The organism is Desulfofundulus thermobenzoicus (assembly GCF_009428905.1).
GTDB lineage: Bacteria > Bacillota > Desulfotomaculia > Desulfotomaculales > Desulfovirgulaceae > Desulfofundulus_A > Desulfofundulus_A thermobenzoicus.
The window spans coordinates 57,672-104,294 of record NZ_WHYR01000006.1; the positions used below are offsets into that span (position 1 = coordinate 57,672).

Annotated in this window: 44 protein-coding genes and 1 pseudogene (1 of these 45 cut by a window edge); 8 read left to right on the forward strand and 37 right to left on the reverse strand. The window is 56.8% G+C overall.

Annotation, left to right across the window (positions count from 1 at the left end; translation table 11 throughout):
- Positions 1 to 1,520, forward strand: partial view of a two-component system sensor histidine kinase AtoS gene (gene atoS, locus GFC01_RS03505; protein WP_152945254.1) — the 3' portion only. The gene continues 322 nt to the left of window position 1, outside the view; the window shows 1,520 of its 1,842 coding nt (coding positions 323-1,842); the start codon falls outside the window, past its left edge; it ends in the stop codon at positions 1,518 to 1,520.
- Positions 1,492 to 2,859: a sigma-54-dependent transcriptional regulator gene (locus GFC01_RS03510; protein WP_152945255.1), complete on the forward strand. Its 1,368-nt coding sequence runs from the start codon at positions 1,492 to 1,494 to the stop codon at positions 2,857 to 2,859. The genes atoS (GFC01_RS03505) and GFC01_RS03510 overlap by 29 nt, the downstream gene beginning before the upstream one ends.
- 89 nt (positions 2,860 to 2,948) lie before the next feature.
- Here GFC01_RS03510 and GFC01_RS03515 read toward each other — a convergent pair whose 3' ends face one another.
- Both GFC01_RS03515 and GFC01_RS03520 read right to left on the reverse strand, forming a co-directional pair.
- Complete coding sequence (locus tag GFC01_RS03515) at positions 2,949 to 3,359, reverse strand: type II toxin-antitoxin system VapC family toxin (protein ID WP_152945256.1); 411 nt, start codon at positions 3,357 to 3,359, stop codon at positions 2,949 to 2,951.
- A complete protein-coding gene (locus GFC01_RS03520; protein ID WP_341473734.1) occupies positions 3,356 to 3,601 on the reverse strand; it encodes a ribbon-helix-helix domain-containing protein in 246 nt (81 codons plus the stop codon). Before GFC01_RS03520 ends, GFC01_RS03515 begins: the two co-directional genes overlap by 4 nt.
- Before the next feature lie 654 nt (positions 3,602 to 4,255).
- On the opposite strand from GFC01_RS03520, the gene GFC01_RS03525 reads away from it, so the two are divergent.
- From GFC01_RS03525 to GFC01_RS03550, 6 genes are all read left to right on the forward strand, one after another.
- Positions 4,256 to 4,501, forward strand: a complete 246-nt coding sequence (locus tag GFC01_RS03525; RefSeq protein ID WP_152945257.1) for a hypothetical protein — start codon at positions 4,256 to 4,258, stop codon at positions 4,499 to 4,501.
- A 189-nt stretch (positions 4,502 to 4,690) separates the two neighbouring features.
- A complete protein-coding gene (gene atoS / locus GFC01_RS03530) occupies positions 4,691 to 6,526 on the forward strand; it encodes a two-component system sensor histidine kinase AtoS (protein ID WP_152945258.1) in 1,836 nt (611 codons plus the stop codon).
- The gene (locus tag GFC01_RS03535) at positions 6,519 to 6,938 is read left to right on the forward strand and encodes a hypothetical protein (protein WP_152945259.1); all 420 of its coding nucleotides are present in this window, start codon (positions 6,519 to 6,521) and stop codon (positions 6,936 to 6,938) included. Before atoS (GFC01_RS03530) ends, GFC01_RS03535 begins: the two co-directional genes overlap by 8 nt.
- 97 nt (positions 6,939 to 7,035) lie before the next feature.
- Positions 7,036 to 7,290, forward strand: coding sequence for a type II toxin-antitoxin system Phd/YefM family antitoxin (locus GFC01_RS03540; RefSeq protein ID WP_152945260.1), 255 nt, complete (start codon positions 7,036 to 7,038; stop codon positions 7,288 to 7,290).
- Positions 7,287 to 7,748 (forward strand): hypothetical protein, encoded by a 462-nt coding sequence (locus GFC01_RS03545; RefSeq protein ID WP_194174788.1) that lies wholly within the window; start codon positions 7,287 to 7,289, stop codon positions 7,746 to 7,748. The genes GFC01_RS03540 and GFC01_RS03545 overlap by 4 nt, the downstream gene beginning before the upstream one ends.
- Positions 7,749 to 7,902: 154 nt before the next feature.
- Positions 7,903 to 9,186 carry a DUF445 domain-containing protein gene (locus tag GFC01_RS03550; protein ID WP_194174789.1) on the forward strand — a complete coding sequence of 428 codons (1,284 nt, stop codon included), beginning with the start codon at positions 7,903 to 7,905 and terminating at the stop codon, positions 9,184 to 9,186.
- A gap of 46 nt (positions 9,187 to 9,232) precedes the next feature.
- On the opposite strand, the gene GFC01_RS03555 is transcribed toward GFC01_RS03550, so the two are convergent.
- The 35 genes and pseudogenes from GFC01_RS03555 to GFC01_RS03725 form a co-directional block, all read right to left on the reverse strand.
- The gene (locus GFC01_RS03555; protein ID WP_152945263.1) at positions 9,233 to 9,493 is read right to left on the reverse strand and encodes a hypothetical protein; all 261 of its coding nucleotides are present in this window, start codon (positions 9,491 to 9,493) and stop codon (positions 9,233 to 9,235) included.
- Positions 9,481 to 10,719, reverse strand: a complete 1,239-nt coding sequence (locus GFC01_RS03560) for a tetratricopeptide repeat protein (RefSeq protein WP_194174790.1) — start codon at positions 10,717 to 10,719, stop codon at positions 9,481 to 9,483. The genes GFC01_RS03555 and GFC01_RS03560 overlap by 13 nt, the downstream gene beginning before the upstream one ends.
- Positions 10,720 to 10,793: 74 nt before the next feature.
- Positions 10,794 to 12,155, reverse strand: coding sequence for an ABC transporter substrate-binding protein (locus GFC01_RS03565; protein ID WP_243137198.1), 1,362 nt, complete (start codon positions 12,153 to 12,155; stop codon positions 10,794 to 10,796).
- 309 nt (positions 12,156 to 12,464) lie between these two features.
- Positions 12,465 to 13,595 carry a threonine synthase gene (locus GFC01_RS03570; RefSeq protein WP_152945265.1) on the reverse strand — a complete coding sequence of 377 codons (1,131 nt, stop codon included), beginning with the start codon at positions 13,593 to 13,595 and terminating at the stop codon, positions 12,465 to 12,467.
- A 6-nt stretch (positions 13,596 to 13,601) separates the two neighbouring features.
- Complete coding sequence (gene cuyB, locus GFC01_RS03575) at positions 13,602 to 14,306, reverse strand: cysteate racemase (protein ID WP_152945266.1); 705 nt, start codon at positions 14,304 to 14,306, stop codon at positions 13,602 to 13,604.
- Between the two features lie 158 nt (positions 14,307 to 14,464).
- On the reverse strand, positions 14,465 to 15,715 hold the full coding sequence (locus GFC01_RS03580; RefSeq protein ID WP_152945267.1) for a dicarboxylate/amino acid:cation symporter: 1,251 nt from the start codon (positions 15,713 to 15,715) through the stop codon (positions 14,465 to 14,467).
- Between the two features lie 75 nt (positions 15,716 to 15,790).
- Positions 15,791 to 16,174 carry a RidA family protein gene (locus tag GFC01_RS03585; RefSeq protein ID WP_152945268.1) on the reverse strand — a complete coding sequence of 128 codons (384 nt, stop codon included), beginning with the start codon at positions 16,172 to 16,174 and terminating at the stop codon, positions 15,791 to 15,793.
- A gap of 49 nt (positions 16,175 to 16,223) precedes the next feature.
- Positions 16,224 to 16,886 (reverse strand): helix-turn-helix transcriptional regulator, encoded by a 663-nt coding sequence (locus GFC01_RS03590; RefSeq protein WP_152945269.1) that lies wholly within the window; start codon positions 16,884 to 16,886, stop codon positions 16,224 to 16,226.
- A gap of 107 nt (positions 16,887 to 16,993) precedes the next feature.
- Positions 16,994 to 18,208: a threonine synthase gene (locus tag GFC01_RS03595; protein ID WP_152945270.1), complete on the reverse strand. Its 1,215-nt coding sequence runs from the start codon at positions 18,206 to 18,208 to the stop codon at positions 16,994 to 16,996.
- Positions 18,209 to 18,375: 167 nt separating this feature from the next.
- On the reverse strand, positions 18,376 to 19,845 hold the full coding sequence (locus tag GFC01_RS03600) for an aspartate ammonia-lyase (protein ID WP_152945271.1): 1,470 nt from the start codon (positions 19,843 to 19,845) through the stop codon (positions 18,376 to 18,378).
- Between the two features lie 182 nt (positions 19,846 to 20,027).
- Positions 20,028 to 20,711, reverse strand: a complete 684-nt coding sequence (locus GFC01_RS03605; RefSeq protein WP_152945272.1) for a response regulator — start codon at positions 20,709 to 20,711, stop codon at positions 20,028 to 20,030.
- A complete protein-coding gene (locus GFC01_RS03610) occupies positions 20,701 to 23,412 on the reverse strand; it encodes a sensor histidine kinase (protein ID WP_152945273.1) in 2,712 nt (903 codons plus the stop codon). The genes GFC01_RS03605 and GFC01_RS03610 overlap by 11 nt, the downstream gene beginning before the upstream one ends.
- A gap of 8 nt (positions 23,413 to 23,420) precedes the next feature.
- Positions 23,421 to 23,834 (reverse strand): CBS domain-containing protein, encoded by a 414-nt coding sequence (locus GFC01_RS03615; RefSeq protein ID WP_152945274.1) that lies wholly within the window; start codon positions 23,832 to 23,834, stop codon positions 23,421 to 23,423.
- Positions 23,835 to 23,911: 77 nt separating this feature from the next.
- Positions 23,912 to 24,187 carry a potassium-transporting ATPase subunit C gene (locus GFC01_RS03620; protein WP_152945275.1) on the reverse strand — a complete coding sequence of 92 codons (276 nt, stop codon included), beginning with the start codon at positions 24,185 to 24,187 and terminating at the stop codon, positions 23,912 to 23,914.
- Between the two features lie 108 nt (positions 24,188 to 24,295).
- Positions 24,296 to 26,137, reverse strand: coding sequence for an APC family permease (locus GFC01_RS03625; protein ID WP_152945276.1), 1,842 nt, complete (start codon positions 26,135 to 26,137; stop codon positions 24,296 to 24,298).
- Between the two features lie 405 nt (positions 26,138 to 26,542).
- A complete protein-coding gene (locus GFC01_RS03630; RefSeq protein WP_152945277.1) occupies positions 26,543 to 27,799 on the reverse strand; it encodes an NAD(P)-dependent malic enzyme in 1,257 nt (418 codons plus the stop codon).
- A 194-nt stretch (positions 27,800 to 27,993) separates the two neighbouring features.
- On the reverse strand, positions 27,994 to 29,673 hold the full coding sequence (locus GFC01_RS03635) for an Rne/Rng family ribonuclease (RefSeq protein ID WP_152945278.1): 1,680 nt from the start codon (positions 29,671 to 29,673) through the stop codon (positions 27,994 to 27,996).
- A gap of 140 nt (positions 29,674 to 29,813) precedes the next feature.
- Positions 29,814 to 30,509: a TIGR03936 family radical SAM-associated protein gene (locus GFC01_RS03640; protein WP_194174791.1), complete on the reverse strand. Its 696-nt coding sequence runs from the start codon at positions 30,507 to 30,509 to the stop codon at positions 29,814 to 29,816.
- Positions 30,490 to 32,415 (reverse strand): TIGR03960 family B12-binding radical SAM protein, encoded by a 1,926-nt coding sequence (locus tag GFC01_RS03645; RefSeq protein WP_152945300.1) that lies wholly within the window; start codon positions 32,413 to 32,415, stop codon positions 30,490 to 30,492. The genes GFC01_RS03640 and GFC01_RS03645 overlap by 20 nt, the downstream gene beginning before the upstream one ends.
- 160 nt (positions 32,416 to 32,575) lie before the next feature.
- Complete coding sequence (locus GFC01_RS03650) at positions 32,576 to 33,457, reverse strand: M50 family metallopeptidase (protein ID WP_152945280.1); 882 nt, start codon at positions 33,455 to 33,457, stop codon at positions 32,576 to 32,578.
- Positions 33,458 to 33,469: 12 nt separating this feature from the next.
- Positions 33,470 to 34,228, reverse strand: a complete 759-nt coding sequence (locus GFC01_RS03655) for a M23 family metallopeptidase (RefSeq protein WP_194174792.1) — start codon at positions 34,226 to 34,228, stop codon at positions 33,470 to 33,472.
- A 278-nt stretch (positions 34,229 to 34,506) separates the two neighbouring features.
- Complete coding sequence (gene rodA, locus GFC01_RS03660) at positions 34,507 to 35,835, reverse strand: rod shape-determining protein RodA (RefSeq protein WP_152945282.1); 1,329 nt, start codon at positions 35,833 to 35,835, stop codon at positions 34,507 to 34,509.
- Positions 35,836 to 36,143: 308 nt separating this feature from the next.
- Positions 36,144 to 36,431, reverse strand: coding sequence for a cell division topological specificity factor MinE (gene minE / locus GFC01_RS03665; RefSeq protein ID WP_152945301.1), 288 nt, complete (start codon positions 36,429 to 36,431; stop codon positions 36,144 to 36,146).
- Positions 36,432 to 36,453: 22 nt separating this feature from the next.
- Positions 36,454 to 37,245, reverse strand: coding sequence for a septum site-determining protein MinD (gene minD / locus GFC01_RS03670; RefSeq protein ID WP_152945283.1), 792 nt, complete (start codon positions 37,243 to 37,245; stop codon positions 36,454 to 36,456).
- 58 nt (positions 37,246 to 37,303) lie between these two features.
- Complete coding sequence (gene minC, locus GFC01_RS03675; RefSeq protein ID WP_423244362.1) at positions 37,304 to 37,714, reverse strand: septum site-determining protein MinC; 411 nt, start codon at positions 37,712 to 37,714, stop codon at positions 37,304 to 37,306.
- 185 nt (positions 37,715 to 37,899) lie between these two features.
- Entirely contained in the window at positions 37,900 to 40,251 is a 2,352-nt protein-coding gene (gene mrdA, locus GFC01_RS03680) for a penicillin-binding protein 2 (RefSeq protein ID WP_341473735.1), read from the reverse strand.
- A 20-nt stretch (positions 40,252 to 40,271) separates the two neighbouring features.
- Positions 40,272 to 40,772: a rod shape-determining protein MreD gene (mreD, locus tag GFC01_RS03685; RefSeq protein ID WP_152945284.1), complete on the reverse strand. Its 501-nt coding sequence runs from the start codon at positions 40,770 to 40,772 to the stop codon at positions 40,272 to 40,274.
- Between the two features lie 79 nt (positions 40,773 to 40,851).
- Positions 40,852 to 41,682: a rod shape-determining protein MreC gene (gene mreC, locus GFC01_RS03690; RefSeq protein ID WP_152945285.1), complete on the reverse strand. Its 831-nt coding sequence runs from the start codon at positions 41,680 to 41,682 to the stop codon at positions 40,852 to 40,854.
- A 197-nt stretch (positions 41,683 to 41,879) separates the two neighbouring features.
- Positions 41,880 to 42,911 carry a rod shape-determining protein gene (locus tag GFC01_RS03695; protein ID WP_152945286.1) on the reverse strand — a complete coding sequence of 344 codons (1,032 nt, stop codon included), beginning with the start codon at positions 42,909 to 42,911 and terminating at the stop codon, positions 41,880 to 41,882.
- A gap of 21 nt (positions 42,912 to 42,932) precedes the next feature.
- On the reverse strand, positions 42,933 to 43,592 hold the full coding sequence (gene radC / locus GFC01_RS03700) for a RadC family protein (protein ID WP_243137207.1): 660 nt from the start codon (positions 43,590 to 43,592) through the stop codon (positions 42,933 to 42,935).
- 66 nt (positions 43,593 to 43,658) lie between these two features.
- Entirely contained in the window at positions 43,659 to 44,267 is a 609-nt protein-coding gene (locus GFC01_RS03705) for a Maf family protein (RefSeq protein ID WP_152945288.1), read from the reverse strand.
- Positions 44,268 to 44,285: 18 nt separating this feature from the next.
- The gene (locus tag GFC01_RS03710) at positions 44,286 to 44,543 is read right to left on the reverse strand and encodes a DUF4321 domain-containing protein (RefSeq protein ID WP_152945303.1); all 258 of its coding nucleotides are present in this window, start codon (positions 44,541 to 44,543) and stop codon (positions 44,286 to 44,288) included.
- A gap of 109 nt (positions 44,544 to 44,652) precedes the next feature.
- Positions 44,653 to 45,624, reverse strand: a pseudogene (locus tag GFC01_RS03715) (GerAB/ArcD/ProY family transporter); the annotation flags it as partial.
- 152 nt (positions 45,625 to 45,776) lie between these two features.
- The gene (locus GFC01_RS03720; protein WP_341473737.1) at positions 45,777 to 46,007 is read right to left on the reverse strand and encodes a hypothetical protein; all 231 of its coding nucleotides are present in this window, start codon (positions 46,005 to 46,007) and stop codon (positions 45,777 to 45,779) included.
- Positions 46,008 to 46,134: 127 nt separating this feature from the next.
- Positions 46,135 to 46,623 (reverse strand): Ger(x)C family spore germination C-terminal domain-containing protein (locus tag GFC01_RS03725; RefSeq protein ID WP_194174794.1); only part of this gene is annotated, 489 nt, incomplete at its 5' end.

Genomic DNA, 46,623 nt, shown 5'->3' on the forward strand with positions numbered 1-46,623 from the left:
ACCCGGCGCTGGACCTGATCCTGGACGGCAGCAACGGCCCGCCCAAAGAGATCCCCCGGCGGCAGAAAAGTGCCATCAACGAGGCCCTCTCCACCCGGCGCCAGGTGATGCAAAGCCTGGGACAGGGGGCGGATGCGGTGCTGGAAGTTTACCGCCCGTACTACCGCCAGGGCCAGCTGGCCGGGGTGATCTGGGCCACGGAAAACCTGGGCCATACCGGATTTTACGACCGGATCCGCCAGATGGAGACCAACTCCTATGCCGCCATCGGCCTGGGCCTTTTTCTGGGACTGGGCGGGGCGCTGGCTTTAATGCATGGATTCGTACGCAGCGTGGAGAAAATTAAGGACGGCCTGAAAGTACTGGAACAGGATCTGAACCGTCCCCTGCCCCCGGCGCCGGGTGAGCTGGGGGAAATCACCCGGGCCATCAACCGGCTGGCCTCCCGGCTGGTGGATGTACACCAGTACTACCAGATAATGCTGGCCACCATTGACGACGCCATGCTGGTGGTGGATGTGCTGGGCAGGGTGATTATTGCCAATGCGGCCGCCGGGCGTCTTTTTGCCCTGCCGGAAGATTACGCCTACAAGCATTACCGGGAAACCTTTCCGCCGGGTTCCCCTTTCCCGGAGTTGATCAGCCGCGCCCTGGAAGAAAAAAGGCAGTACAAAGACTTAAAATTATCCCGCCCCCGGGAACAGGGGGACCTGGACCTGCTGGTAAGTACCGCCACCCTGCTGGACAGCAGCGGACGGACGGTGGGAGCGGCCCTGTACTGCCGGGACGTTACCGAACGGTTGCGCCTGGAGGAAAAAATGCACCGCCAGGAACGCCTGGCCGCCCTGGGCAAGCTGGTGGCCGGGGTGGCCCATGAAATCCGCAATCCCCTGACCTCCATCAGCTGCTATATCCAGCTGTGGCAGAAAACCAATAACCCGTCACCCCGGGCACTGGCCACCATGTACCGGGAAGTCACCCGGCTGGAAAATTTAATTGAACAGTTACTGTATTTCACCCGCCCGGCAGAGGCTAAATTTGCCCCCCGGGATTTAAACCAGGTGGTGGAAAAGGTTCTGCAGTTTTTCCGGGAAGTATACCGCACCCCCGTGGAAGTGGTGACCAACCTGGAGCCGGACCTGCCCCCGGCCTGGATTGACGGGGAACAAATAGAAAGGGTGTTGATGAACATTATTTACAACGCCCTGCAGGCCATGCCCGAGGGGGGGCGACTGACGCTGGAAACGGCCTTCGACCGGCCCAGTGATTCCCTGGTCACCACCATCAGCGATACGGGCTGTGGCATTGCCCCGGAGCATATGAAACACCTCTTCGACCCCTTTTTTTCCACCCGGGAAAAGGGTACCGGCCTGGGACTGGCCATTGCCCACGAAATCATCCAGGCCCACGGCGGCAATATTGAGGTGGAGAGTCATGTGGGACGCGGCACCACCTTTCGCATATACCTGCAGGTAAGGAAGGAGGAAACCCATGGCCAAACTGGTACTGGTAGTGGATGATGAGGCCAGCGTGCGGGAGGCGTTGACCGACGTGCTGGAAACGGCCGGCTACCGGGTGGAAACGGCGGCCGGCGGCCGGGAAGGACTGGAAAAGATCGAAAAGCTCTCACCGGATGCCGTGCTGATGGATATCCGCATGCCCGGCATGGACGGCATCCAGGTGCTGGAACAGGCCCGCCAAAAGAACCAGCAGGTGCCCATCATCCTGATCACCGCCTACGGCAGCACGGAAACCACCATCCGGGCCATGAAGCTGGGCGCCTTTGATTATATTACCAAACCCTTTAAGCTGGATGAACTGCTGGCCATAGTGGAAAAGGCCGTATCCACCCATGACCTGGCCAAAAAAGTAAACGCCGGAAAGCCGGAAAAGGACGGGCTGGAACTGGAAGAGGAAATCATGATCGGCCAGTCCCCGGCCATCCAGGCGGTATACAAGGCCATCGGCCGCATTGTGGACAGCAACGTCACCGTGCTCATCCGCGGGGAAAGCGGCACGGGCAAGGAACTGGTGGCCCGGGCCATCCACCTGAACAGCCCCCGCCGGGATAAACCCTTTATTAAGATCAACTGTGCTTCCATACCCGAAACCCTGCTGGAGTCGGAACTGCTGGGCTACGAAAAGGGCGCCTTCACCGGGGCAGGTAACCGCAAGCCGGGAAAATTCGAGCTGGCCCACCAGGGCACCATCTTTCTGGATGAAATCGGGGAAATGAGCCCGGCCACCCAGGCCAAACTTTTAAGGGTGCTGCAGGAGAAGGAGTTCGAGCGGGTGGGCGGTACGGAAACCATCAAGGTGGACGTGCGCATCCTGGCGGCCACCAACAAGAACCTGGAACAGTCCATCCAGGAGGGGAATTTCCGGGAGGACCTGTTTTTCCGCCTGAATGTAGTGGAAATATGGGTGCCACCCTTAAGGGAGAGAAAAGAGGATATTCCCGCGCTGGCTGAATTCTTCTTAAAGAAGTCGGCCCGGGAATTCAATAAAAACGTCACCGGTTTTTCGCCCCAGGCCATGCAATTATTGATGGGCTACCACTGGCCGGGAAACATCCGGGAGCTGAAAAACGTCTGCGAGCGGGCGGTGCTCATGGCCGTGGGACCGGTGATCACCACCGAGGAGATCCCTTTGAGCATCCGGGCCAGCCGGGAGGAGATCAGCCTGCGCCCGGAGCGGCAGGACATGTCCTTTAAAGAGATCATCGCCGATGTGGAAAGGCAGGTCATTTTAAACGTGCTTAAAGAACACAACTGGAACCGCTCGGCGGCGGCCCAGGCGCTGAAAATGAGCCGCAGCTCCCTGTACGCCAAAATGAGGGAACTGGGGATAATCAGCTAAATAACCACAGGTACAAAACGGTGAATCCCTCGAAAGGAGCCGGCAAGTCCGGGACGGGCTTATTAGTTTGCTGTGAAGTTTCAGGTTAATCAGGTTAAAACTGCCGGTATGCATGTAAATCCCTGCTCGGAAAAATGTTTATCGAAAGCAAAAGCCCTTTTGATTCCCAGACGCCGCATGGTGGTAAAACTGGCACAATCAACCAAACTCAAATTTCTCCGGTTGGCGGTGAGCAGGGCGCTGGCAGCCTGCCGGTGAAGATTATCATCGATCCATTCCAACTGCAGTACAGGAAAAACGTCTTCATGAAATGCCCTCACTGCCGCCATGCCTAACCGGTGCTGTACCAGGGCAAAGGTTTCCACCAGCACGTAACTGTTGCAGACCATGGCCTCGCGGGACTCCAGCAGATCGGTCCATACTTTTTTTGCTGCTTCGTGGTTTTCGTCGTCGGCGTCCAGAACGGCCAGAAAAGCCGAGGTATCCACATAAACACTCATTTGTCAAAAGCCTCCGCCAGGTATTTATCGTGGTTAATCGCCAGATCTCTCGTGCCGGAGCGGAAACGGCCGGCAATAGCGGCGGCGCGCCGGATTCGCTCTGCTGGTCCCGGGTCCAATGAAGTAGCAAGTGCTTGATCGATGCACCGGCGGATTAACTCGGCCAGAGAAACCCCTTCAGCGACCGCCCTGGCCTTCAAGGCGGCAACCTGCTGCTCGGTAAGCTGAATCTGAGTTCGCACCACTTTTATCACTTCCAATAGCATGATTACATTTATGATAACATTATGTCGGTCTGTCGTCAAATATATACTGCTCCGGCAGCCACCAAGAGGGACCCGGAACAGTTCAGCAAGCTGTATAAACAAAAAAATTCCGAAAAATTCCGGCTTACGTGGTATAATTAAGCCCGGGAATGCTGTTAAGACAGGCCTCACCAACCGGGGGATCTTCCCGAAGGGAGCATGTTTTGCAGTCAAGGTCCTCACTGACCCGATCCTGAACAGCCGGTGTACAGATTCAGGTCACCCGCGGTTTTCTTCCATGACCTTCTCACCGGGCAGGTCGCCCGGGTGAAGGTATCAGCGTCCTTCAACCCGGCAACTGACGGGGCCTGCCGGTTTTCCCCCATTTATATCCCCCCGCTTGTTCCAATTGGCACAATCCTTGCTGTAACATATGCTGCAGGAGCAAACAGATCAAACCGGTTTGCTGCGGCGCTCAAAAACATGATGGCAAGAGGTGTCGATGGAACCCGGAGATTAACCGGGTTAGTGATAGTTCGCACATTCCCTTATCTCTTTTTATACCATGACCGGCCCGTTTCTTAACCAGGCAGAGAATAAATATTCACCGGCCCCTGAAAACTGACGATTTTAGCCGAGGAGGTTTTGCATATGAGGAAAAACCCCAAATACAGGCAACCCCTGGCCATAGGCCCGCTGCTGGTGATGACCCTGGCCCTGGCCGCCTACTTTGTAACCTTTGCCGTCACCGGCACCATCAACCATCTGGTACTGGCCAGAGCCATCCTGCCGGCCTTTGTTGTCCTGGCCATGGCGGTGCCGGTGGTCTATTTCTGGAACCGGATTGCCGACCAGCTGTTCAAATCCTTACGCAAAGCGGTTCCTAAAAAACCCTGATACCGCACCAGATCTCCATATTATCAAAGAAAATTAATACCATACTTCGCGGTAAGCCTTTTCCTTTCATCCAGACCGGATCACCATTTTTAAAAATAAAAACCCGCGGCCAGAAAATAGCAGCGGCCATCCGGTAGACAAAAGCCGGCAGTTGATAGTATTATTCAACTAGAGAAAGTACCTGAAAGGATGTTCCGGATGCTGCGCTCCCACACCCTGGGCAATCAACTGCTTATCCTCATCGCCATACTGCTGCTTTTTCCGGTCCTGCTCACCCTGTACATGCTCCATGTCATCCAGAACAGCGAACTGGCCCTGGTGGAATATCAAAAGGCCAAGCTGGGTCGGGCGCTGGATGAGCTGGATCACAGCCTGCAGGGCAGCCTGAACGATATTCTGGCGGGCAAACAGGCATCCGGGGCAACCAGAGCAGAGAAAATCCGCATCCTGAATGAAGCTTTGAAAGACAAAATCGAACAGGTCAGCGCCAGTTACCCCCAGGTGGAAATGGGTTTTTATTCCCTGGAACTGGACGCCATCCTGGACGGCAGTGAAAATTATGAAGAAAACTTTTCCAAAAGAAGAAAAGCCCTTTTCCAGGAAGCCCTCTCCCGCCAGCAGACGGTTGTACAGACCATCGGCCATACCTCCGCGGGAGTGCTGGAAACCTACAAGCCCTTTTACCGCAACGGCCGCCTGGAAGGCATTGTCTGGGCCTATGAAAATATGGCCCAGACCAACTTTTACAAACGGGTGAAAACTTTTGAACGCAATGCCTACCTGATTATTGCGGCGGGGGTGATCATCGGTCTGGGCGGCACGTTACTGCTCATCCGCAATTTCGTCCGCAACGTCAATCAGATTAAACAGGGGGTCAAAAAGTTAGAGTATGACCTTCTCCAGAGATTGCCCGAAACCCCGGGCGAACTGGGGGAAATCAGCCGGGCGGTGAACAAGCTGGCCTGCCGGCTGGTGGAGGTACACAAGTATAATGAAATCATGATGGCCACCATTGACGACGGGCTGGTGGTGATCAACGCTGCCGGGCGGGTAATCATTGTCAACACAGCGGCGGCGCAAATGCTGGGCATGGCCCCGGACTGGCCGGACCGGCATTATCAGGAAGTCTTTCCGGAAGGCTCACCCTTTGCCGATCTCCTGACCCGCACCCTGGAAAACAACGAGCAGCTGAAAGACCTGCTCATCCCCTGGCACCAGAAGGGAAACGGCACCCAGCAGATACTGGTCAGCACGGCACCCATGGTGGATCACCGGGGGGAAACTATCGGCGCGGTGCTCTGCTGCCGGGACGTAACGGAACGGATGCGCCTGGAGGAAAGGGCTCACCGGCAGGAAAGGCTGGCCGCCCTGGGCAAGCTGGTGGCCGGGGTGGCCCATGAGATCCGCAACCCCCTGACTTCCATCAGCTGCTACATCCAGCTGTGGCAGAAGACCAACAACCCGTCGCCCAAATCCATCCGCACCATTTATGAGGAAGTGACCAGGCTGGAAACCCTGGTGGCCCAGCTGCTTTATTTTACCAAACCGGCGGAAGCCCGGTTCGGCCACCATGACTTAAACCAGCTGGTGGAAAAGGTATTGCAGTTTTTTACGGAAATACACCTGGCCCGCTTCACCCTGGTGCGCCGCCTGGGAGAAAATCTGCCCCCGGCCTGGATGGACCCGAACCAGATGGAAAGGGTGTTGATGAATATTATCTTCAACGCCTGCCAGGCCATGCCCGACGGGGGCACCCTGACCGTAGCCACGCACTACCACCCGGAAGAAAACTGGCTGGAAGTGACCGTCAGCGATACGGGATGCGGCATACCGGCAGAGAATTTAAAGCAGCTTTTCGACCCCTTCTTTTCCACCCGGGAAAAGGGCATCGGCCTGGGACTGGCCATCGCCCACGAAATTGTGCAGGCCCATGGCGGACAGATCGAGGTGGAAAGCGAGGTAGGCCGGGGGACCACCTTCCGTGTCTACCTGCGCACCCCAAAGGATGGTGAACCCGGTGCCTGAAAAAACAGTCCGTTCCCGTCCTGAACTGGCAGAATACCTGAATGAGGAAGAACGGCAGGCCCTCTCCCGCTACAGTTCCATTCTGACCACCTTGATTACCCTGGTGTGGGTGGTCTTTTTCTGGGGGGGTATCCAGTACCTGGACGAAAGGTTCTTTGAACACCGCTTCAACCCCACCCGCCACGTAATCGTGGAGCAGGACCCGGATACCTATGAAATACGTGCCTGGCGGGACGCCTTCGGCCGGGTCTACACACCGGCCGATCCCCACGTTAAATATTTCCCCCTGGCCGTCAGCGGGCTGGTCCTGCTCCTGCTGGGCGCGGGGGTGGGGGTGCACCAGCTGCTGGTGGGACATTATATAATGCTGCTGCTCATCCGCAGCAACCGCCTGGCCCTGCGGAAACGGTAAGTTATAAAGAAAGGAATCCACGTTGACCGAAGTTACCTTCCAGTATATAATAAAGTTAAACTTAAATGTAACTTTAGTGAAGCAAGGGGATTAAAATATGGAATTTGCCACCAGTAAAGAATTACGCCTGCGCACGGGAGAAATCCTGGAAAAGGTCAGGGCCGGCGGACGTTTTGCGATTACCTACCGGGGCAAACCGGTAGCCCTGCTCGTCCCGTTTGAAGAAGACGAAGGGCTTTCTCCCCGCCCCTATGCGGAGGCCTGGGCCGATCTGCAGCGTGCCCTGGAAACCACCGACCCGTACTACTCCGACTGGCGGGACGCTCTTCGGGAAAGCAGGCGGCAAAAGTGATCTTTCTGGACTCCGATATTTTCTTAATCGACCTGCGCTACCGGCGCGACCAAAAATATAGCGCCAATGCCGACTTTTTAGCTCAGCTAAAGAACAGCAAAGAATCAGCGGTTACCTCGCTCTTTAATGTTTTAGAAATTTGTGGTATCCTCTCTTTTAATTTAAATGCGCAACAACTAATCGATCTGTATCATCACCTGCCTGCCCGCTATAATCTGAAAATTTACCCGGAATTAAAACAAAAGATATCCCTGCCGCGCATCCCTGTGAAACAAATTCTCCAGGTTATACAAAACAAGGCCAGCTTCGGCGATGCGCTGATTATTTGCATTCTCCTGGAAATGGGCCCGGTGGTATCCCACCTGATAAGCTGGAACGCCAGGCATTTCGTTCACCACCTGCCCGTACCGGCCTTAACTCCGGCAGAAGCCCTGGAAGCCGGGATATTTAGACGTTAAGGCGACTGCATCTCATGTCAGGGCATGGCAAAATGTCGTATCATATGCTTTAAGCTTTAGAAAAGGAAAGGGGCTTTTTTAACTTCCGGCCGGGCAGGAAATGATCTATTTAGAGGCGAAATCTTTTTTAATTATATTATTCTGGAGGGTTTTTTTGAAAAGCGTTTACCGGCTGGCCAACATCTCCCTGGCCCTGGCCTTTACCGGCACGGTGGCCTCTTACCCTTTCCGGCACACCATAACGGGCGGGCTGATCCAGGCGGCCTGCGAGGCCGCGCTGGTGGGCGGCATGGCCGACTGGTTCGCCGTCACCGCCCTGTTCAGGCATCCTCTGGGCTTAAAGATACCACATACTGCTATTATTGAAAAAAACAGGGACGCACTGATCCATAACATCGCCGATGTGGTGCAGAACGAATGGCTTACCCTGGATGTTATACACGAGCAAATAAACAGTATTAATGTTACGGAAAAACTGCTGGGCTATTATCACACCCCCGCCGCCCAGGAATATATCCGGAAGCTGCTGTTTAACGCCCTCCATGACATCCTGAACTCCCTGGATATGGAGAACATATCCCATCTGACGGCCAGGCGGGTCAGAAGGTTTTTAAAAAAAGTGGATTTGAACCAGCTCTTACGGGCTTTCCTCAACTGGCTGCAGGAAAATGCCTATGATGACGAAATACTGGACTACCTGCTCGATGAGCTTATTGAAGTTATTGGGAATGAACGTACCCGCAAATGGATGGAAGTAGTCCTGGTTAAAGCGGTGGAAAACTACAGGCAGGGAGGCGGCCCCTTACGCAAGCTGGGCATTGATCTCTCCCTGCGACTGGACATTTTAAACTACGGGGAGGCCGCCTCCAACATACAAACCCGGGCGCTGGACTTCCTAAGGGAAGTACGCGCCAACCGGCAGCACGACTACAGGCTCAAAGTTAAATCAATGCTCTTTGAGACCATCGGCTCCCATCTGGAAAACAACGCCGGCCTGCGCGAATCCCTGGAAAAATGGAAGGACGAGGTAATCGACCGGCTGCCCGTGGAAAAAACGGTACAGGGGCTGCTCTACAATTTCAAGAAAAAGTTCGGCTCGGCAAAGCACAGCGGCACATCGGTGGCCATTAAACTGGCCGCCGGTTTTCTGGATGAACAGGTGGGCCTGCTGGAAAGGGACCACCATAAGAAAGAACAAATGGAAGGCTGGATTAAAACCCGCCTGCTCCGGGTGGTGGACGGGGAAGTGCATCCCCGGCTGGGGGAACTGGTGAAAGAAAACCTGAGCCGCCTGGACAATAAGACAGTGATCCAGATGGTGGAGAGAAGGGTGGGCAAGGACCTGCAGTACATCCGGATCAACGGCGCCCTGGTGGGGGGTTCCGTGGGTGTAATAATTTACCTCTGCAAGCTGCTCATCGAAAGGTTCTGGATTTAAGGGCTTAACCCCATAAGCATTCCCAGCGGTAATAACCTTCTCATTGTTAACTTTTTTCTTTCCGGTATATTTTACTGGCCAGCCATTGGCCGTCCCGTTGTACAAATTCCACTGTAACTCCCTGCGCCGAACCGCTGACCACCGTAAGGGGACCGGACTGTTCCGCCCGCGGGTCCGGCAGTTCCAGCAGCCAGCCCTGCCCCGGAGGCTTTTGCACCAGACCGTATTTGCGGGCCTGCTCCAGGAGTCCGGGCTCAGTGACCAGCTTACCGGCTTCCTTTTCCCGCCCCAGGCTTAAATTGTACACCAGTTCCACCAGGGTATTGTAGGCAAGGTCAGCCGGTCCAGCGCATTGCGGGGCTTATCCCAGTCCGGGACCAGGTCCACTGCTTTTTGCAGACTGGCAACGGCCTCCTCCCTCTGGCCCAATCCCAGATAGGCTTCGCCTATTCCCCAGTACGCTTCGCCCAGCATGCGCATCACCGGGTTCGGAAGACGCGCGGGGAACGTATCTCTGGTCACCTCACCCCGGGATGAAAACCGATCCGGCTGTAAAAGTTTGACTCCGGTTATCTCTCCGACAAGGCTTTGATAAACCGTCAGGGCTTCCTGATAGCGCTGCAGACCCAGGAGCGCCCGCCCCCTGACCGGGAGGAAATGTGCGTCGGGGGGGGAACCATTATTATCAAGTGCCGCCCCCTTCTCCACAGCTTCCAGAGCACCCTGGTAATCCTTTACCTTAACCAGGGCGTCAGCCAGGTAGTACCAGTAAAAACGCGGTGACAGCGGCCCTCCCTCTTTTATCCTCTGCCGGTAATATTCCACCACCCGGGGGAAGTAGGCGGAATAGGTGTCTTCCGCCTCGGCCAGCTTTTGCCCGTCCCAGCGTAATACATTTACCCAAAAGGCATCCCCCGTATCCCTTACCCAGACGGCCAGTTCCTGTTTGCCGTCCTGGCCGAATTCCCCCGCCAGATCCTCTACCTCCAGGCGGTGGTACCCGCTGGTGGCGATTCGTTTTAATCCATCACCCTGCCAGGACATGATATCCAGGCCGTCGCCGGCGGAAGCCCCGATGGTCCAGCCAATTAACAATTCGTCCCGTCCGTCGCCGGTAATGTCGGCCAGTTGCAGTCGCTCCAGGTTATAGCCCTTGCCTTCCTCCTGCCAGACCTTTTCCCACTTCTCCCTTTGTTGCAGGACCATCACGCCCACGCTGCCCTGGCTGATGCGGTAACCGGCAATTATTTCCGTTACGCCGTCCCCGTTCAGGTCCGCTACCCGGATCGTCTCCCGGCTTTTCCCGCCGGATGTTTTGTCATCTGTCTGTTGATCCGCCAGGAGGGTGGCCCCTGGGGGCAGGAAAGGCATGACAATTTGTTTTAGCTCAGCCGGGCTATAAGCTGCTTCAGCAGACGCAGCCTCCATTTTTACTACCGGAGGCTTGATCAGTTCCCCCGGGGTGGGAAACTGGGCACAGCCGTTAAGCAAAAGGCCGACCGCCACCAGTACTACAACAAGTACCCTGTTCATTGAACCGTCCCCTCCACAAAAATCTTCTTTTGCCAGCATTCAATCAAAAGGAACTTGAAAGTATTCTTACCAAATTATTCCCCTTTGCCGGGCATCACATTGGTGACAAAAACGGCCTTACCATCTTTTATTTGCATAACCGCCATGGCCTTAACCGGATTACCGTCCAGGTCAAAACCGCTGATCATCCCGCTGACGGCAGGAAATTCCTTCATGTTTTGCATGGCCTCCTTAATAGCGGCGGGGTCCCGGGAAGCGGCTGTTTCAATCGCCTGCAGCAGAATGCGGGTGGCGTCGTAGGCCAGGGCGGCAAACATGTCCGGCTCCGCACCAAACCGGGCTTTATACCTGTTTACCCATTCCCTGACTTCCGGCCGGGGATCACTGGAGGACCAGTGGGTGGTAAAATAGCCGCCCTTCATGGCCTGCCAGTCAATATCCGGGGAATCCCAGCCGTCACCGCCCATGAAGGTGGCCGCAATGCCCAGCGCCCGGCCCTGCCTGCCAATCTGACCGGCTTTAAAATAATAATCGGGGAAATAGAGAATAGAGGGCTTTTGTCGGGCAATGTCTTTCAACACCGGTGTAAAGTCCTCATTGGAAGACACATAAGCTTCATATACCGTCACCCGGCCGCCGCCCTTTTCAAAGGCTTCCTTAAATTTTTGTGCCAGTCCTGCCGAGTAAGCATTGCCCCGGTCGTATAACACGGCGGCAGTGCCGGCTTTCAGTTTGTCCAGGGCAAAAGTGGCCGCCGCGGTACCCTGCAGGGGATCAACGAAGCAGGCGCGAAAGACACAATCCCTGCGCCGGCCGTTATCAACGGTAACCCGTGGGTTTGTTGCCGTGGGGGTAATCAGCAGCACTCCATTCTCCTGGGCTACGGTGGCTAGAGGAATAGTGATCAACGAAGTAACCGAACCAACAATGGCGCTGACCCGGTCCTGCTTGATTAGTTTCATGGCCCCATTGACAGCCTCTGTGGCATTATTACGGTCGTCCACAATCACGCCTTCGAGTTTAAAGGTACCGGCCCGGTACTTTTTTTCTTCCAGGGCCAGGGCGAAGCCGTTTTTCACCGACTGGCCATAGGTTTTCAGGTCACCGGTAAGTGGAGCGATCAGCCCGATTCTGATCACATCTTGCGCTGGAACCGGCACGGGCTTTTGCGGTGCACCGGCAGCCGGGGATGAAATGTAAACCGTATTGGTTGTGGCGTCCCACTGTACATTCAACCCCAGGAGTTCGCTGATTGCCCGCAGCGGCACCATGGTCCGCCCGTCCATCAATATACCGCCATTGACCTCCTGCCCGTTCACAATAACCCTGACCGCCGGATATTCCTGGTACACAACAGGAACATCTGCGAAGGCCGGAACCGCCAGAACCAGAAACACGAAGAGGAGCGTAATCAATAATACCCACCTGCGCCGCAATTTAACAACCCCCCCGGATTTTGATTTGGTAAACCCGCTTTGACCATCCTGTTTTTCTGTTTCTCTTAAAAGACGATGGAAAAATTAAAAAAGTTCCCTGGCATGGCAGGGAACTTTTTACAATTATCTGAGCCCCGGTCTTTCTGCCGGAATTACGGTGAAATCACTTTTTTGCAAGGCTTCCCATAAACGGACATCCCAGCAGGCGGCAACCACCGGCGCCCTGACCCGTTGTTTCAGGATGTGGGCGACAGATAAAGGGAACTTAAATTCGTATCCTTTTTAAAATGATTCTCCGACAATAACGAATTAAAAACGATCCTGTTTCCATTTTTCCTGAATTTTGGCCGTTGCCTTGGTACCGGCACCGGACAGAACGGCCACGGTTGTCTCATCTACCGCCAAAAACCCCTGGGACCGCAGGCGCGTCATCCCCCTGGCCACCACGGCCGCAGTGGGTTCCACATATAGACCGCTCATGGCCAGGCTGCGTAAACCCGCCCAGATGTCCTTTTCCCCCACCGTCACAAAGGTTCCCCCCGAAATCCTGACCGCATTCAATACCTCAGCACCACGGACGGGACTGCTGCAGGCAATACCCTCTGCGGCGGTGGCTCGCCCTTTAAAATCAGATGGCGGAACAGACCAGCCTTCCACATGGGCTTTAAACAAGGGCGCACATGCTTCGGCCTGCACTGCAAAAATGCGGGGCAGGCCGGTGATTAAACCCTGCCCTTTAAGCTCCGTAAAACCGTAATACAGGCCCAGCACAAGGCTACCATAGCCGGCCGGCACCACAACGTTATCCGGCACCCGGCAGCCCAGCTGCTCCCAAATTTCAAAGGCCAGTGTCTTTACCCCTTCCAGGAAGAACGGGTTCCAGTTGTGGCTGGCATAATAGAAGCGGGAAGCCGCCTCCCGTACAGCAAGGGCAGTATCCTCACGGCTGCCGGGGACCCGGACCAGATGTGCTCCGCAAAGCTCGATGGGCACGGTTTTACCGGTGGACGTATCTGCCGGCACGTAGATATGGCAACGGATACCCGCAAGGGCACAATAGGCGGCCATTGATGCACCCGCATTACCGGAGGAGTCTTCGGCAATCTCTGTGACCCCCATCTCTTTAAGCTTGCTGACCAGAACGGAAATGCCCCGGTCCTTAAAGGATCCGGTGGGTAAAAGGTAGTCCAATTTAAAATATACAGGTGCACCATCCCAGCTGGTCTTAAAAAGGGGCGTGAAACCTTCACTGAAAGAGACCGGTTGCTCCCCCCGGACCGGTAAAGCTTCCCGGTAACGCCACAGGCCTGCAGGCCGGCCCTTGATTGCTTCCGGGTCAAAACAGGTATGGCCACGGTATTTAAAAGCGCCGCCGCATACACAATGCCACTGGAAGGTATCATCGGGGTAGCTCCGGCCGCAGGAAGTACAGATTAACATTTTTCTTTAACAATCCTCCCTCGCCCGCTCAATAGCCATTAAAGCCAGCATAAGGGTGGGGTCCAATTTGGCAAAGTCACCCTCGAGATAAGGAAATAAAAGAGGAATTTCCGTGCACCCCCCTATAAAGGCCAAAATTCCCCCGGCAACATAACGATTTAAAATTACATTAATTTGTTTCAAATATGCATTGTTTTCAATGTGGCCCGCTTTCACCTCGTCAATGGCCCGGGCCACAATTTCTTGATCCGGCGGCTCCGGCACGCGCAACTCCAAACCCCGGGCATGGAAAGCATTCTGGTACAGGTTCGTTTGCACGGTGGCCGTGGAGGCCAGGAGCATGATCCGCCCGGAAAAGTGGGGATAGTGCTGCTGAATGTACGCGGCGGCATGATCGATCATGCTATAAATGGGAACCTTTACTGCCTTCTGCAGTTCCTCGAGCCAGAAATGCGCCGTATTACAGGGCATAATAATAAAATCCACCCCCGCTGCTTCCAGAAGCCGCGCCGATTCAACCAGCGCGGGCAGGGGGCTTTCCGTCCCTTCCAGGATGGCGCATACCCGGGATGGTATTTGCGGGTGATTGTCGATAATGATCCGGATATGTTCCTGATCGGTTGCCGCGGGGGTATTTTTCACAATCTTGGCAAACAGGTCAACCGTGGCCATTGGCCCCATACCACCCAGGATGCCGATTTTCTTACTCATGATATCACCTTTCTTTGTTTAATGACCATTTTCACGGGAACTTGCATCTGGCCGGGAAAATATTCAGCCGTGCCTTTGTGGAGGAGGCCCGGAGGTTTTGTCCCGACCATGCCGGGACAAAACCTCCTGGCAATACATATCGTAAGGTAAAGGCAGGTTCACACACCAACTACACTTGCGACACCATCATCCTCGGCAACGGCTTTGCCGCCGAATTTATATAGCAAAACGGCGGCAATGGTATTGCCGAAAACGTTGATGGTGGTACGGCCCATGTCCATAAACCGGTCCACCCCCGCCAGGATGGCTATCGCCTCCATTGGAAGATTGAGGGAAGACAAAATTACCGCCAGAACCACCAGCGAAGCCGCTGGAACGTTTGCCGTCCCTTTGTTGGCAATAAGCGTGGTTAAAAGAATGGTCAGAATGGAGGCCATGTCCAGGTGTAAACCGTAGGCTTCGGCTAAAAAGCACACGGCCAGGGACTGGTAAAGGGCGGCCCCGTCAAGGTTGAAACTGTAACCCAGAGGCAGGACAAAGGAGACAATTTTATTGGGAATGCCCGTTTTTTCGAGAATGTTCATGTGCACCGGCAGGGTAACTTCCGAGGAACAGGTGGTAAAGGCCAGCAGCAAAGGTTCCATTACCTTTCTGGTGGTAGCAAAGGGATTCAGCCCCAGGGCGGCCACGATGATCCAGAATATTACCATAATAATCAGCAGACCGACATACATAAGCCCGATCAATTTGGCCATGCCCCAGATTACGCTACCCCCCTGGGTGGCAAACACCCAGGCCATGATTGCCGCCACAGCCACCGGAGCGGTGGCCACAACACCCTGGGTAAGCTTGAACATGGAGTTTAGGATTCCTTCCAGGAAATCGACGACAACTTTCGCCTTTTCACCGATTCCGGCCAGGGAAATGCCGAAGCAAATGGCAAAAAAGAGGGTTGGAATGATTTTCTGACCGGCCATGGCACTGACGATATTATCGGGAACTATATCTGTAAAAAACTTAACCCAGTCGATGGATGTGGCCAGGTTTTCCGGCAGTTTCCCCGTTGCCTGCAGAACTACGCCCGCCGCCGGATGGAAAATACCGTTTAAAGCGATCCCCAGGATGATTGAGATTCCGGTAGCCACATAAAACCATATGAAAGCCAGGGCACCGAGGCGCCCCAGTTGCTTCAAATCGGAACCCATCTTGTAAATACCCAGGGTCACCGCTGAAAAGACCAGGGGAATAACGATCATCTTAATGGCCTTGATAAATAAAGTACCGATAGGCTGGAGGGCGGCTCCAAAACCATGCCACAGCGTGCCGATGATACCACCAACGACCAGCCCGATCAAAATCTGAAGCCACAGGGGTGGAAGCCTTCTTCTTGAATTAGCCGCATTCTCCATTCCATGCCAACTCCTTTTTTATAAGTTAAATTAATACCCTATTATGGTACAATATTCACCGGTTCAACTAAACGACTAGGACCTCCAGGCGATGGCTTCGATTTCCAGGCCGGCATCTTTTGGTAAAGCCGCAACCTGGACGACTGCCCGCGCCGGCAGGCTGGAACCGAAAAAGCCGGCATAAACCTCGTTTACTGCGGCAAAATCATTGATGTTTTTTAAATAAATTGTTGTTTTTACAACATTATCCAGATCCAGCCGGGCGGCCTGCAATATGGACTGAACATTCCTGATTGCCCGGGCCGTTTGTACTTTTATGTCACCTTCCACAATTTGACCTGTTGCCGGATCCAGGGGCAGCTGGCCGGAGACAAAAACAAATTGACCGGCCTTGATTCCCTGGGAATAGGGACCAATGGCAGCAGGCGCCTTTTCCGTTTTTATTTGCTCTGGTTTCATTTGACCTTTCCTCCCCGATTGGCTCATTTATTCTATCCTGTCCTGATTATCACTCAATATTTAAGCTTCTGGTGGAACGAACTCGCTTCAGATAATTGTATACGGTAAATTTGGAGACTCCTAAAACCGCCGCCACATAGTCGACCGCCCCTTTAATCAGGAACGCTCCCTTTTCTTCAAGCAGCCCCACCAACCTCACTTTGTCTTCGGTTTTCATGGTAACCGGTTGCTTGCCCATAATATCAATTGCCTGAGAAATTAAAGATTCAATGGTTTCCTGGACGGTAACCGCAAAGGTCTCCGATTGATCATCTTCCTGGAGACTGCCCACCTGACAAAATTCACTGCATAAGGAATGAAAATTCAAAAGATCCGTCAAATCAAAATTTAGACAAAGAGCGGCGAAGATTTCCCCCCTGTCGTCCCGGATAAAAATTGTAGATGACTTCAGCAAACGGCCGTCTCTGGTGATTGTCTTGTAATTGACCAGATCTTCCGCCCGGTTGGCCTTCCGGCGCAAAACTTTTACCACCAGGTCGGTGACCGGCGCGCCGGGCTGGCGTTTGGTAACATTTCCGGCCAGGTAAACCAGGGAATGCTCCAGATTCTGCAAATCATGTACGGCAACTTCGCAATTGCGGCCGAAGGTTTCCGCCACCACCCGGGCGATGGACTTCAGGTTTTCCAACATCGTTTCCCTGATGCGGGCCATAACTGGTTCACCCCTTATTTCACATTCCACCACCTCCTGGATTAGCCGGACACCCGGTTATATCCTGCTAATCCGGCAAAATTACCGGCTTGAACAGTAAACATATTTCAGGCTTCCGGCAGATCGTCATCAGGTTCCAGCACCGGTACAGACACCTGCACTGTATCCGGATACTTCAGCCCGGTACCGGTATTGAGCAACAGTACCTTTTCATCTCCATGCAGCCAGCCCTGTTCTTTCAATTTCAAGGCAGCTGCATAGGTAGCGGCTCCTTCAGGGCAGACAAACGCTCCTTCAACGGCGGCCAGTCGCCGCTGCGCGGCCAGAATTTCCGCATCGTCAACGGCCACAGCACAACCGCCGGTTTCATAGATAGCCTTTAACACCAGGAAATCTCCCAGAGCCTTGGGCACATTGATGCCAAAGGCCACTGTATGCGCGTTCTGCCAGAACTGGGAATCCCCTTTTCTTTCCTGCCAGGCCTTGACGATGGGCGCACACCCGCTGGCTTGAACAGCCACCAGACGCGGCATTTTTTCACCGATCCAACCCATGGCCTGCAGTTCTTTAACGGCTTTATGAATACCGATGATGCCCACACCACCGCCCGTCGGGTAAATAATGACATCGGGCAATGACCAGCCGAACTGTTCGGCGATTTCCAGCCCCATGGTTTTCTTGCCTTCAATCCGGTATGGTTCTTTCAGGGTGGAAGCGTCAAACCAGCCGTATCTGGACACCGCCCGGCCGATTATTTTCCCCGCGTCGCTGATCAGCCCGTTGACCAGATAAAATTCGGCACCGGTGACGGCACATTCATTCCTGGTGATCATGGGAGCATCCGTGGGCATTACAATACAGGCCTTTAACCCCGCCCGGGCGGCATAGGTTGCCCAGGCACCGCCCGCATTGCCGTTGGTGGGCATGGCCAGCACCTTAATCCCCAATTCTCTGGCCCGGGAGACGCCCACAGCCGCGCCGCGGGCTTTAAAGGTACCCGAGGGGATAATCCCTTCATCTTTCAGGTAAAGTTGCTTCAACCCGTTCTCCGCCCCAATTTTCTTGAGAGGCACCACGGGGGTCATTCCTTCACCCAAAGAGACAATGTTGGTTTCGGAACGTACCGGCAACAGTTCCCGGTATCGCCACAGGGAGGGCACGCGCTGCAGCAGGTCATCCTTTTTCAGGACAGCGGCCGCCTTTGCCAGATCATAACGGGCCAGGAGCGGGGCGCCGCAGGAGCACAATTGGTGGGGCTGGTCCGGATCATAGGTTCTGGCGCATTTGGAACATTCCAGGTGGGTTAAATAGCTTTCCCGCAAAGTTGACCATCTCCCATTTTTTGTTTTATTAATACAATTTTGTTGTAATGCTTGCAAAAATTTTAGTACAACATACCGTCCCTGTCAATACCAAATTAAACTGCCCCCCGGTGGATTATTCCGCAAACCGGATTAATACCGCCTTCAGCCCTGATTATGGCACCCGGTCAGGGCATCCGGCCGGTCAACCCGTTAAATCCACCTTTACCGGGACGATGAAACAAAGTAAAATCCTCATGCAATCTCGATGACGGAATTCCCGGCTCAGTCAGGGCCCGGGGATCCAGCAGGGCCTCCACTTCTACGGGGGTGAGCAATCCTTTCTCCCCTAGCAGTTCCTTCACCGTTTTACCGGTATCCAGCACCTCGTGGGCCAGTTTACTTGCTTCCTCATAACCGATAACCGGACTCAGGGCTGTAATTACCCCTACACTTCTTTCCACCGCTTTCCGGCAATATTCCCGGTTAGCAGTGATTCCCGCCAGGCAGCGGGTGCGGAAAACATGGATGGCATTCCGGAGAATATCCAGGGATTGCAAGAGGTTAAAGGCAATGACAGGCTCCATGACGTTCAGCTCCAGCTGTCCTGCCTCCACGGCCAGGGCAATGGTTTGATCGTTTCCCAGAACCTGGAAGGCCACCTGGTTTAACACCTCGGGGATCACCGGATTAACCTTGCCCGGCATAATGGACGAACCGGGCTGCATGGGCGGCAGGTTGATTTCATTCAAACCCGCCCGGGGACCGGAGGACATGAGCCTGATGTCATTGGCCATTTTGGACAGGGTGAGGGCCAGTACCCGCAGGGATCCCGAAAATGCCGCCAGAACGTCGGTGTTCTGGGTACCGTCCACCAGGTGTTCCACTCCCTTTACGGGAAATCCCGAAATCTCCCGCAGGTGATTTAAGGCCAGTTGAATATACTCTTTTTTGGCATTAAGACCCGTCCCCACGGCGGTGGCACCCAGGTTCACATCATATAGGGCCTCCATAGCCGACCGCACCCGGACCATGTCCCTCTTCACCGCCCGGGCGTAGGCGCCGAACTCCTGACCCAGGCGAATGGGTACGGCATCCTGCAGGTGCGTCCGGCCCACCTTGATCACATCATCAAATTCGCCGGCTTTCTTCAAAAGTTGTTCTTCCAGGAAACGCAGTTCTTCAAGCAAGCGGTGGGCGAGCTTCAAACAGGCCAGGCGGATGGCGGTGGGGAAAACATCGTTGGTGGATTGGGACATATTTACATGGTTATTGGGAGAAACCACCCGGTAATCCCCCTTGCGTCCGCCCAGCAATTCTATGGCCCGGTTAGCCAGGACCTCGTTCACATTCATATTCAGAGAGGTTCCGGCTCCGCCCTGGATTACATCCACCACAAACTGATCCGCCAGGGCGCCGGCCAGCACCTCGTCTGCCGCCCGGATAATGGCCCGGGCACGTTTTTCATCCAGGAGACCCACTTCCACATTGGCCATGGCTGCAGCCTTTTTCACCATCACCAGTGCCCGTACCAGTTCCGGATGGGGCCGGTAGCCGGTGATGGGGAAATTTTCCAAAGCCCGGAGGGTCTGAATGCCATAGTAAACTTGCTCCGGCACCTCACGCTCGCCAATGGGATCGTGCTCTACTCTGGGCATGTCTTTTCTCCCCCTTGTTCCTGACAGATTTAATCCCCCACTTACGGGAGATTGAAAACCAATATATACAATATACTGAACCCTGCATATTGTATACAACATTATATAACTAACCATATTATTGTCAAGGGGGAAAAAGGAAATGTATTCAGGAAATCACCGGGGCAGGGGTCCGGTATGGCCTACAACAACCGGTACCCCACCCCGGGCTCGGTGATGATATGCCGGGGCCGGGACGGGTCGGCCTCGATCTTCCGGCGCAGCTGGCCGACATAAACCCGCAGGTAGTGGATATCGCTTTCACTGCCGGGCCCCCAGACGGCCCGTAAAAGCTGCCGGTGGGTGAGCACCTTTCCGGCGTGAATGGCCAGATTTTTGAGCAGCTCGTATTCGGTGGGGGTCAGCTTGACTTCCCGGTCTTCCACCGCCACCCGGCGGCCGGCCAGATCGATCACCAGGTCACCGAACCGAAGGACCGGCTCCTTTTCCATCCCCGCCGCGTGGCGCAGGGCCGCCCTGATGCGGGCCAGCAGCTCCCCCATGCCGAAGGGCTTGGTCACATAATCGTCGGCTCCCGCGTCCAGGGCCACGATTTTATCCCTTTCCTGTTCCCTTACCGAAAGGATAATCACCGGTACCCGGGACCACTCCCGCAGCCGGCGGAGCACTTCCAGGCCGTCCAGGTCGGGCAGGCCCAGATCCAGGATGACCAGGTCCGGCCGGAAGGTCGCTGCTTTTACCAGGCCCTCCTGCCCCCCCGGGGCCTCCTCCACCTCATAACCGTAACCCGTCAGGGCCACCTGTAAAAGGCGCCGGATCTGCCTTTCGTCGTCAACCACCAGAATGCGCGCTCCTTTAGTTTCCATGCCCGTGATCAGCACCTTCCGCCGGAACCTCGCCCGGAGCGGCTTCACCCAGGGGCAGAACAAAGGTGATCACCACACCCCCGGCGGGATGGTTGGCCGCCCAGATCCTCCCCCCGTGGGCTTCGATGATGCCCTTGCAGATGGCCAGTCCCAAACCGGTGCCGCTGACCAGCCGGGGTGACTGCAGCCGGTAGAATTTATCAAAAATGCGCCCCAGGTCCTCTTCCGGGATGTGCTGGCCCCGGTCGGCCACCGCCACCGCCAGCTCTTCGCCCTCCCGCCGGGCGGCAATGGTGATTTCACTTCCCGGTTCGGAATACTTCAGGGCGTTGTCCAGAAGATTGACCAGCACCTGCTCAATGAGCATAAAGTCGGCCTGCACCAGGGGCAGATCGGGCTGCAGGTCGATTTGCAGGGGACGGGAACGCAGTTCACCCAGCCGGCCCACGGCCACCCCGATGATATCCTGCATGTCACACCATTCTTTGCGCAGGGACAGCAGGCCGCTTTCCAGACGGGCCATATCCAGCAGATTGTTCACAAACCGGTTCATGCGCAAGGCTCCCTGCTTGATGGTCTGCAGCAGATCCCGGCGGGCGGCCGGATCATATACGTCGCCACCCTCCAGAAGGCCGGTCACCGCTCCGATAATGGAAGCCAGGGGGGTGCGCAGATCGTGGGAAAGGGAGTTGAACAGGGCCGTGCGCAGCCGTTCCGATTCGGCCAGCATCCGGGCCACCCGGGCCTTTTCCGCCAGCTGGATGCGGGTCACCGCCAGGGCGGCCAGGCCGGCGAAGGCTTCCAGCAAGCGCACCTGCTCCGGGTGCAGGTAGCGTTCCCGGTCGCCGGTATGGACACCCAGCACACCCCGCACCTCCTCCCCCGCGCGCAGGGGCAGGTAAAGTCCGGCCGAGGCGCTCAAGGTATCCGTTCCCCGGCCGGCCATGACCCCCCGTTCAAAAACCCAGGTGGCCACCGCCCGCTCACTTTCATCCAGGGAATCCACCAACCCGGGCGATGAGGCGGCCCTTACGGCCAGCCGGCCGTTTTCATCGGGCAAAAGCACCATCACCTGTCCTTCCACGGTTTCGGCCACCTTCCGGGCCACGCTTTCCAGAACCGGCTCCAGCTCGGAGACGGCGGCAATTTCCCGGCTTAAAGCATATAGGGCGGCCGTTCTGGCCTCCCGCCGGCGGGAAAGCCGTGCCTGCTCCTGCAGCCGGCTGGACAGGGTGCCGGTGAACAGGGCCACCAGCAGGAAAATAACAAAACTGATCAGGTAACGCAGGTCGGCCACGGTAAAGCTGAAAGTAGGCGGTACGAAAAGAAAATCAAAGGCCAGCACACCCACCAGCGCCGCCAGGACGGCCGGTCCCGTTCCCCATTTTACGGCGCCGGCCAGCACGGGCAAAAGAAACATGAGGGCAACGTTCACCGGACCCAGGAAAGTCCTGAAGGAAGCAGCGCAAAGAGTGACCAGGAACATCAGGACCATGATTCCGGCATAGGGCAGCAGCGGGGCGGGCGGACGCCTGGTTACTCCCGGCGCCCGGGGCACCTGCCGCTCCCGGCCGGGCTTGCCGGGAATGACGTGCACGCTGATGCCTTCACTGTGCCGGATGACCTTATCCACCACCGAACCGTGCAGCCATTCCCACAGCCGGGAGTGCAGGGGCTTGCCGATGATGATCTGGGATATGTTCCGTTTCCGGGCCAGTTCCAGCAATTCTTCCGCCACGTCCTGGCCGGTGAGGCTGATGGTTTCCGCCCCCAGTTCCTCGGCCAGGCGCAAATTTTTCGCCAGGCGGTCCCTTTCCGCCTCACCGGCGGGAAAACGGCGGGGAGCCTCCACATATACGGCCAGCCACTCGGCCTGCAGGCCCTCGGCCATCCGCCGGGCGATGCGGATCAGCCGGGCGGAAAAGGGGCTGGGGCTCACACAGACCATCACCCGTTCCCCGGCGGGCCAGGGGCCGGGAATGCCGTGGGCACGCATGTAGGTTTCCACCTGGCGGTCCACCCGCCGGGCGGCGTAGCGCAGGGCCAGTTCCCGCAGGGCGTTGATGTTGCCCGGGCGAAAGAATTTGCGCAGGGCCTCCGCCGCCTGGCCGGGCACATAAACCTTGCCGTCTTTCAGCCGCTGGATCAACTCTTCCGGCGGGATATCCACCAGCTGGATGCGGGCGGCCTCCAGCACCCGGTCCGGCACCGTCTCCCGCACCTGCACACCCGTAATCTGGGCCACGATATCGTTCAGACTTTCCAGATGCTGGATATTCAAAGTGGTATAGACATCAATGCCGGCGGCCAGCAGCTCTTCCACGTCCTGGTAGCGCCGCACATGCCGGGACCCGGGAATATTGGTATGGGCCAGCTCATCCACCAGGGCCAGGGCGGGCCGGCGGGTCAGCAGGGCATCCAGATCCATTTCGGCAAATTCCCTGCCCCGGTAGACCAGGCGGCGGGGCGGGATCACCGGCAGCCCTTCTAAAAGGGCTGCCGTTTCCGCCCGGCCGTGGGTTTCCACCCACCCCACCACCACGTCCACCCCTTCGGCCAGCCTGTCCCGGGCCGCTTCCAGCATGGCGTAGGTTTTACCCACCCCGGCGGCCGCGCCGAGGAAAACCGTCAGCCTTCCCCGGCCTTCCTCTTCCAGGCTGACCAGCAGGCTGTCGGGATCGGGCCGTTTATCCTTTTCCATTTGGGCGGTCACCTGTTATCGGATTTGAAAAACCGCAAACAATATTCAATGATTTCCCTTCTCCTGACAATACCAATAAATATCCCCTGATCATCCACCACGGGTACAAAACTCTGCTTAACGGCCAGGGAAATCAGGTCTTCTATGTGCGTATCGATACTGACACATTGGTTTTGAACATGCTGGGGTATGTCTTTTAAAAGGATTTTTTCCGCATCCTTCAAGCAGAAACCCGGTATGTTTTTCAATTTCCAGAGCAGATCTCCTTCGGTGATGGTCCCGCTGTACCTGCCTTCCTCATCAACCAGCGGAACGGCGGTATAGCGGTGGTGCTCCATTCTTTCCATGGCCTGCCGCATGGTGGAGCGGGGTGATAAATAGACCACTTCCTTTTTGGGCAATAGAAAGAAAGCAATATTCAATTCCTTCCCTCCTTCGCCGGGGACGGACATGCCCGGGCCGGCAGGGCCCTTCCCCGGCTTCAAAGGGGCCTGCCGGTCTATTGCAGTCCGTCCAGGGCCATGTTCAACAGCAGCACATTTACCCTGGGCTCACCCAGCACACCCAGCTGCCGCCCTTCGATATGCCTCTCCACCAGTTCCCGTACCTTTGCTTCAGGCAGTTGCCTGGCCCGGCCCACCCGGGGCACCTGCAGGAAGGCGGCCGCAGGGCTGATATGGGGGTCCAGGCCGCCGGCGGAAGCGGTGACCGGGTCGGCGGGCACAGCAGCCGCCGGGTCCAGGGTGTTTTCCTCCCTGCCTGTTAATTTCCACATAACCCGGTCATCTCCCTTTCTTTTATGAGCAGAATGCTGCGCCCTTCCGGCGCCCCGTCGGCCAGGGAGGCCAGCCGGGCCGCTCGGCCAACCAGAAATGGTGGCCCCTTACTTCTGTAGATGGAAAGGCACCACAGTAACCACCACGTCCTGGTGGAAGATGAAATAAGTCCGCAGGAACCAGCCGGTCTGGTTGTGCAATAAACGGTGCCACCACCTGCGGGTTTCAAATTCCGGAATAAGTATGGTAATAAAATCGCCGGGCTGGCATTTTCTACGCAACTGGTTGACAAAGTCGACTATTGGTTCCAGAATTGTACGGTATGGCGAAAAACGGACAATCAGTTCCACGCCCGGGTCCCAGCGCTGCCACTTTTCACGAACTTCCCGGCTGCTTTCTTCGTCCACACCTACATACAGGGCAATGATTTCTGAGGATATAAGACGGGCATAGGCCAGGGTGTTTTCCACCACCCGGTTGACACCGGCAACGGGCACCACCACCAGATTCCTGCCGGCAGGACGCCTTCTACTCCCGCCCCCGTAGCTTTCTCCGGGCAACCGCAATTGTTCCCGCATGTCCTGGTAGTGGCGGTATATTTTTTGAAACATGGCAATCAAGAGCGGAATGGCAACGGCCACCAGCCAGGCTCCGTAAATGAATTTGGTTACGGCGATAATGATTACCACAATGGCGGTGGTAACGGCACCAATGCCATTGATCAGTGCCCGGAACTGCCAGCCGGTGCCTCTTTCACGCCGCCAGTGGATAACCATGCCCGTCTGGGCGATGGTGAAGGAAAGAAATACTCCCAGGGCATAAAGGGAAATCAGGTGGCCGGTGTTGCCGTAATAGGCGAGGATGAACATGGCTGCCACCACGGATAGCAAAACAATGCCGTTGGAAAAAACCAGGCGGTCGCCCCGGGCCGCCAGGTAGCGCGGCATGTAGCCGTCCCGGGCCAGCAGGGAAAGAAGCGGCGGTAGTCCGTTGTACGCGGTGTTTGCCGCCAGATAGAGGATTAACATAGTGGTAATCTGTATGTAGTAGTAGCCCCAGTTATGGCCCAGTATGGCGAAAGCCAGCTGGGAAAGCATGGTTTGATCGGCCTGCGGAAGAAGGTGATAGCGCATATACAGGAAGGCAATGCCGCCGAACATCAATCCCAGAATCAGGGCCATAATAAAAGTAGTCTTACGGGCGTTTTCCACTTCCGGGGGCTGAAACATGGTCACGCCGTTAGAAATGGCTTCCACTCCGGTCATGGAGCTGCACCCGCTGGCAAATGCCCGTAAAATGACAAAAAGGGTGAAACCGTCCCAGGCAAACTTCATCGAAGCGGGAGGCAGAAAGGCCCCTCTTCCTGCAAGAGCCTGATAAAACCCAACAGCCACCAGGATCAAAATGCCAAATATAAAACCATAGGTCGGGAACACAAAGACCGTTGATGATTCCCGGACACCGCGCAGGTTGATTAACATGAGCAGGCCGAAAAGCACACCCAGGTCAATAACAGTGCGGTAGGGAACAAGCAACGGGAAGGCCGAAATGATGGCATCAGTACCGGATGAAATACTCACGGCCACGGTCAAGGTATAATCGATAAACAAAGATGCCGCGGCAACAAGAGCAACGGTTTCACCCAGGTTTTTTTTAGCCACCGAGTAAGAACCGCCGCCACCCGGGTTGGCCCGGGCCACCTGGGCGTATGAGATACTGACAATGACCAGCAAAACGAGGATGGCGACGGCAATGGGAGCTGTAAACCCGTATAAGGCGGCTCCAGCGGCCGTCAAAACGGCAATGATCTGCTCCGGACCGTAGGCCACCGATGAAAGGGCGTCCGACGAAAAGATGGCCAGCGCCTTCCAAACGGGCAGTTTCTCCCGTACCAGACTCTGGTTGGGCAGCGGCGCACCGATCAATAACCTTTTTAAAGTTCTCAACATCTCTCCTGTTAACCCCTCACTTCTACTCTCATTTGGACCAAAAAACCTCCCGCACAAAACCACCGCTTCCACTAATGAAACCGGCTCAAGGTGCTGGTGCTTCCCCCCTCCTGCATTAAAACAAATTCTATTTAAGTTCATTTCAAGACCGCGTTCTCGAACAGTCAAAAGCTGGTTTTACTTATTTTCTCCCAAAACAAATGCTTTCATAGTCTTTCACTCCTCTTTACCCGCATGTAATCAATGCCCGCACCCCTTCCCCGGACAGCTCTGATTATAGACCCGGTCCGGGTCAATCGGGGATCAGGAAAAGACCCGAAAGGCATAAAAAAACCATAAAGAAAGGGAAGTGTCTTCCCTTTCTTTATGGCTCAAAACAGATATCACCGGGACAAGCGGTGAAGGTCAACTGGCCCTTAATGCGGCCACACCCCGGCCCGCGGTCAGTTCCCGGGTGTGCCGGGCCACTTCGGCGGGGTCCACCAGCAGTCGGGCCACACCCGTTTCCATGGCCGCTTCCGCCACGGCCGCGGCCACAGCCGGCGCCACCCGGGGATCAAAGGGCTTCGGGATGATATAACCCGCATTCAGTTCCGCCGGGGACACTAAAGAGGCAATGGCCCGGGCGGCGGCCACTTTCATGGCCCCGTTGATATCGGTGGCCCGCACGTCCAAAGCACCCCGGAAAATGCCCGGGAAGGCCAGCACATTGTTGATCTGGTTGGGAAAATCCGACCGCCCGGTGGCCACCACCGCCGCCCCGGCTGCTTTCGCTTCTTCCGGCATGATTTCCGGCACCGGATTGGCCAGGGCAAAAACCACCGCCCCGGGAGCCATACTTTCCACCATTTCTGCCGTCACCAGTCCCGGCCTGGACAGCCCGATAAAAACATCGGCCCCCTGCATGGCCTCGCCCAATCCTCCCCGGATGCTCCGGGGGTTGGTGCGCCGGGCCATTTCTTCCTTATAGGGATTCAGTCCCGGCCGGCCGCTGTAAACCGTTCCCTTGCTGTCACAGAGCACCAGATCCCGGACGCCCAGCTGAAGCAGCAGGTCGGCCACGGCCATGGCCGCCGCGCCGCAGCCGCTGATGACCACCCGCAGGGCGGCCACCTCCTTGCCCACCACCTGCAGGGCGTTCAGCAGGCCGGCCGCGGTAACCACCGCCGTGCCGTGCTGATCGTCATGAAAGACGGGAATGCTCAGCTCCTGCTTTAACCGGCGTTCAATTTCAAAACAGGCGGGCGCCGCGATGTCTTCCAGGTTGACGCCCCCAAAGGTGGGTTCCAGCATTTTCACCGTCTGGACAATTTTATCCACATCCTTGCTGCCCACACAAATGGGGAAAGCATCCACTCCGGCCAGTTGTTTGAACAGCACGGCCTTGCCCTCCATCACCGGCAGCGCCGCCTCCGGTCCGATGTCCCCCAGCCCCAGCACCGCCGTGCCGTCGGAAACAATGGCCACCAGGTTTCCCCTGGCGGTGTATTCATAGACCAGTTCCCTGTGTTCATGAATTCGCCGGCAGGGCTCGGCCACCCCCGGAGTATAGGCCAGGGACAGGTCGTGTTCGTCGTCCAGGGGCATCTTGGTGCACACCGTTATCTTGCCGTGCAAACGCCGGTGCATTTCCGCCGCTTCTTCATTTAGATTTAAGGTCATTTTGAACACCTCGATCATTTAAAATGGATCAGGCATACTGTACTATGTACTATGTACTTTGTATACAGTATAAATTTATTCTCCTTCCCTGTCAATATAAAAGTGCGGAAGAAAAAGAGGCACCCCCGGCAGCCGGGCGGCAATCTCTTCTCCTGCCTCTTTTTTGGACATTGCTAATGCCGGGCGCCGTGATCTCACTTCACCAGCCTGGCCCGGGCATAGGTGCGGTAGACCTTGCTCACCTCCACGGGAACGGTTTCACCCACCAGGGACCCGGCCCCTTCGATATCCAGGATAAAGCCGTCTATGCGGGCGATGCCGTCATTGGTATTGGTAACGTGGGGTTCCTCCACCTTCACCTCCAGCACCTGGCCGGGCTTCACGGGCAGGGTATGGGCCCGCACCTCCTCCTGGTTGTACAGCGGGCGGATGCTTACTTCCTCAATGTGCTGGCCCTGGGAACCCCGGATGTACAGGTTTTTTCCCGTCCTCTGTTCCAGATCCCGCAGGTTGGCTCCGCCGCTGCCGATGAGGCGGGCGGCCACCAGGGGGTTGGCTTCCACCAGGATTGTATCGGCGGCGGTGCGCCGGGCCAGTTCGCAAATCCGGTTTTTGATATGGATGCCCACCGTTTCCTCCGAAAGCACCTTGCCCCGGCCCTCGCAGTAGGGACAGGGTCGCTGCAGTGTTTCGGAGAGGCTGGGGCGCACCTTCTTCCGGGTCATCTCCACCAGGCCCAGCTGGGTAATGCCCAGGATGTTGGTTTTGGTCTTGTCCTTCTTGATCTCTTCTTCCAGCACCTTTATGACCCGGCGCCGGTGGTCCTCATGCTGCATATCGATAAAGTCCACGATGATGATGCCGCCGATGTTGCGCAGGCGCAGTTGCCGGGCTATTTCCACCGCCGCGTCCAGGTTGGTCCGCAGAACCGTGTCCTCCAGGTTGGTGGTGCCCACATATTTGCCGGTGTTCACATCCACCACCGTCAGGGCTTCCGCCTGGTCGATGACCAGGTAGCCGCCGCATTTTAGCCACACCTTGCGCTTCAGGGCCTTTTCCAGTTCCTGTTCAATGCCGTAATCCCGGAAAATGTTTTCCCTTTCCTCCAGGACCACCTTGCATTTCAACCGGGGGCCGCTGACATCCAGAAGCTCCATGATTTTCTCATATTCCGAACGGGAGTCCACGGTTAAACGGTCCACATCCTCCGTAAATACATCCCGTAATATGCGCTGGATCAGTTCCAGATCCCGGTGGATGAGGTTGGGTACGGGTCCCTGGCTGCCCCGGTGCTGTATTTTCCGCCAGAGGCGGGTGAGCAGCTGCACATCCTGGGCAAAATCCTCCTCCTCCACCCCTTCCGCCACCGTGCGCACAATCAGGCCCATGCCTTCGGGCTTGAAACGGGACGCCAGTTCCTTGAGCCGCTCCCTCTCCCCGTCGGAACCAATGCGCCGGGAAATGCCTATGTAGTCCATGGTGGGCATCAAAACCACATAACGCCCGGGCAGGGTAACGTGGGTGGTTACCCGGGGCCCTTTGGTGCCAATGGGTTCCTTGACAATCTGCACGATCACATCCTGGCCCTTTTTTAACAGGCCGGTAATGCCTGTCCCCAGTACGTGATTATGGGCGCCCTCCGAACGGTGGGGCAGGGCGTCTTCCACATATAAAAAGGCGTTTTTCTCCAGGCCGATGTCCACGAAAGCCGCCTGCATACCCGGCAGCACGTTCTCCACCCGCCCCCGGAAGATATTGCCCACCAACCGCTGGGTGGAAGAACGTTCCAGGTACATTTCCACCAGCACACCGTCTTCCAGAACGGCCACCCTGGTTTCGTCATCTCCTGCGTTAATTACGATTTCTTTAAACAAAAAAACAACCTTCTTTCGTTCCGGACAGCCAACAGTTCTCCAATGTTACATTGATATACAGTGTTCTCAGGGCCGGACAATAACCATATAAGGCATTAATAGGATGAACCTTTGGCTTTCAAGTTTCGTTATAAACAACTTTACATAACCCGCCGGCCGTCCCGGCCCATTTCCACCGGGTATAAACCGGTGCGGGTAATATCCATTTCTTCGACCAGAACCGGGAGGCCCCCCCTTTCCGCCAGCGCCCGGACCACCTCTTCCGGACGCACGTTGCCCCGGCTGCCCGCCTGCAGGTCCATTTCCAGCACCACCCTTTCATCTTCCACCCGGCCGGAAAGGGCATGGATGCCCGGACGGATGTCAATGTTTTTTTCGCCCCCATCCTTTGTCTTCCGGCAAACTATTATTTCCGGAGCAGCCAGGAATTCCTGCAGCAGGTGTTGTAGATCCCGTGCCGGGAGATCCCCCGCCAGGGGCGCTGTCACCCGGTACGTAGCCCCCTGCAGGGTGGCCATCAGTGCCGGCGCACCGGGAGGGACCGGCCATACTCCGGTGACGGCCAGACCGGGGGGCAGCTTGTCCGCCAGGCGCCGTTGCACCTCCACGGCCGGCAGATCCCCGGCCAGTTCCAGGTCCAGGTATTCCCTCTCCCCCCGCACACCCACGGGCAGGGGTGCCCCCAGGCTGAAGCGGGGGTGGGGGTTGAACCCCCTGGAAAAGACCAGGGGCAGGCCGGCCCGGCGCATCACCCGTTCCAGGGTGCGCACCAGATCCAGGTGGGAGATATAACGGGCGGGGCCGTCTTTTTTGAATTCAATCCGGTAACGGGGCACTATATGGAGACCTCCTGTAATGGTCCTGGTCGTTGTCGTTAGCCGTTGGATGCGGGCAGGCGTTTCCCGCCTCCCGGATCTCGGGCTCCACCTCCAGGGTGGGGCAAAGGCCGCAGCCGGGACAACGGCCGGTGCGGCAGTCGGGTGTGGGTTTCCCTTCCATGGCCTTTTTATGCTCATGGATCAAAAACAGTTTGCTCACCCCGGCGTCTATATGCTCCCAGGGCAGCACGTCGTTATAATTATAACGCCGGCCGGCGTACCAGTACGGATCCAGCCCCGCCCGCCGGAAGGCCTCCTGCCAGCGCTGAAAATCAAAACATTCGGACCAGCCGTCAAAGCGGCAGCCCAGCCGCCAGGCCTCCGCCAGGACAGCACCCAGGCGGCGGTCCCCCCGGGCCAGAACGGCCTCCAGAAAACTCACTTCCGGATCGTGCCAGTGGAAAACCAGCCCCCGCTCCTTCAACTTACTCCGCAGGTACTGCTGCCGGCGCTTGAGCTCACCCAATTCCACCTGGGGCTCCCACTGAAAGGCGGTGTGGGACTTGGGCACAAAGGAAGAAGCGCTCACAGTTACCTTCAGCCTGCCCCGGGGCACCCCGGCTTCTTTGCCCCGCTCCAGCACCTGCCGGGCCAGGCCGGCAATACCGTCCAGATCCTCATCCCTTTCCGTGGGCAGCCCGATCATAAAGTAAAGCTTCACGGCCTGCCAGCCGGCGTGAAAAGCCGCCGTAACGGCATTCATCAGATCCTCTGCAGTAACCCCCTTGTTGATCACATCCCGCAGGCGCTGGGTGCCGGCCTCGGGGGCAAAGGTCAGGGTGGCCCGGCGCACCCGCTGCACCTCCCGGGCCAGATCCACGGAAAAGGCGTCCACCCGTAAGGAGGGCAGGGAAATACTCACACCCTTGCCGGCAAATTCATCCAGCAGGGAGCGCACCAGTTCCTCCACCCGGGAGTAGTCCGCCGTGCTCAGGGAAACCAGGGAAACCTCATCATAACCGGTGTTTTTGATGATCTGCCCGGCCTGGCGCAGTAATGTGGCGGGACTTTTTTCCCGCACCGGCCGGTAGATGATCCCGGCCTGGCAGAAGCGGCAGCCCCGGGTACAGCCCCGCTGCACTTCCAGCATCCCCCGGTCGTGCACCACCCCCAGGGAGGGCACCAGGGGGCGCACCGGGAAGGGAGCCCCGTCCAGGTTGCGCAGCACCCTTCTGGTCACCTTCGCCGGCACCCCCTCCTCCAGGGGGCGGATCTCCCGGATTAAACCGTCCTCCCGGTAGGCCACGGCATAAAGGGAGGGCACATAAACCCCCGGAATGGCAGCCGCCCGGTGGAGGGTTTCCTGCCGGTCCGCCCTCTTTCCCCCCAGTTTCAGATAAAGCTCCAGCAACTCGTGGAAAACTTCTTCTCCTTCGCCGATCACAAAGAGGTCGATAAAATCCGCCAGGGGTTCCGGGTTAAAGGCACAGGGACCGCCGGCAATGACCAGGGGGTGCTCCGGCCCCCGCTGCTTTGTGCGCAGCGGCAAACCGGCCAGGTCCAGCATATTTATAATATTGGTAAAACTCATTTCATACTGCAGGGTAAAGGCCAGTATATCAAACTCCGCCACCGGCCGGTGGGACTCCAGGGTAAAAAGGGGAAGGCCATGGCGGCGCATCTGTTCTTCCATGTCCACCCATGGGGCGAAGGTACGTTCCATCAGGGCGTCTTCCCTTTGATTGACCACATGATAGAGGATTTGCAGGCCCAGGTGGGACATGCCCACTTCGTAAACATCGGGAAAGGCAAAGACCACTTTTACTGCTGCTTTATGCCAATCCTTGCACGTAACGTTCCATTCCCCGCCCACATAGCGGGCCGGCTTTTCCACCCGGCTTAAAATTTTTTCCAGCTGGCCCATCATAAAAAATAAATCCTCCTGCTCTTATTATTGCCCGGTAAAATATTCCTTAGTATATTTTATCTACTGTTTGAAAAAATGACAAACCTATCTTAAACGCCGTTTAGTTGTTGAAGCACCGGTTCCGCCAACCGGTGGGCGGACAGCTCTGTTCCATTGCCTAAAGCGGTTTCGACGGCAGCCGGCCTACGGGCAAATCCACGCCGTGGGTTAAAAGACCGTCGATGACCTGTGCTTCCGTAAGCATCCCTTTATACTGCCACTGCCGGTCCAGAACCAGTATCAGGTGAAACTTGCGGGGTAAAAAATTTTCAGTGATCTTCCCCAGGGGCACGTCCTCCAGGGCCACCAGGGATTCGGCCCGGAGCACACCGGCACTTAAAATTTCCCCCTTTTTGCCGGCCAGGTGCTGCATGAAAAGATACGGGGCCATGCCCCGCTCCCGGGTGGCGGCGTAAAACAGGAAGAGGCCCGTTACCAGTACATCCAGGCCGGCAAAACCCAGCACCAGCCCCAGGGAACCCAGGAGAACCACCAGGGCGCCCCAGGCCTGTCCCAGGCCGGCCGCCCGGCAGGTGGCCTCCCGGATGCCCATTTGCCCGGCTTTTACCGCCCGGTAGACCCGTCCTCCGTCCAGAGGCAGGGCCGGCAGCAGGTTAAAGGCTGCTATCAGCAGGTTGCATTGCAGAAAAAAGGGGCCCAGTTCGTGGTGCCACAGGCCGTAGTTTTTCATGGCCAGCCCGGCCAGAACCATGACCATATTGCTCACCGGTCCGGCGGCGGCCACATAGATTTCCTTTACCGGGTCCAGGACCAGTTCCTGCCCCATGCGGGTAACCCCCCCGAAGGGGAGCAGTTCCACTTCCCCCACGGGCACACCCAGGCGCCGGGCACAGGCCGCATGGGCAAACTCGTGCAGCAGGACCACCGCAAAGGCCACCAATCCCTTCCCCAGCACCCCGGCCACAAAGAAAAGGCCTAAAAGGGCCAGAAAAAAGTAATTCAGGTGCAAATCCACACCCATTATCCGCCCCAAACGCATGATCCGGCCACCTCAACGACCGCCAAGACCCGGCAATCTGCTCAAGGGGTCGATCAACTTATCCTTCTCCCGCATCTCAAAGTGCAGGCCGCCTCCGGGTATGTCCCCTTTGTTCCCCACCCGGCCCAGCACCTGTCCGGACGCCACCTGCTGTCCCCCGGTCACCTGAATGCGGTCCAGCCCGCCGTAAAGGGTGTAACAACCTTCCCCGTGATCCAGCAGCACATAGGAGCCCAGAACCGGGTCACCGGCCACCTTCACCACCCGTCCCCCGCGGGCCGCCTGCACCGGGGTGCCGGCGGGGGCGGCAATGTCAATACCGCCGTGAAAGCGCTCCAGGTTATCCAGGGGATCCACGGACCAGCCGAAACCCCGCACCACCTTGCCCGAGAGGGGAATCTGCATATCCACCGGCACCGGGGGCGCCACCACCGGCCTGGTGTCCGGTGGAATGTCACCACCGGGGAAGGGATGGTCCACATTGACCATTTGCAGGGCCAGCCGGACCACTTTTTGTACTGCCGGCTGAAAATCCCATTCGGTGGTCAATATATAGCGCAAATTTTCCCTCACCTGTTCCCCGGCCGGATAGGGAGCCTCCCGGACCATAACCAGCACCGTAAAAATGGCCAGGGCCATCATCAAACGCCACAACCAGCTCCGGCGCCCGGCCGGCGACCGGATGATCCGGTATTCCGGATAACGGGAATACCAGTCTTCTCCACCCCGCTGGTAAAGAGGATATTTTTTCCGCGGTTTACCCCACAGCAAAGGCTCATCCCCCCTGTCACTAGATATATATTGGACAGGAGGCATGAATATGACAAGCCCTGCTGAGCCAAACCGCCGGCCGGCATCAACCGGTGGTTCAGGGATTACACCCGGCAGCAGATCTCTGGATCCACCACGGTGGGGTTAATGGAAACCGAACCGCACCGGTTAATGCTCTTCGTGGTTGTCTGACAAACCAAACCACCACTGGCCACAGGCTTTTACCTCCCGCGAAAATGAATTCCCTCCTTTGTATTTTTGTCCAGGGGGATGGTTTGTTAAAACAGGATTTTATTGCGCCGCATATAAACATTCAACAATAAACCCAGGGAGGCCAGATTCATGATCATATTGCTACCCCCGTAGCTGAACAGGGGGAGGGGGATGCCCACCACCGGCATGATCCCTGCCGTCATGCCAATATTGACGAATACATGGAAGGCAAACATGGTAACCACTCCCCCGGCCAGCAGCATACCCAGATTATCCCTGGCCTGGGAGATAATTTTAATTCCCCGGTACAAAAGAATCATAAAAAGACCCAGCAGTACCAGGGCTCCCAGAAAACCGAACTCCTCACCCACCACGGAAAAGATAAAGTCGGTATGGCGTTCGGGTAAAAAGGTCAGGTGGCTCTGGGTACCCCCCAGCAAGCCCTTCCCCAGCAGGCCTCCGGAACCGATGGCGATCAGGGATTGCCACACATGGTAACCGGCCCCCAGCAAATCGCTCTGGGGGTCCCGGAAAACGGTCAGCCGGTCAATCTGGTATTCCTTCAAAGTATGCCGGTGAAAGTTCTCGTGCCGGGCATGGGCCTGACGGTACTCCCGGGCCACCTGCTCGTATTTCTGTTCCAGCTGCTGTTTGTCGCGGACCGCCACAGCGGCCTTTTTCTGCCGTTCCAGGGCCAGCAGCTGTTTTTCCAGGTTTACGTCGGCATCATGAATATACATGTGCACGGCAAACAAAGTCACCATCAAGGCCATGCCTGTGCCCAGCAGGGCCAAAAGAATGGAAGGTCTGGCACCGGCCAGAAAAAGCATCCCGAACATGATGGCCACGAAAACCAGGGAAGTCCCCAGGTCCGGCTGTTTGAGTACCAGCAGGGCGGGTACGCCCACATAAATAAAACAGGGGAACAGATCCCTGAGGCGGGTTAACCGGCCCTCCCGGGCAGCTAAAAAGCCGGCCAGGGTGATGATCAACAACAGCTTGGAGAACTCGGACGGCTGGAAGGAAAGGGGCCCCAGGGAAATCCACCGCTGCGCCCCCAGCCTCTCTTCACCAAAAAACATCACCGACACCAGTATGATCAGGTTTAAAACATACAGGCTCCGGCTCTGTTTGCACAAATCCTCATAGGGAATATACATCATTACCCCCATGGCCCCCAGGCCCATTATGACCCACGCCAGTTGCCTGATCACATAGCTGTAATCCAGGTGCAGAAGACGCAAAAACAGGGGCAAATCTTTCAACTGGCTGAATGATTCATCGGTAAAAGTCAGTTTGGCGCTGCCGATCACCACCAGACTGAAAAGAATAATGGCCCCGGCCGCCAGCAGGAGGGTATGATCCAGGCTACGGTAAAACCGCTTATACACCAAAGATGATCACCGCTTTTTGTTTTCTTGGAAGCAAGTATTTAGTTAAACCGCTACCATCGGCAGGTGCCGCGTTGTCCAGAGCAAACGACCACGGCGGACGACGCCAACCGGCTGCTTTCTACAAACTGCACAGGTTTAATTATATACCACCCCCGGAAACAAAAAAAGCCCCCGCTAAAAAACCATAAGCTGGTGATAGGTGAAGGGCGAAATAAATACCACATCCCGGAAAGATGTGGTAAGTTATTTTGATAATACGGAGAAACAGCCTGTGCCCGTCCCGGAAAATGCAGCCCGCCCCCTGTTTGTCAGACGCCGGACAACAGGCTTTTACTGACCCGCTTCATCCCTTTGACCGGGATGCTGGCCACCAGGGCCACCTGGGTTTCGTTGTTGTCCAGGGTGACTTCCAGAGCTTCTTCATCAATATCCATATATTTGGAAATAACGCAGATCAATTCCGATTTCAATGTTTCCAATAGCTGGGGCGATACACTGGCCCGGTCGTGCACCAGCACCAGGCGTAACCTCTCCTTGGCCACATTTTTGCTGCCGTTGGATTCCCGCCCGAACATGCGGCTTAAAAAGTCCAGCAAGGCCATACCCCCCCTTCCCCGTTTAATGCCACCCGATTATCCGGCGCAGGCGGGACACCAGTCCCCCTTCCTCCAGATTCATCATGGGTACCGGTTCCCCCTTGATCCGTCGGACAATATTGCGGTAGGCCTGCCCGGAACGGGAGCGCTCGTCCTGCACCACCGGCTCTCCCCGGTTGGTGCTGATGATCACCATGTCGTCCTCGGGGATCACTCCCAGAAGGTCTACGGCCAGGATATCGATGATGTCTTCGATGCTCATCATATCCCCGTGCCGCACCATGCGCTGTCGCAGGCGGTTGACGATCAGTTTCGGTTCCCTTAATTCCGCCGCTTCCAGCAGCCCGATGACCCGGTCGGCATCCCGCACCGCCGAAACCTCCGGCGTGGTAACCACAATGGCCCGGTCCGCTCCCGCGATGGCATTGCGAAAACCCTGTTCAATCCCCGCCGGGCAATCGATAAAAATGTACTCAAATTCTTCCCTGAGCTCCGTGCAGAGCTCACGCATCTGCTCCGGGCTGACCGCCGTTTTATCTTTGGTCTGGGCGGCAGGCAGCAGGAACAGACTCTCAAAACGTTTATCTTTGATTAATGCCTGCCGCAGGCGGCAGTGCCCCCCGGTCACATCGGTGATATCGTAAACGATGCGGTTTTCCAGCCCCAGAACCACGTCCAGGTTTCGAAGGCCGATATCCGCATCCACCATGACCACCCGGTGCCCCAGGGCCGCCAGGCCGGCGCCCAGGTTGGCCGTGGTGGTGGTTTTACCCACGCCTCCCTTACCGGAAGTTATGACAATTACCTCAGACATATCAGTCAATGCCCCCTTTGTATTTCACCAGTGGACATTAAAATGAGCATCCCGGTGTTTACCCGCTGGTTTGAAAGGCCTCGATGGTGACCACGCCATTTTTAATGCGGGCCACTTCCGGTTGGTCGGGTTCCGGGTTTTGACCGTCCGGGGGACGGGTAATGTGGCCGGCAATGCGCAGCTGGGTCGGCTCCAGGCGAAAGGCCAGCACCATGGCCTCTTCGTCCCCGTCTGCCCCGGCGTGCACCACCCCCCGCACGGCGCCCATGACGATTATATTGCCGGAAGCCACCACTTCTGCTCCGGGATTGACATCGCCCAGGATGACAATATTACCGTCGTAATGTACCCTTTGACCGGAACGCAATGTTCTCCGGATTAAAACAGTATTATCGTCGATCAGGCCATGGCTATCCAAAGGTAAAAGTAACCGTCGCTGGTTAATGTCCCTTTTTGTGTCCCTGACCACGGCACATTCCTCCCGCCGTTATTTAGATTCGATAAGGTTAAACCAAATCCTGCTAGTATAAAAGAAAAAAAAGGGCTTATCAGCCCGCTTTTCCACGTTTTTTGGATAAAATGTAAATGTCCGTAACATCGCTCGCTCGGAAAGGCGTGCATTTATTCGGCCACAGGGTTTTAGGGCATCCATAACTAATTATTCGTTCCGGTGTTACCGCCGGGTGTGTTCCCGGTGCCCGGAGGGCCGGTGGTCCCCTCCGGTGCATTACCCGGGGGAGGATTACCCTGGCCCTGTCCGGGAACCACACTACCGCCCGTATCCCGGCCGGCATTATTCTGCCCGCCGGCTGGAGGTTTACTGTTTCCGCCGCCCGGGCCGGCATCGCCCTGCCCCGGGGCAGGGGAAGGTTGCCGGTTTGGATTGGTTGCTCCCCGCTGTTGCACACCCGTTGCCGGCCGGGACGGCCCCTGTTGCGGCGCAGCGGGCTGCGGCTGCCCCCCGGAGGGCGACTGTGCCTGCGCCTCACCACCGGGCAGGCCGGCGGTGGGGGGAGCATCTTTCATGCTGAAATAGGCATCCAGGATCTGCCGGGCAACCATACCGGCCGCCACCCCTCCGTGACCGCCGTATTCCACCACCACGGCTACGGCCACCTCCGGCTTTTCATAGGGGGCAAAGGCCACAAAAACAGCGTGGTTGTCGTGACCCTGTACTTCAGCGGTCCCGGTTTTGCCCGCCACTGTGTAAGTGGCCCCGGCAAAAATGGAGGAAGCCGTACCGTCGGGGGGCAGGCTCACCTGGTACATGCCCTGGCGGATGACGGCCAGGGTCTGGGGGGAAACCTTCACCCGGCGGATTTCCCGGGGTGAAAATTCCTGTACCGTTTGACCGTCGGGGGCCACTATTTTTTTCACCAGATGGGGCTGGTAAAGGATGCCCCCGTTGGCGATGGCCGCCACATAATTGGCCAGCTGCAGGGGGGTGTAATAGTTGTTGCCCTGACCGATGGACATGTCCATGGTATCATAATCCCGCCATTTCAATTCCCATTCGATCTTGCTATACCTATCCTGCAGGGGGGCCAGGCGGCTGTCCATCTCCTTCTGCAGGGCCGCCTTTTCCCCTTCGCCGGCCGCCGCCAGCCGCTGCCCGTACTCCTGCCGGATGGCGTCCATCTCTTTTTGTACATCATCCAGGTACTGCTTCCAGAGCTTGCTTTTTTGCTCCGGTCCGGGCACAATGCCGGCCCGTTCCCCGGGCAGGTCCACCCCCGTTTTTTCGCCCAGGCCGAATTCCCGGGCATACTGGCCGATCAATTCGGGACCCAGCATTTCCCCCACGGTCCAAAAATAAGTGTCGCAGGAAACCTTCAGGGCCCGCACCAGATCCACCCGCCCGTGGCCGCCGGGTTTCCAGTCGGTTTTGTACTTATAGCGGCCGTAATCCATAATGGAAAAGGCCGGGGTAACCTTGCCGCTTTCCAGCGCCGCGGCGGAAACCACCATTTTAAAGGTGGAACCGGGGGGATAAGGCGACAGTGCCCGGTTGAGCAGGGACTGATCCCGGCTGATTTGCGCCCAGGCGTCGTTCCATTCCTTGCGGGTGAGATCCCGGACAAAAATGGTGGGGTCGTAGGTGGGCTGGCTGGCCATGGCCAGTATTTCACCGGTGTTTACATCCAGGACCACGGCGGCGCCAGCCCTGGCCTGGCCGTAACCTTCCCGGCGCAATTCGGCCAGCCTTCTGGCCAGAGCGTCCTGGGCCACCCGCTGCAGGCGGGCATCCACCGACAGAACCAGATTGTCCCCGGGCACCGGCTCTTTCAAACCCAGATCCCGCACCGGCCGGCCGCTGGCGTCCACCTCCACCTGGCGGGCGCCCCGTTCCCCCTTCAGATAGGCTTCATAGGTCTTTTCCAGGCCATCCTTCCCCCAGGCGTCTCCCAGGTTGTACCCCTCGTCCTTGTGGGCGTCCAGTTCCTGCTGGTTCATGATCCCCACATAGCCCAGAACGGGCACCAGCAGGTCCCCGTAGGGGTAATCCCGCATGGGCCGCACGTCAATGAGCACTCCCGGCAATTCCAGCCGCTGCTCTTCAATACGGCTGACCGTCTCGGGAGATACTTTTTCGGCCACCGGCAACGGTTCGTAAAGACTCAATTTCTGTCCATTTTTCTGTTCATCCAGCTTTTTTTGAATTTCCTGCCGAATTTCCTGCTCACTCATTCCCTGAAAGGCCCTCTCCCCCACCAGTATGGAGGCCAGCCGGGCAATGACCCGGTCCGTGTCCTGCAGGCCCAGGTAGGCCAGGGAAACGGTGTATACCGGCCGGTTGCCCACAATACGCACGCCGTTACGGTCGTACATCTCTCCCCGGGGAGCCATAATGGGAATCAAGCGCAGGTGGTTCTGCCGGGCCATAACCTGATACTTATCCACCTCTATCAGCTGCAAATAGGCCAGCCGCACCAGCAGCACCACAAAGGCAGCCACCACCAGGCCCAACAGTACCTGAACCTTTTTCTCCATTCTTTTTGTTTCCACGGTGTATCCTTCCCCACCGGCTAGTATTGGCCGAAGCGAAACCAGCCCTTAACGTACATACGGTAAAATCTGCGGTAAAAAATGGGTGCCAGAAGGACATTATACAGGACCGCCGGAAAGATCACCCGTAAAAAAGCTATGCCGGGAGGAACGGTAACCCCCAGGAAGGCCAGCAATAGGTAGTGCACCATCTGACCGGCCAGAAAGGACAACCCGGCAACCACCGTCACCACCAGGCTGCTTTCTTTATACACGCGACCCTCACACCAGCCAACCAGATAACCGGCGGCCATCATACTCAAGGCATTGAGCCCGAAATAATGGCCGGTGACCAGATCCTGGAGCAAACCGGCCACATACCCCCAGAAAGCCCCTTCCCGGCGGCCCTGCACAAAGGCGAAAAAAACCACCAGCAAGAAAACCAGATCGGGAACCACTCCCCGGATCTGGATCATATCCGTCACTGTCACCTGCAGCAACAGGGCCAGGAGTAAAAGCCCCGGCAGGAGCAGAAAACCCAAGAAAAACCCTCCCGTTCCGGTCGTCAGCTGTCAGCATAATTAGCTGAAAAATGGCGGGTCCCCATGGACGGATCGGCCGTTAACCACCGGCGGCCGCGGTGATCACCAGCACTTCTTCCAACCGGTTGAAATCCACAAAGGGCTTCACGCCAGCCTCAAAAAAAAGACCGGTGGGATCCCTTTTCACATCGGTAATTTCCCCCACAGGCACGCCCCGGACGAAAATGCTGCTCATTCCGGAAGTAACCACCACCTGTCCCTTTTGCACGGGCTGGTCATTGGGAATGTGGATCATATGGAGAAGACCGGCCCCGCCGGCCGTGCCCTCCACCAGCCCGGGCGTGCGGGTGTCCTGAATCAAAGCACTGACCCCGCTGCGGGGATCGGTGATCAATAACACCGTGGCCGTGTGGTCACTGACGGCAATCACCCTTCCCACCAGCCCCTGGGGAGCCAGCACGGTCATGTTCTCCCGGAGGCCATCACGGCTGCCCTTATTCAAGGTAAGGGTGGAAAACCAGTTGCCGGGATCCCGGCCCACCACCGCGGCGGCAGTCACCTGCAGCCCGGCGCCGGCCGCCGGGCCATCCCGGTAATCCAACAATTTTTTCAAACGCTCGTTTTCCAGGCGGTATTCATTGGCCTGCCGGAGCTCCCCCTCCAGCCGGGCCACCTCCCGGGAAAGATCCTGTTCCCGCTTGGCCGTATTGATCAGTGATACGGGATAGGTAAAGGCATCCCGCACTCCCCGGCCCAACCACGTGCTCACCTGCTCCAACGGGGCCAGCAGATCCCGGAAGGCGCTCTCCAGGGGCGGGGTGAGGGTACGGCCGAAGGCGGTGGCCCGCATCACATAAAGGGTGAGCACAACCAGCACCGCCAGGAAAAAAAGTTTTCGACCGGATACCAATGGCACCAACACCTTTTTTAGTGAAGTTAGCCATGGGAACAAAAGTTTATCACCGGTACCCAGCACTCACAGATATGCGGATGTTGCCAAAGTAAAATTATACACGGATTAACACCATTCACTGCGAAAATTACTTTATACCGGCGGGTGCCTGGCCACTTAATCCGGCTACCGGCGTCTGACGACCGGTGACCACTTCAGGCCAGCTTGCGGGGATGAACCAATACCCGCCGCAACACATCAATATTTTCCAGCACCCGGCCGGCGCCGTAGGCCACCGCCAGCAGGGGCTCGTCGGCCAGGTGTACGGGCATGGCCGTCTGCTCACTGACCAGCTTGTCCAGTCCCTGCAGCAGGGAACCGCCCCCGGCCATGACAATGCCCCGGTCCATGATGTCGGCAGCCAGCTCCGGCGGCGTTTGTTCCAGGGTGGCCTTGATGGCTTCCAAAATAGCCGATACAGGCTCCGAAAGGGCTTTATACACTTCCTCGCTGGTAATGCGCACTGTCTTGGGCAGGCCGGTAACCAGATCCCGCCCCCGCACGTCGTAGGTAACCACCTCTTCCTGGAGATAGGCGGTGCCAATTTCGATTTTGATTTCCTCGGCGCTGCGCTCACCAATCATCAGGTTGTAGGTTTTCTTAACATGCTGAATGATGGCCTCGTCCATCTCATCCCCGGCGATACGCACAGAACGGCTGGTGACAATGCCACCCAGGGAGATCACCGCCACCTCGGTGGTGCCGCCCCCTATATCCACAATCATATTGCCGGTAGGTTCATGCACGGGCAAACCGGCACCGATGGCCGCCGCCATGGGCTCCTCAATAAGGTAGGCCTCCCGGGCACCGGCCTGCAGTGCGGCCTCCCGTACCGCCCGCTCTTCCACCGCCGTTACCCCCGAAGGCACTGAAACCACCACCCGGGGACGGACCAGGAAAGTGCGGTTGCGCAGGGCCTTGTTAATGAAATACTTGATCATGCTCTGGGTGACGTCAAAATCGGCAATCACCCCGTCCTTCATGGGGCGGATGGCTATAATATTACCGGGGGTGCGGCCGATCATCTGCTTGGCCTCCTCACCAACCGCCAGCACCCGGCCGCTGTCCCGCTGAATGGCCACCACCGACGGTTCCCGCAGCACGATGCCCTTTCCCTTTACATAAACCAGGGAGTTGGCCGTGCCCAGGTCAATGCCCATATCCTTAGAGAACAGCCCGATGCGCATGTTCTCTCTCCTTTCTACAAGTTATAGTAGTCCTTTGGCCTTGAAACTGACAAACCGGTTATCACCAATGATCAGGTGGTCCAGAACTTCAATGCCGATGATGCGACCGGCCTCCACCAGGCGCCCGGTTACCGCCAGGTCTTCACTGCTGGGGGCCGGGTCCCCGCTGGGATGGTTGTGTATTAGAATTACGGCGGCCGCATTGCGTTTGATGGCGTTCTTGAACAATTCCCGGGGATGCACCGTGGAGGAATTTAAAGTGCCGATGGAAATAACCTCCCGGGCAATAACCTGGTTTTTGGTGTTCAGCAATAACGCCCGGAAATGTTCCCGATCCAGGTGGCGCATTTCCTCCATAACCAGGCCGGCCGCGTCCTCGGGGCTCCTAATCACCGGGCGGACCTCTTCGCCGCTGCCGGCAATGCGGCGGCCGATCTCCAGCGCTGCCTGCAACAGGGCCGCCTTGGCCGGCCCCACTCCCTTGAGGTCGCTCAACTCCTCGGCACTGGCGCTGACCAGGGCGCGCAAACTGCCGAAACGGCCCAGTATGGCCGCCGCCAGCTCCATGGCGCTGGCCGTGGCCGTGCCGGTGCGCAAAAGAATGGCCAGCAGCTCCATGTCCGTAAGCGCCCCGGCCCCTTCCCGCAACAGGCGTTCCCGGGGCCTGGTTTCCAGGGGCATGTCCTTGATGGTAACGCGGTATGCAGGGGTATCCAAGGTTATAAAATCCTCCAGCATTAAAAATATTTACGCCGGCAAAACCCCATTTTCCCGGGACAAACGCAAAAGATTCAACCCGAACTCCTGCAATACTGTGGCCAGCCTGGCCAGGGGCAGGCCCACCACATTGAAATAGCAGCCTTCGATGCCGGCAATAAAAATCGCCCCCAGTCCCTGGGCAGCGTAGGCCCCCGCTTTATCCAGGGGTTCACCGGTGGCTACATAATTGACGATCTCTTCCGCAGTCAGCGGTCTGAACCGAACCCGGGTACGTTCATGGGTGACCACCCGGCGGCCCGGAGGCGGCTCCATGACCGCCAGGCCGGTATATACCTCGTGCACGTTGCCCGCCAGGAGGCTCAACATGGATATGGCTTCGGCGGCGTCGGCGGGCTTACCCAGCACCCGGTCACCCAAAACCACCACCGTGTCGGCAGCCACCACCAATCCCCCGGTTAACTGTCGGGCCACGGAACTGGCTTTACGCAGGGCCAGTTTTTCCACCAGCCGGTGGGGCGGCAGTTGCTCATCCATTTCCTCTTCCACCCGGGGTTCAACAACTGTAAAGGGTAGCCCCACCTGTTCCAACAACGCGCGCCTCCGTGGGGAAGAAGAAGCCAGATAAACAGGGATCAAACTTTTTACCTCCGGCATTTAAAGTTTACGGTACAAAAAATAACCCAGCAACAAACCCAGGGCGGTTAGCGGCCCCAGGGTAAGGGTAAAACCCAAGGTTATCCTGATGAAATGCAAATCCACCGTGGTCGGGGCCAGTCCCACTGAAGTGGTGTTTTTCAGTATGGGTAAAACAGGGATCAACAGGACGCCCAGGGCGTCGCCCACCATGGCCCCGATCAGCAAAAGCAGAAAAAGCAACCAGAAACTGCGCTGCGGTTTGTACCCGCCCACCATCGCCATCACCCGGCCATAAATGCTCTGTTTAAGTTTATCATTTTGTTTTGTTTATGACAAGGTTCGGATAAACTTTACAGGGCATTTCTCTGGAAGTAAAGACACCACTTTATCCGGGAACCTTTCCTTTAAAAAAACCGGCCAAAAATAATAAAACCAGAACACCAAACAGCAGCCCTGCAGTCAGGGGAGGGTATATATATGTGCCAAAATATTGAAATTCCGTCCGGTTATCAAACATTAAAAGGGCCAGGTCTATGGTAATTAATCCCACGGGAATCATAAAATACCGGTAATTATCGGTTGCCACCACCCTGGACAAACCCAGCGCCGCAGCGTATTGAAACAGGGCGATCACCGGCACGAATACCGACACCCACATGAACATAAAAAAGGGTTCCAGACTGGTCCCCTGGAAGGTAATATGCCGGAAAAGCATGAAAAACTTAAAGGTAACCCGTTTAACCATCTCTTCCCCAAGGACGGCGTCTGTAAAAGCGGCAATCAACAACGAGATCATACCCGACCCCGAAAGCACCCGGATCAGGGTTTTTCCCTGTTTCCGGTAATCCCCCCCGGTCAGGGGCAACAACAGACCGGCCACAATGACTAAACCCAGATAAGACATTTTGATCAGGGAACCCAGCATCACCCGGGGAAACCCCTGTTCCAGCACGGGAGTAAAATGATCCCAATTTATTTTCCCCGTATTGGTCAGCAGGCCGGCCAAAAGAAAAAACAGTACCACGGGAAACAAAAACGCGGCCACCCGCCCCAGACACTCCACACCCTGACAGAGCATGTACGAGGCAATCAGGAGGGTTACCGACATGATCACCACCGTGGGAGTGACCGGCAGCAGAAACAGGTTGATCAAATAGGCAAAATCATAAAGAAAAAAAGAGTTCACCCCGGTAAAATAGACCAGCAGGAAGACAATGATTATTTTTCCTCCGTAGTTTCCCAGTAAAATGGTGGCGTATTCATATAAATCCCGTCCGGGAAATCGCCGGGCCAGGTTAAGCAATAACGCCAGGGGAATAAAAGAAAGGGGTATGGCCGAAACCACGGCCAGCCAGGCATCCCTGCCACTAACTGTGGCAGTGAATAAACCTCACAACGCCTCTGTGAGCAGGGGGTAAAGGACCAAACTACCCAGCTGCAAATGGCTGATTCTTTCCGTGGACATGGCTGATCACCCCTCATTTTTTTAAAATGTTCGCCCAATCCGCCTCAGGAAAGCACCTGCTGCATTAATCTGGTTACGGGGGCAAAGACGGCCTCCACGGCCCTGGCCGGGTTGGGCAGGGGCAACTGCAGGGCCAGACCGAAACTGTAAAACATCCCTATGAGCAGGAGGACCCCGAAGGCGGTCAGTTCCCGCCACATTTTCTTTTTCACCAGCGGCGGCACCTGCCAGGCGATAATAATGGCAAAGACCAGAATAAGCAGTATGATTTTCACTGTGGTCACCTCCCTTCCTGCCGACGCCCGTAACAGGCTCCGACGATTCGTCCACTTCATGCTGCAGCACGCAAAAGAATTGCCTCGCAAATATCCGCCGATTTCCAGTATTTTTTCTTACCACAACTCATGTTCTATTCTGCAGTTTTTCCCCACTCCGGGGCTGCATGGGTTTGTTGACCAAACCGGTGCGCCGGATGGTGGCCTTCACGTCCACCGACACGGGCATGCCGGCGAATACATCCTCCCATTCCCCTTCCACCTGTCTCCACAGGCGGGGATATTTGCGGTGCACCGCCTGGCCGAAACCAAAGGCGTCGGACCGGTAGTCCCCCTGCAACCGGGTCACCGCGGCCATGATTTCTTCTTTAATGGCTTCGTTCAAGAGTTCTTCCAGGCGCTTGATGGTTTCGGGCTTGTTTAAATCCAGCCCCGGAGACTGGGCTTCCACCAGGTTCACCCGGACTCTGGTTTTTATATTCATGCTTAACTGCCCGTCCACCAGCCGGGGCTCCAGCCTGACCCCCCCGCGGCCGGCCCGCAGTATTTCCACGGAAATATTCTGTGGGCCGCCATCCCCGGGCAGGTTGAACTTCACCGGCCCCCCCCGCACATC

Bases quoted from the DNA above. Each gene is read 5' to 3' on its own strand.
- GFC01_RS03600 (WP_152945271.1), bottom strand. From the start codon at position 19,845: ATGCCCAGAGTAGAGCACGATCCCATTGGCGAGCGTGAGGTGCCGGAG.
- atoS (WP_152945258.1), top strand. From the start codon at position 4,691: ATGTTCCGGATGCTGCGCTCCCACACCCTGGGCAATCAACTGCTTATC.
- GFC01_RS03710 (WP_152945303.1), bottom strand. From the start codon at position 44,543: ATGGTGGGCGGGTACAAACCGCAGCGCAGTTTCTGGTTGCTTTTTCTG.
- GFC01_RS03560 (WP_194174790.1), bottom strand. From the start codon at position 10,719: ATGAACAGGGTACTTGTTGTAGTACTGGTGGCGGTCGGCCTTTTGCTT.
- cuyB (WP_152945266.1), bottom strand. From the start codon at position 14,306: ATGAGTAAGAAAATCGGCATCCTGGGTGGTATGGGGCCAATGGCCACG.
- GFC01_RS03625 (WP_152945276.1), bottom strand. From the start codon at position 26,137: ATGTTGAGAACTTTAAAAAGGTTATTGATCGGTGCGCCGCTGCCCAAC.
- radC (WP_243137207.1), bottom strand. From the start codon at position 43,592: ATGCCCCTGGAAACCAGGCCCCGGGAACGCCTGTTGCGGGAAGGGGCC.
- GFC01_RS03580 (WP_152945267.1), bottom strand. From the start codon at position 15,715: ATGGAGAATGCGGCTAATTCAAGAAGAAGGCTTCCACCCCTGTGGCTT.
- GFC01_RS03515 (WP_152945256.1), bottom strand. From the start codon at position 3,359: ATGAGTGTTTATGTGGATACCTCGGCTTTTCTGGCCGTTCTGGACGCC.
- GFC01_RS03605 (WP_152945272.1), bottom strand. From the start codon at position 20,711: ATGGAAACTAAAGGAGCGCGCATTCTGGTGGTTGACGACGAAAGGCAG.
- GFC01_RS03610 (WP_152945273.1), bottom strand. From the start codon at position 23,412: ATGGAAAAGGATAAACGGCCCGATCCCGACAGCCTGCTGGTCAGCCTG.
- GFC01_RS03540 (WP_152945260.1), top strand. From the start codon at position 7,036: ATGGAATTTGCCACCAGTAAAGAATTACGCCTGCGCACGGGAGAAATC.
- GFC01_RS03590 (WP_152945269.1), bottom strand. From the start codon at position 16,886: ATGGCCCGCATCAGGGAAACGATGTTGGAAAACCTGAAGTCCATCGCC.
- GFC01_RS03510 (WP_152945255.1), top strand. From the start codon at position 1,492: ATGGCCAAACTGGTACTGGTAGTGGATGATGAGGCCAGCGTGCGGGAG.
- GFC01_RS03620 (WP_152945275.1), bottom strand. From the start codon at position 24,187: ATGTGGAAATTAACAGGCAGGGAGGAAAACACCCTGGACCCGGCGGCT.
- GFC01_RS03695 (WP_152945286.1), bottom strand. From the start codon at position 42,911: ATGCGCATCGGGCTGTTCTCTAAGGATATGGGCATTGACCTGGGCACG.
- GFC01_RS03650 (WP_152945280.1), bottom strand. From the start codon at position 33,457: ATGCGTTTGGGGCGGATAATGGGTGTGGATTTGCACCTGAATTACTTT.
- GFC01_RS03645 (WP_152945300.1), bottom strand. From the start codon at position 32,415: ATGGGCCAGCTGGAAAAAATTTTAAGCCGGGTGGAAAAGCCGGCCCGC.
- minD (WP_152945283.1), bottom strand. From the start codon at position 37,245: ATGTCTGAGGTAATTGTCATAACTTCCGGTAAGGGAGGCGTGGGTAAA.
- GFC01_RS03585 (WP_152945268.1), bottom strand. From the start codon at position 16,174: ATGAAACCAGAGCAAATAAAAACGGAAAAGGCGCCTGCTGCCATTGGT.
- GFC01_RS03525 (WP_152945257.1), top strand. From the start codon at position 4,256: ATGAGGAAAAACCCCAAATACAGGCAACCCCTGGCCATAGGCCCGCTG.
- GFC01_RS03570 (WP_152945265.1), bottom strand. From the start codon at position 13,595: ATGTTAATCTGTACTTCCTGCGGCCGGAGCTACCCCGATGATACCTTC.
- GFC01_RS03630 (WP_152945277.1), bottom strand. From the start codon at position 27,799: ATGACCTTAAATCTAAATGAAGAAGCGGCGGAAATGCACCGGCGTTTG.